Source organism: Erythrobacter mangrovi (assembly GCF_013260645.1).
In the GTDB taxonomy this organism is placed as follows: Bacteria; Pseudomonadota; Alphaproteobacteria; order Sphingomonadales; family Sphingomonadaceae; genus Qipengyuania; species Qipengyuania mangrovi.
The window spans coordinates 1,971,955-2,028,400 of record NZ_CP053921.1; the positions used below are offsets into that span (position 1 = coordinate 1,971,955).

At 62.5% G+C, this 56,446-nt stretch carries 53 protein-coding genes (2 of these 53 running past the window's edge); 21 read left to right on the top strand and 32 right to left on the bottom strand.

The window, feature by feature from the left end:
- From prfB to HQR01_RS10080, 3 genes are all read right to left on the bottom strand, one after another.
- A protein-coding gene (gene prfB / locus HQR01_RS10070; RefSeq protein WP_173214750.1) for a peptide chain release factor 2 crosses the window boundary here: on the bottom strand, positions 1-305 show its start. The gene continues 823 nt to the left of window position 1, outside the view; 305 of the gene's 1,128 nt are visible here — the first part of the coding sequence; its start codon is at positions 303-305; the stop codon falls past the left edge of the window.
- A 75-nt stretch (positions 306-380) separates the two neighbouring features.
- Complete coding sequence (locus HQR01_RS10075; RefSeq protein ID WP_173214751.1) at positions 381-2,894, bottom strand: penicillin-binding protein 1A; 2,514 nt, start codon at positions 2,892-2,894, stop codon at positions 381-383.
- Between the two features lie 63 nt (positions 2,895-2,957).
- A complete protein-coding gene (locus HQR01_RS10080; RefSeq protein WP_173214752.1) occupies positions 2,958-3,821 on the bottom strand; it encodes an N-acetylmuramoyl-L-alanine amidase family protein in 864 nt (287 codons plus the stop codon).
- 448 nt (positions 3,822-4,269) lie between these two features.
- Here HQR01_RS10080 and HQR01_RS10085 point away from each other — a divergent pair, with 448 nt between their 5' ends.
- Positions 4,270-6,957: an Rne/Rng family ribonuclease gene (locus HQR01_RS10085; RefSeq protein ID WP_173214753.1), complete on the top strand. Its 2,688-nt coding sequence runs from the start codon at positions 4,270-4,272 to the stop codon at positions 6,955-6,957.
- 116 nt (positions 6,958-7,073) lie between these two features.
- On the opposite strand, the gene HQR01_RS10090 is transcribed toward HQR01_RS10085, so the two are convergent.
- Positions 7,074-7,709: a class I SAM-dependent methyltransferase gene (locus HQR01_RS10090; protein WP_173214754.1), complete on the bottom strand. Its 636-nt coding sequence runs from the start codon at positions 7,707-7,709 to the stop codon at positions 7,074-7,076.
- A gap of 142 nt (positions 7,710-7,851) precedes the next feature.
- Between HQR01_RS10090 and HQR01_RS10095 the strand changes: the two genes are divergently transcribed.
- The 5 genes from HQR01_RS10095 to zapE all read left to right on the top strand — a co-directional run bounded on the left by HQR01_RS10095 (position 7,852) and on the right by zapE (position 12,685).
- A complete protein-coding gene (locus tag HQR01_RS10095) occupies positions 7,852-8,874 on the top strand; it encodes a D-alanine--D-alanine ligase family protein (RefSeq protein WP_173214755.1) in 1,023 nt (340 codons plus the stop codon).
- 7 nt (positions 8,875-8,881) lie between these two features.
- On the top strand, positions 8,882-10,063 hold the full coding sequence (locus HQR01_RS10100) for a sugar-transfer associated ATP-grasp domain-containing protein (RefSeq protein ID WP_173214756.1): 1,182 nt from the start codon (positions 8,882-8,884) through the stop codon (positions 10,061-10,063).
- Between the two features lie 247 nt (positions 10,064-10,310).
- Positions 10,311-11,093 carry a succinate dehydrogenase iron-sulfur subunit gene (locus HQR01_RS10105; protein WP_325064498.1) on the top strand — a complete coding sequence of 261 codons (783 nt, stop codon included), beginning with the start codon at positions 10,311-10,313 and terminating at the stop codon, positions 11,091-11,093.
- A 12-nt stretch (positions 11,094-11,105) separates the two neighbouring features.
- A complete protein-coding gene (locus tag HQR01_RS10110; RefSeq protein ID WP_173214757.1) occupies positions 11,106-11,573 on the top strand; it encodes a PaaI family thioesterase in 468 nt (155 codons plus the stop codon).
- Complete coding sequence (zapE, locus tag HQR01_RS10115; protein ID WP_173214758.1) at positions 11,570-12,685, top strand: cell division protein ZapE; 1,116 nt, start codon at positions 11,570-11,572, stop codon at positions 12,683-12,685. Before HQR01_RS10110 ends, zapE begins: the two co-directional genes overlap by 4 nt.
- Here the strand turns inward: zapE and HQR01_RS10120 are convergent.
- From HQR01_RS10120 to HQR01_RS10135, 4 genes are all read right to left on the bottom strand, one after another.
- Positions 12,682-14,580, bottom strand: a complete 1,899-nt coding sequence (locus HQR01_RS10120; protein WP_173214759.1) for an XrtA/PEP-CTERM system amidotransferase — start codon at positions 14,578-14,580, stop codon at positions 12,682-12,684. The two genes, zapE and HQR01_RS10120, sit on opposite strands and share 4 nt — an antisense overlap.
- A gap of 131 nt (positions 14,581-14,711) precedes the next feature.
- Complete coding sequence (locus HQR01_RS10125) at positions 14,712-15,911, bottom strand: AAA family ATPase (protein WP_173214760.1); 1,200 nt, start codon at positions 15,909-15,911, stop codon at positions 14,712-14,714.
- A gap of 234 nt (positions 15,912-16,145) precedes the next feature.
- Positions 16,146-17,372 carry a pyridoxal-dependent decarboxylase, exosortase A system-associated gene (locus tag HQR01_RS10130; protein ID WP_173214761.1) on the bottom strand — a complete coding sequence of 409 codons (1,227 nt, stop codon included), beginning with the start codon at positions 17,370-17,372 and terminating at the stop codon, positions 16,146-16,148.
- Positions 17,369-18,883 carry an acyl-CoA ligase (AMP-forming), exosortase A system-associated gene (locus HQR01_RS10135; protein ID WP_173214762.1) on the bottom strand — a complete coding sequence of 505 codons (1,515 nt, stop codon included), beginning with the start codon at positions 18,881-18,883 and terminating at the stop codon, positions 17,369-17,371. The genes HQR01_RS10130 and HQR01_RS10135 overlap by 4 nt, the downstream gene beginning before the upstream one ends.
- A gap of 26 nt (positions 18,884-18,909) precedes the next feature.
- On the opposite strand from HQR01_RS10135, the gene HQR01_RS15255 reads away from it, so the two are divergent.
- From HQR01_RS15255 to HQR01_RS10155, 5 genes are read left to right on the top strand one after another with little or no spacing between them, the layout of a single operon-like run.
- The gene (locus HQR01_RS15255) at positions 18,910-19,080 is read left to right on the top strand and encodes a hypothetical protein (RefSeq protein ID WP_234030121.1); all 171 of its coding nucleotides are present in this window, start codon (positions 18,910-18,912) and stop codon (positions 19,078-19,080) included.
- The gene (locus tag HQR01_RS10140; RefSeq protein ID WP_234030122.1) at positions 19,080-19,898 is read left to right on the top strand and encodes a GNAT family N-acetyltransferase; all 819 of its coding nucleotides are present in this window, start codon (positions 19,080-19,082) and stop codon (positions 19,896-19,898) included. Before HQR01_RS15255 ends, HQR01_RS10140 begins: the two co-directional genes overlap by 1 nt.
- Before the next feature lie 33 nt (positions 19,899-19,931).
- Positions 19,932-20,204, top strand: coding sequence for an acyl carrier protein (locus tag HQR01_RS10145; protein WP_234030123.1), 273 nt, complete (start codon positions 19,932-19,934; stop codon positions 20,202-20,204).
- A 48-nt stretch (positions 20,205-20,252) separates the two neighbouring features.
- Complete coding sequence (locus HQR01_RS10150; RefSeq protein ID WP_234030124.1) at positions 20,253-20,891, top strand: alpha/beta hydrolase family protein; 639 nt, start codon at positions 20,253-20,255, stop codon at positions 20,889-20,891.
- The gene (locus HQR01_RS10155) at positions 20,888-21,676 is read left to right on the top strand and encodes a hydrolase 1, exosortase A system-associated (RefSeq protein ID WP_173214765.1); all 789 of its coding nucleotides are present in this window, start codon (positions 20,888-20,890) and stop codon (positions 21,674-21,676) included. The genes HQR01_RS10150 and HQR01_RS10155 overlap by 4 nt, the downstream gene beginning before the upstream one ends.
- Here HQR01_RS10155 and HQR01_RS10160 read toward each other — a convergent pair.
- The 6 genes from HQR01_RS10160 to HQR01_RS10185 all read right to left on the bottom strand — a co-directional run bounded on the left by HQR01_RS10160 (position 21,661) and on the right by HQR01_RS10185 (position 28,103).
- Complete coding sequence (locus HQR01_RS10160) at positions 21,661-22,857, bottom strand: class I SAM-dependent RNA methyltransferase (RefSeq protein WP_173214766.1); 1,197 nt, start codon at positions 22,855-22,857, stop codon at positions 21,661-21,663. The two genes, HQR01_RS10155 and HQR01_RS10160, sit on opposite strands and share 16 nt — an antisense overlap.
- Positions 22,854-24,236 (bottom strand): NAD(P)H-hydrate epimerase, encoded by a 1,383-nt coding sequence (locus tag HQR01_RS10165; protein WP_234030125.1) that lies wholly within the window; start codon positions 24,234-24,236, stop codon positions 22,854-22,856. The genes HQR01_RS10160 and HQR01_RS10165 overlap by 4 nt, the downstream gene beginning before the upstream one ends.
- Positions 24,229-24,597, bottom strand: coding sequence for a hypothetical protein (locus tag HQR01_RS10170; protein WP_173214767.1), 369 nt, complete (start codon positions 24,595-24,597; stop codon positions 24,229-24,231). Before HQR01_RS10170 ends, HQR01_RS10165 begins: the two co-directional genes overlap by 8 nt.
- Before the next feature lie 39 nt (positions 24,598-24,636).
- Positions 24,637-26,481, bottom strand: coding sequence for a dihydroxy-acid dehydratase (gene ilvD / locus HQR01_RS10175; RefSeq protein WP_173214768.1), 1,845 nt, complete (start codon positions 26,479-26,481; stop codon positions 24,637-24,639).
- A 90-nt stretch (positions 26,482-26,571) separates the two neighbouring features.
- On the bottom strand, positions 26,572-27,297 hold the full coding sequence (locus tag HQR01_RS10180) for an N-formylglutamate amidohydrolase (protein WP_173214769.1): 726 nt from the start codon (positions 27,295-27,297) through the stop codon (positions 26,572-26,574).
- On the bottom strand, positions 27,294-28,103 hold the full coding sequence (locus HQR01_RS10185) for a 4-(cytidine 5'-diphospho)-2-C-methyl-D-erythritol kinase (RefSeq protein ID WP_173214770.1): 810 nt from the start codon (positions 28,101-28,103) through the stop codon (positions 27,294-27,296). Before HQR01_RS10185 ends, HQR01_RS10180 begins: the two co-directional genes overlap by 4 nt.
- Positions 28,104-28,106: 3 nt before the next feature.
- Between HQR01_RS10185 and HQR01_RS10190 the strand changes: the two genes are divergently transcribed.
- Positions 28,107-28,478 (top strand): hypothetical protein, encoded by a 372-nt coding sequence (locus HQR01_RS10190; RefSeq protein ID WP_173214771.1) that lies wholly within the window; start codon positions 28,107-28,109, stop codon positions 28,476-28,478.
- 96 nt (positions 28,479-28,574) lie between these two features.
- Here the strand turns inward: HQR01_RS10190 and HQR01_RS10195 are convergent, their stop codons facing one another.
- The gene (locus HQR01_RS10195; protein WP_173214772.1) at positions 28,575-30,221 is read right to left on the bottom strand and encodes an electron transfer flavoprotein-ubiquinone oxidoreductase; all 1,647 of its coding nucleotides are present in this window, start codon (positions 30,219-30,221) and stop codon (positions 28,575-28,577) included.
- On the opposite strand from HQR01_RS10195, the gene HQR01_RS10200 reads away from it, so the two are divergent.
- Genes HQR01_RS10200 through HQR01_RS10215 form a run of 4 tightly spaced genes read left to right on the top strand, consistent with a single transcriptional unit; the run spans position 30,220 to position 34,454 of the window.
- Positions 30,220-31,086: a uracil-DNA glycosylase family protein gene (locus HQR01_RS10200; RefSeq protein ID WP_173214773.1), complete on the top strand. Its 867-nt coding sequence runs from the start codon at positions 30,220-30,222 to the stop codon at positions 31,084-31,086. The two genes, HQR01_RS10195 and HQR01_RS10200, sit on opposite strands and share 2 nt — an antisense overlap.
- Positions 31,083-32,792, top strand: coding sequence for a lytic transglycosylase domain-containing protein (locus HQR01_RS10205; RefSeq protein WP_325064499.1), 1,710 nt, complete (start codon positions 31,083-31,085; stop codon positions 32,790-32,792). The genes HQR01_RS10200 and HQR01_RS10205 overlap by 4 nt, the downstream gene beginning before the upstream one ends.
- An 8-nt stretch (positions 32,793-32,800) precedes the next feature.
- Complete coding sequence (moaB, locus tag HQR01_RS10210; protein ID WP_173214775.1) at positions 32,801-33,328, top strand: molybdenum cofactor biosynthesis protein B; 528 nt, start codon at positions 32,801-32,803, stop codon at positions 33,326-33,328.
- Between the two features lie 40 nt (positions 33,329-33,368).
- On the top strand, positions 33,369-34,454 hold the full coding sequence (locus HQR01_RS10215; RefSeq protein ID WP_173214776.1) for a PA0069 family radical SAM protein: 1,086 nt from the start codon (positions 33,369-33,371) through the stop codon (positions 34,452-34,454).
- 7 nt (positions 34,455-34,461) lie between these two features.
- Here the strand turns inward: HQR01_RS10215 and HQR01_RS10220 are convergent, their stop codons facing one another.
- From HQR01_RS10220 to HQR01_RS10275, 12 genes are all read right to left on the bottom strand, one after another.
- Positions 34,462-34,932, bottom strand: coding sequence for a DUF411 domain-containing protein (locus tag HQR01_RS10220; protein WP_234030126.1), 471 nt, complete (start codon positions 34,930-34,932; stop codon positions 34,462-34,464).
- A gap of 42 nt (positions 34,933-34,974) precedes the next feature.
- Entirely contained in the window at positions 34,975-35,406 is a 432-nt protein-coding gene (locus HQR01_RS10225) for a DUF1330 domain-containing protein (protein WP_199800331.1), read from the bottom strand.
- Positions 35,407-35,417: 11 nt separating this feature from the next.
- Complete coding sequence (locus HQR01_RS10230; RefSeq protein ID WP_188115100.1) at positions 35,418-35,963, bottom strand: pseudouridine synthase; 546 nt, start codon at positions 35,961-35,963, stop codon at positions 35,418-35,420.
- The gene (locus HQR01_RS10235) at positions 35,960-36,472 is read right to left on the bottom strand and encodes a GNAT family N-acetyltransferase (RefSeq protein ID WP_407644607.1); all 513 of its coding nucleotides are present in this window, start codon (positions 36,470-36,472) and stop codon (positions 35,960-35,962) included. Before HQR01_RS10235 ends, HQR01_RS10230 begins: the two co-directional genes overlap by 4 nt.
- The gene (locus HQR01_RS10240; RefSeq protein ID WP_173214781.1) at positions 36,456-38,057 is read right to left on the bottom strand and encodes a long-chain fatty acid--CoA ligase; all 1,602 of its coding nucleotides are present in this window, start codon (positions 38,055-38,057) and stop codon (positions 36,456-36,458) included. The genes HQR01_RS10235 and HQR01_RS10240 overlap by 17 nt, the downstream gene beginning before the upstream one ends.
- 128 nt (positions 38,058-38,185) lie before the next feature.
- Positions 38,186-41,677 carry a DNA polymerase III subunit alpha gene (dnaE, locus tag HQR01_RS10245; RefSeq protein WP_173214782.1) on the bottom strand — a complete coding sequence of 1,164 codons (3,492 nt, stop codon included), beginning with the start codon at positions 41,675-41,677 and terminating at the stop codon, positions 38,186-38,188.
- 80 nt (positions 41,678-41,757) lie between these two features.
- Entirely contained in the window at positions 41,758-42,081 is a 324-nt protein-coding gene (locus HQR01_RS10250) for a hypothetical protein (protein WP_173214783.1), read from the bottom strand.
- Between the two features lie 31 nt (positions 42,082-42,112).
- Positions 42,113-42,592, bottom strand: a complete 480-nt coding sequence (locus tag HQR01_RS10255) for a glutathione peroxidase (RefSeq protein WP_173214784.1) — start codon at positions 42,590-42,592, stop codon at positions 42,113-42,115.
- A gap of 7 nt (positions 42,593-42,599) precedes the next feature.
- Positions 42,600-43,112, bottom strand: coding sequence for a hypothetical protein (locus HQR01_RS10260; RefSeq protein ID WP_173214785.1), 513 nt, complete (start codon positions 43,110-43,112; stop codon positions 42,600-42,602).
- Positions 43,113-43,190: 78 nt separating this feature from the next.
- On the bottom strand, positions 43,191-43,469 hold the full coding sequence (locus HQR01_RS10265) for a hypothetical protein (RefSeq protein WP_173214786.1): 279 nt from the start codon (positions 43,467-43,469) through the stop codon (positions 43,191-43,193).
- Between the two features lie 48 nt (positions 43,470-43,517).
- Positions 43,518-44,192 carry an ABC transporter ATP-binding protein gene (locus HQR01_RS10270; protein ID WP_173214787.1) on the bottom strand — a complete coding sequence of 225 codons (675 nt, stop codon included), beginning with the start codon at positions 44,190-44,192 and terminating at the stop codon, positions 43,518-43,520.
- The gene (locus HQR01_RS10275) at positions 44,185-45,426 is read right to left on the bottom strand and encodes a lipoprotein-releasing ABC transporter permease subunit (protein WP_173216312.1); all 1,242 of its coding nucleotides are present in this window, start codon (positions 45,424-45,426) and stop codon (positions 44,185-44,187) included. Before HQR01_RS10275 ends, HQR01_RS10270 begins: the two co-directional genes overlap by 8 nt.
- A 168-nt stretch (positions 45,427-45,594) precedes the next feature.
- On the opposite strand from HQR01_RS10275, the gene purF reads away from it, so the two are divergent.
- The 3 genes from purF (at position 45,595) to HQR01_RS10290 (ending at position 48,238) form a co-directional block, all read left to right on the top strand.
- A complete protein-coding gene (gene purF / locus HQR01_RS10280) occupies positions 45,595-47,067 on the top strand; it encodes an amidophosphoribosyltransferase (RefSeq protein WP_173214788.1) in 1,473 nt (490 codons plus the stop codon).
- Positions 47,067-47,777: an SDR family NAD(P)-dependent oxidoreductase gene (locus tag HQR01_RS10285; protein WP_173214789.1), complete on the top strand. Its 711-nt coding sequence runs from the start codon at positions 47,067-47,069 to the stop codon at positions 47,775-47,777. Before purF ends, HQR01_RS10285 begins: the two co-directional genes overlap by 1 nt.
- Positions 47,778-47,890: 113 nt before the next feature.
- Positions 47,891-48,238 (top strand): PilZ domain-containing protein, encoded by a 348-nt coding sequence (locus HQR01_RS10290; RefSeq protein WP_173214790.1) that lies wholly within the window; start codon positions 47,891-47,893, stop codon positions 48,236-48,238.
- A gap of 133 nt (positions 48,239-48,371) precedes the next feature.
- Here HQR01_RS10290 and HQR01_RS10295 read toward each other — a convergent pair whose 3' ends face one another.
- The 5 genes from HQR01_RS10295 to HQR01_RS10315 all read right to left on the bottom strand — a co-directional run bounded on the left by HQR01_RS10295 (position 48,372) and on the right by HQR01_RS10315 (position 55,112).
- Positions 48,372-49,616, bottom strand: coding sequence for a class I SAM-dependent methyltransferase (locus tag HQR01_RS10295; RefSeq protein WP_407644590.1), 1,245 nt, complete (start codon positions 49,614-49,616; stop codon positions 48,372-48,374).
- A 44-nt stretch (positions 49,617-49,660) separates the two neighbouring features.
- The gene (locus HQR01_RS10300; RefSeq protein WP_173214792.1) at positions 49,661-51,043 is read right to left on the bottom strand and encodes a cryptochrome/photolyase family protein; all 1,383 of its coding nucleotides are present in this window, start codon (positions 51,041-51,043) and stop codon (positions 49,661-49,663) included.
- Between the two features lie 28 nt (positions 51,044-51,071).
- Positions 51,072-52,046: a metal-dependent hydrolase gene (locus tag HQR01_RS10305; protein WP_173214793.1), complete on the bottom strand. Its 975-nt coding sequence runs from the start codon at positions 52,044-52,046 to the stop codon at positions 51,072-51,074.
- 169 nt (positions 52,047-52,215) lie between these two features.
- Positions 52,216-53,250, bottom strand: a complete 1,035-nt coding sequence (locus HQR01_RS10310; protein ID WP_173214794.1) for a 2-oxoacid:ferredoxin oxidoreductase subunit beta — start codon at positions 53,248-53,250, stop codon at positions 52,216-52,218.
- Positions 53,247-55,112, bottom strand: coding sequence for a 2-oxoacid:acceptor oxidoreductase subunit alpha (locus tag HQR01_RS10315; protein ID WP_173214795.1), 1,866 nt, complete (start codon positions 55,110-55,112; stop codon positions 53,247-53,249). The genes HQR01_RS10310 and HQR01_RS10315 overlap by 4 nt, the downstream gene beginning before the upstream one ends.
- Before the next feature lie 179 nt (positions 55,113-55,291).
- On the opposite strand from HQR01_RS10315, the gene HQR01_RS10320 reads away from it, so the two are divergent.
- Positions 55,292-56,242, top strand: a complete 951-nt coding sequence (locus tag HQR01_RS10320; protein ID WP_173214796.1) for an alpha/beta hydrolase — start codon at positions 55,292-55,294, stop codon at positions 56,240-56,242.
- Positions 56,239-56,446: the start of an RNA pyrophosphohydrolase gene (locus tag HQR01_RS10325; RefSeq protein ID WP_173214797.1), read on the top strand. Its footprint extends 269 nt past the window's final position; only the first 208 of its 477 coding nucleotides appear in the window; its start codon is at positions 56,239-56,241; its stop codon lies beyond the right edge, outside the window. Before HQR01_RS10320 ends, HQR01_RS10325 begins: the two co-directional genes overlap by 4 nt.

A 56,446-nucleotide genomic window follows, 5' to 3' on the forward strand; every position in this document is an offset into this window, starting at 1 on the left:
GCGAGCGTCGCCATGCCATCGCGTACGACATCGTCTTCGGCTTCGGCTTCGCCCATTTCCACGAACTCGATCGCGTCAGCCATTTCGCTCTCGATCTCGCGAACGGTCTTGATCGCGGTTTCGAGGCGCTTCTGTTCCTGGGTGATCGCCTGCGCCTGCTTGGGATCGTCCCACAGTTTCGGATCCTGCACGCGGGCGTCGAGCTCGTCGAGGCGGCGCAGGGCGCGTTCCCAGTCAAGCGACTGCCGCACCAGCGCCAATGCCGCTTCGATCCTCTCGATATGGGCCTGCCCTTCGGCACGCATGGAAAATTCCTTCAGTCCAGTGGTCCCGCCCCCTAGCGCGCGGACCGTGATTGTAAAGCTGTGGGGGAAATGCGGCTAGTAGACGCCGCCCTGTTCCTCGACAAAGTCTCCCGGCCGCTGGCTTTGGCCATCGCCGTTCCCTTGCCCCAGCTCATCACCCTCGCGCGCACGCCGGATAAGCTCGAGAATCTCATTCCGTTTCGCCGCGATAGCGTCAGAACGCGTAGCGCGCGGCGGTTCAGTATCTGGCTTGAAGGCCTCCCAGATGATCGCGGCCTTGGGATCCTCGGTCGGAGTACCCTCAAATACCCGCTTGCCGCTGACCCGGTCAATCTTGACCATACGCACGCCTGGCGGGGCGACAAAATCTTCGGCGACCCACCGCTTGCGCGTTTCCTGGACGAACTGCTTCATGATCGGACCGGCGGTGTTCCCACCTTGGACCCAACCACCCAGGTTCCGCGGCTGATCGAAGCCGACATACATTCCTGCGATGATATCAGGCGAGCCCCCAACGAACCACGCATTGGTCGGACCGCTGGTGGTCCCGGTCTTTCCGAACAACGGCAAGTTCAGGTCACGCAGCCGCACCGCGGTGCCACGTGTGACCACCCCCTGAAGCATGTGGACCACCTGAAAGGCCGTGCGCGGGTCAAGCACCTGTTTGCCCGACGGTTCGAAACGCGGCATCGGCTTGCCGTCCCACTGGTCCATATTGCAGCCGTTGCAGTCGCGTTTGTCGGCCCGGTAAATCACCTTGCCGCGGCGATCCTGGACATAGTCGATGACAGTCCCTTCGTTCTGGCGTCCCCAGTTGGCGAGCGCGGCATAGGCATTGACCATCCGTGCCACGGTGGTGTCGCCTGCACCCAGAGCGAAGGCGTAATAGGGTTCATAGCTACCGATGCCGACGCGCTCGAAGGTTTGGATGACATTCGGCATCCCGGTCATGTCGGCAATGTGGACCGTCATGAGGTTACGGCTCTGCTCGAGGCCCCAACGCATCGTATGCACCCCACCGCCACCTCCACCGAAGTTGCGGAAGCACTTCTCGCCCAGGTTCGCCCCCTGATAGACACAAAAGGTCTGGTCCGGAACCTGGGTGGCGGGCGTCATTCCCTGATCCAACCCTGCGGCATAGACAAACGGCTTGATCGTAGACCCTGGCTGGCGCAGCGCCTGTGTCGCGCGGTTGAAGGCACCCAATCGGCTGTCAAAGCCGCCTTGCATGGCGAGAATCCGGCCCGTCTGGGGCGCTTCAGCCAGGAAGGCACCCGAAACCTCAGGCACGCCACGCAGTACGTAGCCATTGCCCGATGGAACCGACGCAACAACGTCACCCACCTTCAAAGTCGCCGGAGGATCGACCAGCGAGTAGTCCTTGCCGTCGGTAAAACCGATCATCGCGGAGCTGCCGGCCGACACAATCACGCCGATCCGCCAATTTTCATAGCTGATCGAAAGGTTCGACGAAGCTAGCTGCGAATGCAGGTCTCCGTTTTCGGGGTTAAGGGTCGCAATCGGCCCGGTGAAGCCGCGATTGCCATGATAGCGCAGCAGTCCTGCACGTAGTGAGTCCCTGGCCGCGTTCTGCAATTCCATATCGAGCGAGGTACGCACCCACAGACCGCCAGAATAGACGCTATTCGGACCCGCCTCTGCCGTTTCACCGAACTTGTCGATCAACTGGCGGCGGACTTCTTCGAGGAAGTACCCCGCATCCGCCGACCGTTCGCGGCGCTGCTGGACCAAGCCAAGTGGCTCCGCCTTCGCCTGGTCAGCTGCCTGCGCGGTGATGAAATCGTTCGCGACCATCTGGTCGAGCACGAAATTGCGCCGTTCGATCGCCAATCGTTCAAATTTCGTTCGACCGTAGCGCTCCGGTGCCTTGGGAAGGATCGCAAGAAATGCGGCTTCGTGGAGATCGAGATCATCGACATCCTTATCGAAATAGGCACGGGCAGCTGCCTGAACTCCGAAACTGCGGCGGCCAAGCGGGATCTCATTGAGGTAAAGTTCAAGGATCTCGTCCTTGGTCAGCACGCTTTCGATGCGTGTCGCTAGGATCATTTCCTTGAGCTTGCGGGTAACCGAATATTCGTCGCCCAGTAATAGGTTCTTCGCAACCTGTTGTGTGATGGTCGAACCGCCAACGGCCCGTTCACCCGATCCGACCTTCAGCGCGTAGTCGACTACTGCCCCCAGAGTACCGGTGATGTCGACGCCTCCGTGGGTGAAAAAGGTCTTGTCTTCCGCCGAAAGGAAAGCTTCGATCAATTGCTGCGGGAAATCCACATACTGCAGCTGCACCCGACGTTCGCGAGCGTAGGAATGGACGATTTCACCATCGATGCCACGCACCACCGTGGGCAACGGCGTTTCGTAATCGACCAGCGACTCTGCGTCCGGCAAATTCCGGGCCAAGGTCGCCCAGGCGAGTACCAAAAGCACCAGCCCGATGCCCGCAGCATAACTCGCAACGCGCAACCGGCGACTGTGCGCCCAATTGTCCTGGAACCACGCATAGAGTCGCTGCGGATCGCGGCTGATGCGGTATCGAATATAGTCTAGGGAAAGCTGTTCGGACATGGTTTGAGCTGCGCCTCTAGCACGCCCTCTTGGCAAATCGCCAGACGGAACAATGCGACCAGCTCAGCTTTCTACACGACGCGCAAAATAGATACGGATGGCCCGCGCCACGACCTCGGCAAAGTGTTGGCGCCCTTCCCGTGATGAAAGGCGCCGCGCTTCCGACGCGTTCGTGATGAAGCCACTCTCGAACAATACCGAGGGCACATCGGGTGCGCGCAGCACCTTGAGCGCAGCCGAACGCAGGGGTTGCGGGTGAAATTCGATGACGCCCTCCCCTTCGCGGCGGATTAAGCCGGCCAACTCGTTTGACTGTTCCTGCGCGAGGCGTTGCGACAATTCGACCAGAATCGGCGTAACGGTGTCGCTCTGGTCGCCGAGTTCCAGCCCGTTCAGGCGATCCGAAGCGTTTTCGCGTTCGGCATAGCGGGCCGCGGCCTCACTCGATGCCTCTTCGGACAGTGTATAGATACTTGCCCCGTTCACCTCACTAGCGTCGCCGGCGCTGTCGGCGTGGATTGAGATGAACAGGTCAGCACCAAGCCGACGGGCTATCTCGAACCGTTCGGCGTGAAGCAGGTAACAATCATCGCTGCGTGTAAGCGCAACGCGAAACCCTCCTGTCCTTTCGAGTTCGGAACGCAATTCCTTGGCCAGCGAAAGTACGAGATCCTTCTCGATCAATCCCTGGCCGGAAGCACCGGGATCATGGCCGCCGTGTCCGGGATCGATCACGATCAGCGGCAGCGCCGCATCACCCTGCACCACTGGGAGAGCCAGTGCCGCATCGACTTTGGGGAGCACGGCGTGGATCACATAGCCGCGTCCGATTTCAGGTACGGGCACGCGCTGGGCGGTGGCGATCAGCAACGCTGCAATCGCCAACGGGACCAGCACAAGGCCAAGGATTTGTGCGCGGATCGACATGCCCTTGCGTGGTTACGACTATGTTATCCAAACGTGCAATATGGTTGCCGCGCGAAACCCACGGTGCTAGCGATCGCTCATCGGTTATCCGGTGCCTCCGATCGGCGCGAAAATCCGCGACGAAGAGGGACATCGCGAAAACCACCTATCCTGGCCGGGCGTTTCAAGGCACCCGGTCAAATCGCAAACAGGTTGATGCCGGACATGCCTCGTTCCTCCCCGATTTCTGCAGTAAAGGCCTCTTGCCTTGCTGCAGCCATGTCGGGCCGGACAGCGCAATCGCAGCGCACGGGCACTCCCGCAGTCACGAATACCCGGCTTCGCGCACACCTGCGCAGCTGCCGGTCCGCATACGCCGCTTATCCCTCGAAGGGACGCGGAATCACCAACATGAAGCGCCGCGCAGAGGCAGGGTCCGCCCCGCCCGGCAGCGGCTGGAGAATATTACATGGCCACGCGCATGCTTATCGATGCGCGCCACCAGGAAGAAACCCGGGTGGCGGTGCTCAAGGGCAACCGGATTGAAGAATTCGATTTCGAATCTGCCGATCACAGGCAGATCAAAGGCAACATCTACCTCGCCAAGGTAACCAGGGTCGAACCGTCGCTGCAGGCGGCGTTCGTGGACTTCGGCGGCAATCGCCACGGCTTTCTAGCCTTCAGCGAAATTCACCCCGACTACTACCAGATCCCCAAGGAAGATCGCGAAGCGCTGCTCGCTGCCGAGGCCGAGGTGGCCGAGGAAGAGGCGCGCCTGCGCGAAGAGGAAGAAGACCGCGGCGAAATGCCCGGCGACGAATATGACGCGGAGGATGAAAGCTCCGAGCAGCTCGCCGAGGAGTTCGCCGAGGACGGGCTTGAGGAGGTTGACACCTCCGACAAGGACGAGGTCGCTACGATCGAAGACGGTCACGTCGAGAATGGCTTCTCCGACGAGGATGAAGGCGAGAACGGCGACGACGAGAATGATGGCGACGACGCTGACGCTGAGGCCGAGAGCGAAAGCCGCGGTCGCGGGCGCAAGGGTCGCGGCCGTCGCCAGGGCAAGGGCGGCCGCAGTCGCGCCAAGGAAGTCGACGAAGCCCGTGCCAGGCGCATGGCCTTGCGTCGCCGTTACAAGATCCAGGACGTCATCCAGCGCCGCCAGGTTCTCCTGGTCCAGGTCGTCAAGGAAGAGCGCGGCAACAAGGGTGCCGCGCTGACGACCTATCTCAGCCTCGCCGGGCGCTACACGGTGCTGATGCCCAATAGCAGCCACGGTGGTGGGATCAGCCGCAAGATTTCGAGCGCGCAGGACCGCAAGCGCCTGAAGCAAATCGTTTCCGACCTGACGCTGCCTAAGTCGATGGGCCTGATCGTCCGAACTGCCGGCCTCCAGCGCACCAAGCCGGAGATCAAGCGCGACTTCGATTATCTGGCCCGCCTGTGGGACGAAATTCGCGAGAGGACCCTGGCATCCGCCGCGCCGACGCTGATCCATTCGGACAGTGACCTCATCAAGCGCGCCATCCGCGACATCTACAACAAGGAAATCGAGGAAGTCGTCGTCGAAGGCGAGACCGGCTACAAATCGGCCAAGGAATTCATGAAGCTGCTAATGCCGAGCCACGCGCGCCGGGTAAAGCAGTACGCCGATCCCGTTCCGCTTTTCCAGCGCTATGGCGCGGAAGACCAGCTCAAGGCGATGTACGACCCGGTCGTCCAGCTGAAGAGCGGCGGCTATCTCGTAATCAACCCGACCGAAGCGCTGGTGTCGATCGACATCAACTCGGGCCGCTCCACCAAGGAGCATAATATCGAGCAGACCGCGCTCTCGACCAATCTCGAGGCCGCGCGCGAAATTGCCCGCCAGCTGCGCTTGCGCGACATGGCTGGGCTCGTGGTCATCGACTTCATCGACCAGGAGCACCACTCGAACACCCGCAAGGTCGAGAAGGCAATGAAGGAAGCGCTCAAGCACGATCGTGCGCGCATTCAGGTTGGCCGGATTTCGAGCTTTGGCTTGATGGAAATGAGCCGCCAGCGACTGCGCACCGGCGTTCTCGAAGCAACCACGCGCGATTGCCCGCACTGCGACGGTACCGGTCTGGTCCGCACGGCTTCATCGGCCGGCCTTTCGGCGCTGCGCCTGATCGAGGAAGAAGCGGCCAAGGGACGCGGGACGATCATCACGCTGGGTGCGAGCACCGAGGCGGCAGTCTACCTGCTCAACGAGAAGCGCGCCGACCTGATGGAAATCGAGGACCGCTATGGCGTCCAGGTCGTCGTTCGCCCCGAAGGCGAGGACGAAGGCGCCAAGATGAGCGTTTCGAGCTCGGGCCCGCGTCCAACGACCGTTCCGAAGTTCGAGCCTATCGTCGAGGAAGAAGAGGACGAGGTCGAACTCGAGACCGACGGCGATGAAGAAGACGACGACGCCGTAGAGGGCGAAACCGAGGCCGAAGCCGAGGAGCGCCGCAGCAAGAAGCGTCGCCGCCGTCGTGGCGGTCGCGGTCGCAACAAGCGTCGCGACGAAAATGGCGAGGGCGAGGCCAGCGAAAGCCGGGACGAAAACGACGAGGACGGCGAAGAGCGTTCCGCCGAGAGCGAGGACGAGGACGGCGAGGATCGTCCGAAGAAGCGCCGCCGTCGGGGCGGTCGTCGCAGGGGCGGACGTGGTCGGGGCAATCGTACCGACGAGCAGGGCGAAGAAGACGGCGACCAGTTGACTGAGGTTTCCGAACAGGTTGCCGAGGACATGGCAGTGGTCGCTGGCCCCGAGGATTCGCCGCAGACGGCGGAAGCCGTTGCTGAGGAAGAAGCGCCCAAGCCCAAGGCCAAGCGCACCCGCAAGAAGAAGGTCGAAGAAGCACCGGTTGAACCCGTGGCTGAGACCGAGGCCCCCGCGGCGGAGGAACCCGCGCCCAAACCGAAGCGGACCCGCAAGAAGAAGGTCGAGGAAGCACCCGTCGAGGCTGCTGTCGAACCGACTGCTGAGGAGGAGCCAGCTCCTAAACCCAAGCGGGCTCGTAAGAAGAAGGTCGAGCCCGAAGAACAAGTAACTGCCGAAGCCGAGGCGCCCGCTCCCGAAACGCCAGTTGCCGAAGGCGAGGAGAAGCCCCGCCGCGGCTGGTGGCAACGGACCTTCGGCGAATAGCCATTGCTGAACCCCGTCGGTCACTGGGCGCAATCTAAGCGTCGCAGTGCCGACGGGGGCCCAGTTTTCCTCCGAATTTCTGTGCAGGTACTAAACCGGCGCCTAATCTGGGGGGATCAGGCGCTCTCTTTACGGGCCACACCCCATTCCATCCAACCCATCACGCGCGGAGTCTTGGGTAGATAGGATTGCCCTAGCGGTTCCACGGCGAAACCTGCCCCCCGAAGCGCCGAGCCGATCGGTCGCGTCAGGTGGCACCCTCCGGCCAACGGCTTCCAGATCGGCTCAATCCGCTCCTGCCACTTCGCAACGCCCGCGTCGGGCGCCTTGCCGTGTTCAAGGAACAGCAGCTTGCCACCGGGTTTGAGGATGCGCCGCAACTCGGATAGGACCTGCGCCGGATCTTCGACGGAACACAGCGTATAGGTGCAAACGACCGTATCGAAGCTGCAGTCGCTGAAAGGGATGGCCTCGCCCACACCCTGGCGCAGATCGACCCGCCAACCCTTGCGGCCAGCTTCATGGCGCGCGCCCTCGAGCAGCTTTTGATGCGGATCGATACCACTGAAGCTCGTCACCCGCTCGGTGTCGTAGAACTGCTGGTTCAGTCCGCCCCCGCAGCCGATCTCGAACACGCTGCCATCCGCCAATGGGACAAGCTGACTGCGTCGCTTCTCGATCCCTGGCTGCCCGCAGGCCAAGGTGATGAGGCGCGGCATGACATGCGCATCGTACCAATTCTTCAGGCTCATTCCGCCCCTCTCTAACCCTCGTACAAGCAGGCTATCGCGTTCCGCCTTTGCGGCAAGAAGAATTTCTCCCGTCACAAAGCACTGGCGATGCGTCGACGCGCGCATTAAGGCCGCCCCAATCACAGCAAACGAGCCTCCCAGAATGACCTCTTCGATCGCACCCCTCCGTATTCTCCAGGAAGCCAAGGACCGCATCCGCCTCCTGTTCATGGCCAAGCACGCCCTGTTCGGCGGTGGGATGCACCCGGAAGATGGCAATCACGCGATCTACCATCATGAGGTCCGCAGCACGCTTGAGGGGCTGGACCTCAACCTGACGCTCGCGAACAACTACGAAGTCCTGTTCACCAAGCCTGACGTCGACTTCGTCTTCCCACTGCTGAATCGCGGCGGTTTCGTGAACAGCGAAATGCTGATCCCGATCCTGTGCAACAAGCACGGCATTCCCTATCTGGGGGCGATGCCGTTCCTGCGTGGCTTGGGTGACGACAAGTCGGTCTCCAAGCTGGTTTGCCAGCACGCTGGCGTGCCCACTGCACCTTGGTTCTGCTATCGTCGCGGCGCTCCCGTGCGCGAGGAAAGCCTGCCGCCAAGCCCGAAGGGTCGCTGGGTGATCAAACCGAACGCATCTTCAGCCAGCTGGGGCATTTCCGACGCACACGACTGGACGGGCGTCGCCAACGCCGTGTGGGACATCCATACGCAGGGCCACGATGCGATCGTCGAGCCCTACCTCAACGGCTACGATGTGCAGTGTGCCTTCATTACCATCAAGGACGAGCCGATTGCGCTGCCGATGCTGTGGTACGAGCGTGAAGATACCCAGCGCCTGTGGACCTATTATGAAAAGCGCGACCTGGTCGAAAACAAGGAAAAGGCCGCGCTTAAGCGCTTCGACGATCCGGAGCTGGCCCCCAAGATCGAAGCCTTCGCAAAGCGCGTGGCGCAGGAGTTCGTGCCGTTCGATTACGGCCGGATCGAATTCCGGCTCGACCTCGACACCGGCGAGATCAACTTCATCGAGATCAACCTCAACTGCAATTTGTGGTCCGAAAAGGTCATGGCCAAGGCTGCGGGCCATGCCGGCTTCAGCCACGCGGACCTGCTCGAGACCCTGCTGGCAGAGAGCTGGCGGCGCAACGGATTGATGGCAGATTACGCCTGATGCCGCGATGCGAAGGGTCTACGACCGGCTTAGGCTGAACTTCTTCCTCTATCCCGGTATTATCCGCTTCCGAGCGGCGGATTTCCTGCACCCGTATTACGAGTGGCGGAAGGAGCAGCTCGGACCAGCGCGAATCATGCTCAATGCGTTGATCTTCGCGTGGTTCTGGATCTGGATACCGTTACGGGCCCGAAGCGCGGCAAAGGTCTGGGAGAAGGACGCGAGCTGGCGCAAACACATCATTCCCTTGGCGCGACGCTGGATGACCGACCCCTTCGAGTTTGCGATTTTCGACATTGGTTGCGAGAACGATCTGCGGGTCATCAAGCGCAGGATGGAACAGGTTCCGGTCATTCGCACTATGGAGAGCTACGGCTCCGACCATCGCGAGGACTTGCTGGACAAGGAGCAGTTCCAGCGAGCCTGCGAGAATGCGGGCTTGCGGGTCCCCTACCTCTATGCGGAGATTATCGAAGGCCGGGTACACTTGCGGCGTTCCCTTCCTCTCGAAGCTACGGTGCTTGTCAAACCGACACGCGGATCCGGCGGCCGAGGAATTGCCGTCTACCCTGCCAAGCAATTCGCGCAGAACTGCCCTCTTCCTTCAGACCTTCGCGAAGGGCATTGGCTGGTACAGAAGCATTGCACGGCCCATCCGACGATTGTCGATCTTGCTCTCGACGCCTTGCCGACACTGCGGATCACTACGATCCTCGATGAACGAAGCATTCCCGAGGTCGTTTCGACCACGCTCCGTTACCCGGCACGTCGCGGAGTCGCAGTCGACAATGGCCACGCTGGAGGACTTATTGCCCCCGTGAGCATGGAAGCAGGCATTCTGGGCGAAGGCCTTTCCGGCTGGAAACCTGGGCGCTATCCGGTTCATCCGGAAACGGGCGGAGTGATCATAGGTCGGCAACTTCCAGATTGGCGGGCAGCATTGGATTTGGCCAGAGATGCTCATGCCAAGCTCTTTCCAGAACAAGTCATCGTTGGATGGGACATCGGTGTCGCACGCGATGGCCCAGTACTGATCGAAGCGAACCAGCGTCCTGCCGTCCGCCTCACACAACGCGCCGCGGGTGGTGGGATCGGTACGATGCGCTATGGCGAGCTTCTGTCCTGGCATCTCGATCGGGCAGTTCGGATGCATCCAGACCGTTCAATGCGATTCCTCTCGCACGGGTAGCTCGGGAATTTCGCATAATCCGCGCAGGCAGTGCTTTCCTACCCGCATACACCAGAGGATGGAACAGCCATTTGACGCTTCGAAGGGTCTGTAAACCTGAGTAATTCTGTCAATTTCAAGCAGGTGCTCGCTTTCCACCTGAACCGTGTTCCATGTGTTCCATCGCGTAGGATTTGCCCCTCCCCACCCTTGCATGGCGCGTCACACCCGCTAATGGGTTTCGCATAGCAACAGGATCGATAGCGTAATGGCGACCTTCACCCTTCCCGCGAATTCGAAGATCACCGGCAAGAGCCGCGACCACAAGGCTGCAGGCGGAGCGCGCATTCGCAAATTCAAGATCTACCGCTACGATCCCGACAGCGGGGAGAACCCGCGTTACGACACCTTCGAGCTCGACCTCGACGATTGCGGGCCGATGGTTCTCGATGCCCTGTTCAAGATCAAGAACGAGATCGATCCCACGCTGACCTTCCGGCGCAGCTGCCGCGAAGGCATTTGCGGTTCCTGCTCGATGAACATGAACGGCACGAACGGCCTCGCTTGCACGACCGCGATCGAAGATCTCAAGGGCGAAGTCCGCATCACCCCGCTGCCCAGCATGGACGTGATCAAGGACCTGGTGCCCGATTTCACGCACTTCTACGCGCAATATGCCAGCATCCGTCCGTGGCTGCAGACGGTCTCGACTACGCCGAGCGGCAAAGAGCGCCTGCAGTCGCCCGAACAGCGCGAGAAGCTCGACGGTCTCTATGAGTGCATCCTGTGCGCCTGCTGCTCGACTTCGTGCCCCAGCTATTGGTGGAACAGTGACAAGTTCCTCGGCCCGGCGATCCTGCTGCAGGCCTATCGATGGCTGGCCGATAGCCGTGACGAGATGACCGGCGAACGGCTCGACGCCCTGGAAGATCCTTTCCGCCTCTATCGCTGCCACACCATCATGAACTGCGCGAACGTTTGCCCCAAGGGCCTGAGCCCGGCCAAGGCGATCGCTGAAACCAAGAAGATGATGGCCGAACGCGCCATCTGATCGCAGACTCCAGTGGCATTTCGCGAAGACGTGTTCGACCACGAGCCGGACCCGGAGAATCCGGGCTGGCGGCATTGGAATCTCAAGGACCAGACGCTGTTCAATGGCGCTGTGATGGGCAGGCTCATTACCCGCGTCGATGGAGACGGCAAGTCGCGGCTGCGCATGTTTCCCGAGCGGCGGCATGAGAACCTGCAGGGCATCATCCACGGCGCCGTAACGCTGTCGCTGATCGATATTTCACTGTTCACGACGATGCACACGATCGGCACGGGTAACGCCGGCCCCTCGGTCACTCTGGAACTGTCGACACAATTCGTCGGGGCGGGAATGATGGACCGCCCGCTCGACGCGGTGTGCGAGATCGTGCGCGAGACCGGCAGCATGGTCTTCGTGCGTGGCAAGGTTGAGCAGGAGGATCACCTTGTCGCCAGCTTCTCCGGCATCGTGAAGAAGATGAAACGCCGCATTGCGTCATGAGCGGGATGCTCGCCCGCTACGAGCGGCTGGTTGCTGCGGGCGAACTGCAGGCTGATCCGGATCAGCGCCGCGCGGCCGAAAGGCTTGACCGGCTGCAAAAGGATCTGGAGGCGGAAACGGCAGGAGGCCTGCTCGCTCAGCTATTCGGTGGTCGCAAGACCCGCCCACAGGGCGTTTACATGTGGGGCGGCGTAGGCCGCGGTAAGTCCATGCTGATGGACCTTTTCATCGAGACACTGGGCATCGCCGAGAAACGACGCGTCCACTTCCACGAGTTCATGCTCGAGGTCGACCGTCTCATCCGCGACGAACGCAAGAAGGAAGCAGGCGACCCGATCAAGCCGGTCGCCGCACGGTTGGCGCGGGACATCGACTGCCTCGCCTTCGACGAAATGGTCGTCACCAATACCGCCGACGCCGCGATCATGAGCAGGTTGTTCACCGCGCTGATCCGTGACGAACGGGTGACGGTCGTGACTACCAGCAATCGCCCGCCGCACGATCTCTACAAAGACGGGCTCAACCGTTCGCTGTTCCTCCCGTTTATCGAGATGATCGAGAACGAGCTCGATGTGGTCTCACTGAATGGCCCGACCGATTACCGGCTCGACCGCCTCGGCGATATCGCAACCTGGCATGCACCCATGGGTGACGAAGCCACCGCACAGGTACGCGAAGCCTTTTTCCGCCTGACAGACTACAAGCCCGAAGACGCAGCCAATGTCCCTAGCGGCGAAATCGACCTGGGCGGCGGACGTATCCTGACGGTCCCAAAGAGCCTGAAGGGCGTCGCGGTCTTCAGCTTCAAGAAGCTATGCAGCGACAATCGTGGTGCCGCCGACTATCTGGCTATCGCGCACGCCTACCACTCCGTCATCGTTGTCGGCGTGCCGAAAATGGGACCGGAAAACCGTAATGAGGCGATCCGCTTCACCAAGCTGATCGATGCGCTCTATGAAAACAACGTGAAGTTGTTCGTGACCGCAGCCGCCGAACCGGAAGACCTCTACACGGTCGGCGATGGTGCTTTCGAGTTCGAGCGCACGGTAAGTCGCCTCAAGGAAATGCAAGGCGCCGACTACATGGCGCGGGGACACGGGCTGGAGGGTTAGCCGCTGGGCTTCAGGTGGCGGAGCGATCGCTCCAGCATCAGCAACTGCCACAGGGTTCGGGCGTTATCGGACCGACCAGCGATATGGTTGTCGGCAAGGCGGGAAAGCGCCTTTCGATCAAACCAGCCACTGCCTGTCAGCAACTCGCTCGATGCCACGGCCCTCGCCTCGCTTGCCAACGGCCCGCGAAACCACTGCGCCAGCGGGGTCACAAAACCCTGCTTGGGGCGGTACAGAATGTCTTCGGGCAGATAGCGTTCCATAGTGTGCTTCATCAGCCATTTGCCGGTAGTACCACGAATACGCTGGCGTTCGGGCAAGCGTGCGCCGAATTCGAGCAAGCGGTGGTCAAGCAGCGGCTCTCGCGCTTCGAGGCTGACAGCCATGCTGGTGCGGTCGGTCTTGGTCAGGATATCGCCCGGCAGCCAGAACTTGAGATCGGCATATTGGGCCCGATCCAGTCCACTACGCGCCGGGGCTTCGCGCATTAGCTTTTCGAAGGGATGTTCGGCCCTGTACGCACCCCGCTCGCGCAGCAGCCCCTCACCAAAGATCTCCTGTCGCTGCTCGGGAGCGAGGATCGACAGGGCGCGGGCGTAGCCAGTCTCTCCGCTTGTGGCGAGCGCAAGGAAGGTCGTCTTTGCACGCATGGGTCTTGGCGCCCAATCGGCCTTGGGCCAGAGCTTGCCAAGCGCGCCAAAGACCGGTTCGCGCAAGGCGCGCGGCAGGATCGCACGCGCCTGCTCCTCGCGCGCCTGGAACAACTGCCTGCGGTAACCGGCAAAGGCCTCATCCGCGCCATCGCCGGATAGCGCGACAGTCACATGCTCACGCGCCAACTCGCAAACCCGCAAGGTGGGCAGCGCGCTCGCATCGGCGAAGGGCTCGTCGAATATCCGGACCAGGCGATCGATCTCGCCGAACTGGTCGGCAGTGACGATCCGTTCATGGTGATCGGTGCCGAACAGTTCGGCCACCTTGCGCGCATGGCTGGTTTCATCGACATCGGCGACATCGAAACCGATTGAACAGCTCGTTACAGGCTTGGCGCTCACCTCGCTCATCAGGGCAACGACTGAGGAACTGTCTACGCCTCCCGAGAGGAAGGCCCCAAGCGGGACATCGGCGACCATGCGACTGGATACGGCTTCGCGCATCAAGTGGAGCAATTGCGCTGAGAGATCCTCGGCCGAACCGCGCGCGCGCTGCTCAAAACTCAGATCCCACCACTTGACCGGCGGACTAGGCTCGCGCCCGTGCTCGAGCAGCAGGTAATGACCAGCGGCCAACTTCTCGACATCCTTCAGGATCGACCGATGATCGGGCACGTATCCCCAGGTCATGTAATCTTCGATCGCGAGCGGATCGATCGTCCGCCGCATAAGCGGATTGGCCAGCAGGCCTTTCAGCTCGCTGGCAAAGGCCAGCGCCCCACCCGCAAGTCGTGCGACATATAGCGGCTTCACCCCCAACCGGTCGCGCGCCAGGAACAGCTGGCGCTTCTTGAGGTCATAGAGAGCAAAGGCGAACATCCCGTCGAGCTTGTCCAGGCAGCGGGGCCCCCAGCGCTGCCACGCGGCAAGGATGGTCTCGGTATCGCCATCGGTGCGGAACTGCGCCCCTCCTTGCTCCAGTTCATGGCGCAAGCGGCGGTAATTGTAGATCTCGCCATTGAAGACGATCACCGCGCGCCCGTCGGCCGAATGCATCGGCTGCGGCGAACCCGCCAGGTCGATAACCGAAAGGCGGCGATGACCAAGGCCCACTCCAGGCGCGGTCCACACACCTGCCCCATCGGGCCCGCGCGAGGCGAGCGCATCGATCATCCGTCCGATCCGATTTGGATCGACCGGCTTCACGCTCTCATAGTGGAATATTCCCGCGATCCCGCACATGTGACTCGGGGCCTAGCCGAGCCGGCCGAGCACGGCAACGCGCCGACCCCGAACCCATCTTGGACATCGAGCGGCAGATAGCTGCCGATCCGCTGTACGTTCGTGGCCCCATTGACAACGCGTGTCCCGAGTCAGGCCGCTGCGCGCGATGCCTCACCCTCAAAATAGTCGATCATCATAGTCAGGACGTGCCGCAACGATTGCTCCTGCTCGTCGAGGCGGCGCTCGATTGCCGACAAGCGTCCGTCCATGTCCGTCGGCACGGCCTCACCATGGATGCGGGCCGAAGCGAGCTTCTCGACCTCGCGCCGGAGCGCAGCCACATGCTTGTCACGCTCGGAGAAGGCACGTTCGATCGCCTCGATTTGGACATCGAGCAAACCCCTCTCCCGCTCTGCTGCGGTGGGTTGCAGCACAGGTGCCATCATTTCAGAGCGCACCCGCGCGATCGCATCGGCGGCGGGCAAATCCCGATCCGGCCGTGGTCTGGCAACGGGCACATCGACCTGATCGGGCGAGTTGTTTCCGGACATATCATTCAACACCGCCTCGAGCATATCGGTTCCGAGCACAGACTGTTCTTCGACTGCCCCCAGTTGCAGTAACCGTGACATCACCTGGTTGATGTTGCGCGGGATACCACGGGTCGCCTTGTGCAGCTTGACCCACAAACCGCTGTCCAGTTCAGGGTTCCCGTCCCAACCGACATGACGAAGGCGGTGCATTACGTAAGGTTCTATCTCGCCCGGCTGCATCGGCTCGAGATGGTGTGCGGCGATGACGCGTTGGCGCAGCTGTTCGAGCTCGTCCGAGTGAGCAAGCAGGTGCTTGAACTCGGGTTGACCCAAGAGGAGCATCTGAAGCAGTGGATGCGAGCCGAGCTGGAAATTGGAAAGCATGCGCAACTCTTCCAGCGCCCCAATCGAAAGGTTCTGTGCCTCATCGACGATCAGCAAGACCCGACGGCCGTTGCGCGCTTCGTCGTGCAAGAATAGTTCGATCGCAGCCAGTGCGGCAGCCTTGTCGCCGCCCGCAATGTCGAGCCCGAAGCTACGCGCGGCGACGTAGATCATTTCTTCGCCGTCCAGCGCGCTGGTCACAACTTCGCCAACGGTCGTGTGACTGGCGTCAAGTTTCTGATTAAGGTGCGCCACCAGCGTCGACTTTCCCGCACCGACCTCGCCGGTGATGACCACGAAGCCCTCACCTTGATTGAGCCCGTAGCCGAGATAGCTCAGCGCCTTCTTGTGCGTGACGCTCTCATAATAGAACGCCGGATCGGGCGTGAGCTGAAAAGGTCGCTCGCTGAAACCGTAAAAGTCCTCGTACATCGGTACGTCCTTATCAGAAATCGTAACGAAGGCCGAGCAGTGCGGAAGCCGTCACAACGTCGTCAGGCGCGGATGGAATATCTCCCTGGCATCCATGCGAAGGAGGTCGAACACCAAGTTTGCCCTGCCATCCCCCATTGAGGCATCCACTGCTAAAAATAGATAAACATATCGTTAGTCATACGCAGCAAGGCTACTAGATTTCTGCGATCGGTCATTTCTTTGACCGTTGTCTCAAATCAGCACTTCCTCAGCAGGGCCCTGCCCAAGAAACGCGCTTGGAGAGGCGGTAGCCCCATAGGCTCCGGCACAAAACACCGCGACGATATCGCCGACCTCGGCTCGCGGCAGCTGCGCCTTGTCAGCGAGCCGATCAAGCGGGGTGCACAGGCAGCCGACGACATTGGCTTCCTCTTCCGGTTCGGCGTTGAACCGTGTGGCGATGGCGACCGGGTAATTGCGTCGTACAACGGTGCCGAAGTTCCCCGAAGCGGCAAGCTGGTGGTGCAGGCCGCCATCGGTTACCAGATAGGTCTCGCCGTAACTTTCCTTGCGATCGATAATGCGAGTCAGGTAAACACCTGCTTCGCCAACGAGATAGCGGCCAAGTTCGATCAATAGTTCAGCTTCAGCAAGCGTCTCGGGGAGCAATTCCAACCGGTCCGTAAGCGCATCGCCTATCGCCTGAATATCGAGCGGTTCGTCACCCGGGAAATAGGGAATTCCAAAGCCCCCACCCATGTTAAGCTTCGGCAGCGTCAAGCCCGCTTCGACGGCGATCCGATCCGCGCAATCGAGCACCTTGGCCTGCATGTCGATCACCGCTTCTGCCGACAATGCCTGGCTGCCGGTGAAGATATGCAGCCCTCGCCATTCGCAGCCCGCGTCGACGATCTTGCGCGCGAGCGCTGGAACACGTGCGGCATCGACGCCGAAGGGTTTGGCCCCTCCACCCATTTTCATGCCCGAGCCTTTGAGCTCGAAATCGGGGTTCACGCGGATCGCGAGCCGTGGAGTGCGCCCCAGCCGCCCGGCGATGGCCAGTGCACGCTCCGCTTCATTCTCGCTCTCGAGATTGAGCGTGACGCCACTTGCAATCGCCGCTTCCAGCTCTTCGTCGCGCTTGCCCGGCCCTGCGAAACTGACGCGGGACAGGTCGAAGCCGCTCGCTCGAACCATCTCCAGCTCGCCACCCGATGCGATATCGAGCCCGTCCACCAAGGTCGAGACATAGGAAAGAACAGGCGCGAAGCTATTGGCCTTTATTGCATAATTGATCTTCAGTTGTTCGGGCATAGCCGTCCGCAGATCGGCGATCCGGTCCGCGATCCGTTGTCGCGAGTAGACGAACAAGGGGGTCTGTCCCGCCTCCGCGACGAGCTCGGAAACCCTGCGCCCGCCAATCGCCAACTCGCCATCGACGGCAGTGAATCCAGGAGGAATTGGGCCGAGGGGCTTCATGCGCCGATTTCCTGCGCGATCGCTGTTCGGTCGAGCTTGCCATTCGGGTTGAGCGGCAGCGTTTCGCGCCAGTGGATCACGTGCGGTTGCATGAAATTGGGCAGGTCCTTCTGCAACGCCTTTGGCAACATTTCCTCGTAGCCCTTAACGCCTGTAGCAGGTCGCACGACCAGATGGATCGCATGACCCAGTCGCTCGTCCTTCACCCCCATAGCCACCACTTCGGCAACCAGTCCGGTCGCCAATGCCGCGCTCTCCAGTTCTTGCGGGCTAATCCGGTTGCCCGCGCTCTTGATCATCGCATCGCGGCGACCGACAAAATAGAGCAGGCCATCCGCATCACGCTTGACCCGGTCGCCCGACCAGACGGCTGTGCCGCCATAACGCGAAAATGCAGGAGCCGGCCTGAACCGTTCGGCTGTTCGCTCGGGATCCTGCCAGTAACCTTGCGCCACAAGTGGCCCGCAATGCACCAGCTCACCCTCCTCACCCGGACTACAAAGCTGGCCCTCATCACAGATCACGAGAATTTCGGCGTGCGGGATTGCCTTGCCCATGGCTGTCGGATGCGTGTCGACCAGTTCTGGATCGAGATAGGTCGACCGGAATGCCTCGGTCAGCCCGTACATCGGGAACAACCGTGCCTGGGGGAATAGGGTGCGCAGTTCTCGTACCAGTTCCACAGTCAGCGCTCCGCCGGAGTTGGTCAGGCGGCGCAGCGGTGTGCGCGCTTCATCGGGCCAATCGGCTTCGGTCAGTTGGACCCAAAGCGGCGGGACGGCGGCCAATGTCGTGACTCCATGCCTGGCACAAGCCTTGGCCACATCACGCGGGAAGAGGTAATCCAGTGGAACTACGCAGCCGCCTGCGTACCAGGTGGAGAACAGCTGGTTCTGCCCATAGTCGAAGCTGAAGGGCAGTACGCCCAAGGTTACGTCGTCGCTCGCCATGCCGAGGTAATCCGCCACCGAAACGGCACCAATCCACATATTCGCGTGAGTGAGCATCACGCCCTTGGGTCGACCGGTCGAACCACTGGTGTAGAGGATCGCTGCGAGTTCCTGCGGATCGTTGTCCGAAGGGCCAAGTACAGCCCCTTGGCGTTCGGCAAGCGCGAAAACGTCGGCTTCGTCGACCAACTCACAGCTGCTCGGCACATCGCTTTCTTCCAATGTCGCAAGGCGCGCCTTGGTGCCCATCAGCAATACCGAGCCGCTGTCGCCGAGGATGTGCGCCACCTGCGCGCGCTTGAGCAGCGGATTGATCGGCACATGCACAAGCCCTGCCCGGGCCGCAGCCAGCGGCAGCAGGCAGGTCAATTCCCCTTTGGCCGCCCAACTGGCCACCCGGGAACCCTTATCCACATGGTTCGCCAGCCATCCGGCCAGCAGTCCGACGCGGTTTCCCAACTCCGCATAGCTTAGCGTCCGATCGCGCAGCACCAGCGCAGGTACCTGTGCACCGCCTCTCTCGGTCAGTTGATCGAGCGGGCGTGGCGTGGGATCAGGCATTAACGCTCCGAAGCAAGGGATTCCGGGTGGTCACCGCGGTCAGCTATCACGAGACGATTACCAAACTGCAAGAGTTCACGCAGTTTGCCCGTGGTCCCTTCGACAGGCCCGAATGGTACGCCCTGCTCGCGGCGGGCGGGTTGCCACCCTTCATCGCGACTGCGCACAGCGGCACACGCGAGGTGCATTGCCACTGATGCGGACCGGCGATGGCCTGGCCAGCCTCGCCAACTGGTTCAGCTTCACCTGGCGCCCACTGGGTCGCGAAGATGAGTGGGTAGACGAACTGCTGGTGGCGCTCGCCACCGATCTGCGCACGCAGGCCAGCCAGATCATCATGTCGCCCCTGCCCGACGAGGATGGCAGCGCCACTCGTCTCGAACACAGCTTCCGCAAAGGCGGATGGATCGTCTTCCGTGAGCACTGTGACGAGAACCATATCCTGCCCGTCGAAGGCCGGTCCTTTGCGGAGTACTGGAGCTACCGACCCGGCAAGATGCGCACGACCTTCAAGCGCAAGGCGAAGAAGGTCGATGTCGAGATCTTCACGCGCTTCGAGGAGGCCGCTTGGTCGGCATATCGGTCGATCTATGCCGAGAGCTGGAAACCTGAAGAAGAACGCGCCGACCTGCTGGAGGATTTCGCGCGCGCGGAAGGCGCGGCAGGCCGCATCCGGCTGGGCATCGCGAGGGCGGACGGTGTGCCCGTCGCCGCGCAATTCTGGACCGTTGAGGGGGATACCGCCTACATTCACAAGCTGGCCCATATCAAAGCGGCCAAGCCCTTGTCTGCCGGCACCACGCTCAGCGCGGCATTGTTCGAGCACGTGATCGATACCGACAAGGTCGATCTGGTCGACTTCGGGACCGGTTCGGACGCCTACAAGCGCGACTGGATGGAACGAAACCGCCCACGCTACCGCCTCACCTGCCTGGATTGGCGACAGCCCAAGGCATGGTTCCCGCTCGCCAAAGCTCTTGCCCGTCGCCTTGCACGCGGCAGGGCGCCCGGTTAAGGCGCGCCAGCGAAAACGGGGATGACCACCACCATGACCACGCATACCGCCGCCATCGACTTGAAGCTGCGCGCGATCCTGCGCGATGTACTTGGGCTCGATGACGCACAGGTTGCCGGCTTCGACGCCGATACTGGTCTTTTCGGTCACCTGCCCGAACTGGATTCCATGGCGGTTGCGGGGCTCCTCACCGAATTGGAAGACCGGCTCGACATCACCATCGACGACGATGAGGTCGACGGTGAGATGCTGGAGACTTACGGGAGCCTACTGGCCTTCGCCGAAGCCAAAGCGGCCGAAGGCTAAGAGGCAGCCATGTATGCCAGTTGGCCTTGCCCGACTCCCACCGGCGGGATGGGCGAGGAAATGGCTCTGGCTCTCGACGGCAAACGCTCAACGCGGCTGTTGGTGATTCCACCTTTCTTCGAAGAAGCTAACAAGTTTCGCCATCAAATCCTTGAAATCATAATACGTCTGAATGAACGAGGCATTGACTCGATTTGCCCGGATTTCCCCGGATGCAATGAGAGCCTGGCACCACATTCGGCCCAGTCGCTAGTGGGTTGGCGTATCGCGGCAATGGCCGCGGCGAACCATTTTTCGGCCACGCATGTCCTCGCGATCCGCTCTGGGTGCTGGATCGCCCCCAGCAGTCTACCGGGTTGGCTCTACGCACCGCCGAAGCCGGGCCAGGTACTGCGCGCGATGCTGCGCGCCCGCATCCTCGCCGAGCGCGAAGCAGGCCAGCAGGAGTCTGCCGAGACCTTGCTTGAGAAGGGCCGCAAGAAAGGACTTGAGATCGCGGGCTGGGAATTGGGAAGCACCCTGATCGACGAGTTGGAAGCGACCGAATTCAGCGCGGGTGACCTCCATAGCGTCGTTGACCACTCCGAGATTGGCGGAAAGGCCCTGTGGCTGCGCGCCGAGAACGATTTCGACACCGAGCAGGCCGAAGCGCTGGCTCACCTAATCGCAACGGGAATCTCGTCGTGAAACGGCTTCCGCTCAGCTTCGAATGCCAGGGCAAGCGCTGCGGGGCGACCCTCGACAGTGCGCCAGGCAAAACGGGATTGCTGCTGGTCAGTGGAGGGAATGAAATACGGGCGGGCGCTTTCAACGGGCAGGCGCGGCTAGCAGCGGAGATTGCCGCCGCGGGTTTTCCGGTGTTCCGCTTCGACCGCCGCGGAATTGGCGACAGTGCTGGCGAGAACCGGGGCTTTCGCAAGTCCCGCAAGGACATCGCAGCCGCCCTCAACGCCTTCCGGGCGATGGCGCCGCAAGTCGAGCGCGTGGTGGCCTACGGCAATTGCGATGCAGCAAGCGCACTGATGCTAACTGAGGGCGCGGGCTGCGATGCGCTGGTACTAAGCAACCCGTGGACCATCGAAGACGAGACGGACGACACGCGACCGCCCTCTGCGATACGTTCGCGTTATGCGGACAAGCTCAAAAACCCACGCGAAGTACTGCGACTGGTCACTGGCGGTGTGAACCTGTCGAAGCTCGCGCGCGGCCTGGCGCGCGCCTTGGGACCAAAGGCAGCGCCCACCACATTGGCGCAAGAGATGGCTGCCGGCATCGGCGGGTTCGATGGACCCGTGCGCATCCTCCTCGCTACCGCCGACCGCACCGCTCAGCTTTTCGAGGAAAGCTGGGATAGCGCGGATAGCCGCATCGCACGCTGTCCAGGGGCCGACCACGCCTATTCATCCGCGGAAGCCCGGGTGTGGCTTAAGGATCGCCTGCTCGAGGCGCTACGCGATCAGCGGATGAAGTAGCTGGTCAGCTCGACATGGGTCGACCACCGGAATTGCCCCACTGGGCGCAGCTTCTCGAGGCGAAAGCCTGCATCTACCAACACCTTCGCATCCTTCGCCCAGCTAGCCGGATTGCAGCTGACATAGGCCAGCCTGCTCGCCTTGCTGGCAGCGATCTGGGCAATCTGCTCGCGCGCGCCCGCACGCGGCGGATCGAGCAAAAGGGCGTCGAAGCGTCCTGCTTCGTCCGGCTGGAGGGGATTGCGAAACAGGTCCCGATGGAGTGAGTGGACGGGTAGCACCCGGGCATTCGCTGCTGCCTTGCAAGCAAGGTGGGCATCGCGCGCGGCCTCGACCGCGAGCACCTTGGCCGGACCGGCGAGCGCAAAGGCAAAGGTACCAAGACCGGAGAACAAGTCGGCGATCGTGCCGGCTTCGGCCAAGAAGTCCCGCGCATCCCCAATCAGTGTGCTCTCCCCGTCCCCGGTCGGCTGAAGGAAACTGCCTTGCGGGAACGGCACGGGCACCTGCCCAAGCGCAACCGTGACCGGCTGCGGTTCCCACACGGTTTCAGGTCCATAGCCACGATCGAGCGAAAGACGCGCCAGCTGGTGTTCGCGCGCAAAGTCGAGCAGTGCTTCCGTCGCAGCCAGGCCATCCGCTTGGATGCCTTTGAGCGTGCAATCCACTCCCTGGTCGACAACGGTCAGCTCGATATCGACGGGCGGCTTTCCGCCATGATTGGCGATCACCGAACGCAGGGGGCAAACTAGCGCGAAGAGCTCGGGCAGCAGGATGTGGCACTCAGCCAGGTCGACGATGCGGTGCGCGCCCTTCTCCCGAAAACCCAGCACCGCACCCTTGGCCGTACGCAAGGCATGCAGCGTAGCCCGGCGGCGGGTACGCGGTGGCGAGAGGTGGGTCGGCAGCAATTCACCGACCGTTATCCCCTGGCCCTCGGCGGCGAAGGCTACTCGCTCAGTGACGAAACGGCGCAGTGCCTCTTCATCGGCCTGCTGCAGCTGGCAGCCTCCACATGTCCGGAAATGACGGCACGGCGCTTCGACATGATGCGGTCCGGGCTCTAGCGTCCCGTCAGGACGAACGACGTCCCCGGGTACCCCGCCCGCGATATGTCGGCCCGACGCGGTGACGCCATCGCCCTTGGCCGCGATGCGCAGGATCGTTTCAGCTTCGCTCACAGGAATGACGCCATGGCCGGTTTCACCGCGCGGGCAAGGTCACTCGCGGAGAAAGCCGGTGACGCCAATCGAGCAGCCTCCTGATGCAGCCAGACGCCTTCTTCGCAGGCGCGCAGCGGGTCGCCATGGCCAGCCAGACGTGACGCCACGATGCCGGCAAGGACATCGCCCGTGCCAGCGACCGAAAGCCAGCTTGAGCCCCGCGGAAAGAATCGCGTCGTGGCACCGCCAGCAAGGATCGTGTCGGGCCCCTTGGCCAACACGGTCAGCCCGGTGACGTCGCGGAGTAGGCGTACCCGGTCGAGCTTGCTATCCGCCGTGACGCCGAAGGCATCGCAAAGCTTGGCAAGTTCGCCTTCGTGCGGGGTGATGCATAGCTTCGTGGCGTCAGCCCCTTCGAGCATGTCGGGATCGAGAAGATGGAGCGCATCTGCATCGAGCACGGTCGGCTTGCGCTTCTCGAGGACCTGCGCGAGCCTGCAGCGCGCCACATCGTCGCGCGCAGCGCCGGGACCGAACAGCAGGGCACTGTTTCGCGCATCATCGAGCGCTTCATTGACGTCTTTTGCGACAACCAGATCGGCCGGCGCATTGGGCCAAGGATGCTCGCTCAGCAGCTTCACATAGCCTGCCCCGGCGAGCATTGCTGCCTCTGCTGCGAGGAGTGATGCACCGGGCATGGCACCAGCAACAATAGCGAGAAGTCCTCGCCGATATTTGTGGGCGTCAGGTGCAGGCGCGGCAAAGCTGGGCCGGGCGGACATCGTCGAGGTAAACCCTTCGAGATCCAGGCCAATCGGAACGAGCCGCCGCGCACCCATCGAGGCCGTGGCCGGCATCAATCCGTGCGCCTGCTTCCAGGCACCGAGCGCAAGGGTAAGGTCATACTGGGGTAACGGTCCCAGCACTGAACCGGTATCGCTTTCGATCCCGCTGGGAACATCAATAGCGATTTTATAACAATGATTTATTGATAGTTTTTTAAGCAAATCCTTGAACTTGCCCTCGACTTGTCGGGCCAGCCCGTAACCGAACAGACAATCAACCACGACCGGGTTGCGCAGTTGTCCTTCTGCCTCAACCTCGACCGCGAAGTGAGCCCGGGCTAGCTGCGCGGTCGCGGTACCCGGTTCGCGCGGCGCGATAACCTGCACCTGATAGCCCTTCTTGGAGAGTGTATCGGCTATCACGTAGCCGTCACCGCCATTGTTACCAGGCCCGCATAGCACCGTAACCGGTCGCCCAGCCGCCACCCGTGCGATCCACTGCGCAGCGCCCTCGCCCGCCCGCTGCATCAGCTCCCATTCACTCGTGCCGGCATCCATCGCCGCGCGTTCCGCGGCGCGCATCTGGGCTACGGTGAGGACGGGATCAGTCAACCTTCGACTCCAGCAGCTGCCATTTCTCCATCCGGAAGCGGTCACCGGCAACGGTAAATTCAACGAAGTCGCCGTCGAATTCAGTCCTGGAGACTGCCTGCTCGGCGCCATCTGCCTCCTGCCATCCGCCATCTGGGCTACTCTCAAACCGCCGAAGACCGCCATCAGGGCGCCACAGGACGAACTGATTGGCGCCTTCGACATGCTTGAGCATACAGACAGTCTCGAAGATTTCGGCGCCATCAAGCGCGCAATCGACCGGTAAGCCGCCCTGTTCGGCGACTTCGGGCGCCCCTGCGTTACCGCAGGCTGCCAGGGCAGCGCAAGCGGAGAGGGTCAGGCAGGGCCGCAATGGAAGCATCCCCCCGCCGCTGCCACGGTGACGCGCCGGGGGCAAGGGTCAGCGCTTGATCTGCGAAACGTCGCGGATCGCACCGCGTGCTGCACTGGTGGTCATCGCGGCATAGGCTTCGAGTGCTGGCGAGACCTTGCGCGGGCGCGGTTCGGCGGGCTGCCAGCCGGCAGCATCGCGCGCGGCTCGGCGCGATGCCAGTTCTTCGTCGGACACCGCCAGGTTGATCGACCGTTCAGGGATCGAAATCACGATAGTATCTCCGGTATCGACCAGGCCGATCGCGCCGCCTTCGGCCGCTTCGGGCGAGGCGTGGCCGATCGACAGGCCCGATGTCCCGCCCGAAAAGCGCCCGTCGGTGAACAGTGCGCATTGCGCCCCCAGCCCCTTCGACTTGAGGTAGCTGGTCGGGTAGAGCATTTCCTGCATGCCCGGCCCGCCGCGTGGCCCTTCGTAGCGGATCACCACGACATCGCCCGCGACCACTTCGCCCGCGAGGATACCCTCGACCGCTGCGTCCTGGCTCTCATAAACCCGCGCCTTGCCGGTAAAGCGCAGGATGCTCTCGTCGACCCCGGCGGTCTTCACGATGCAGCCATCCTCGGCGATATTGCCGTAGAGCACGGCGAGCCCGCCATCCTTGCTGAAGGCATGCTCAGCACTACGGATAACCCCGTTCTCGCGGTCGAGGTCGAGATCGGCCCAGCGGCGCGACTGGCTGAAGGCGGTCTGCGTCGGCACTCCACCCGGCGCGGCGGAGAAGAACTCGCGCACCTTGTTGTTCTTGGTGCGGCCAATGTCCCAATCGTCAAGCGCGTCGCCCATCGTCGGGCTGTGCACGGTCGGCAGCGCGGTGTGGAGCAGGCCCGCCTTTTCCAGCTCGCCGAGGATCGCCATGATCCCGCCGGCGCGATGGACGTCTTCCATGTGCACGTCGCTCTTCGCCGGGGCGACCTTGCTGAGGCACGGCACCTTTCGACTGAGCCGGTCGATATCCTTCATCGTGAAATCGACCCCTGCCTCATGCGCGGCGGCAAGCAGGTGGAGCACGGTATTGGTCGATCCGCCCATGGCGATATCGAGGCTCATCGCGTTCTCGAAAGCTTCAAAACTGGCGATACTGCGCGGCAGCACGCTCTCGTCGTCTTCCTCATAATAGCGCTTGGCGAGCGTCACCACGAGCCGCCCGGCGCGTTCGAACAGGCCCTTGCGGTCGGCATGGGTCGCCAGGGTCGAGCCGTTGCCGGGAAGCGAAAGACCCAGTGCTTCGGTCAGGCAGTTCATCGAGTTCGCAGTAAACATCCCGCTGCACGATCCGCAGGTCGGGCAGGCATTCTGCTCGATCGCCGACACTTCTTCATCGGTGTAATGCTCGTCCGCTGCGGCAACCATGGCATCGACCAGATCGAGCGCGACCTCCTTGCCCTTGAGCACGACCTTGCCCGCTTCCATCGGGCCGCCCGAAACGAACACCGCCGGGATGTTGAGCCGCAGGGCCGCCATCAGCATTCCGGGGGTGATCTTGTCGCAGTTGGAGATGCACACCATCGCATCGGCGCAATGCGCGTTGACCATGTACTCAACACTGTCGGCGATCAGATCTCGGCTGGGGAGCGAATAGAGCATCCCGTCATGCCCCATGGCGATCCCGTCATCGACCGCGATGGTGTTGAATTCCTTGGCAACGCCGCCCGCCGCCTCGATCTGGCGCGCGACCAGCTGGCCAAGGTCCTTGAGGTGGACGTGGCCCGGCACGAACTGCGTGAAGCTGTTGACCACGGCGATGATCGGCTTGCCGAAATCGCCGTCCTTCATCCCCGTCGCGCGCCATAATCCGCGCGCGCCGGCCATGTTGCGGCCATGGGTGGTGGTGCGGGAGCGATAGGCGGGCATGGCAGGTCTCTCTTGCTGGAAGTCCCTGCCTAGCAGACCGCGAGGCCTGCGCTAACGCTAGATTGGCGCGAGGGCGGCCAAGCCTGCCTATCAGACCTCGAGTGCCACCCGCCCCATAACGTCGGCCAGCAGCATGGCCCAGCGCGACTGCCCCGCCTCGTTGGCAATCTGGTCCTGGCGGATCTCGACCGTGCAATAGGGAATGCCCTGCGCTTCGGCATGGCGGTCCATCGTGGCATTGAGCTGCTTGCCCGAATAAGGTTGGTTGTCCCCCACAGTCAGGCCATGCTCGCCGAGCAACCGGATCGCGTGGCGAGCCGCACGATCATCCTGGTTGTAAAGCAACGCGACTTCCCACGGCCGCTCTTCGTCGCTGGTGGCAAGCTGTGGGGTGAAGCTGTGGATCGAGACGATCAGCTTCGGCCGCGCCTCGCCAATGAACTCCGCCAGCGCATCATGATAAGGCCGATGGTAGCGCGCCAGCCGGGTCTCGACATCGGCACCGATATTGCCGGCAACCAGGTATCCGTCGCTGGTGGTCGGTACCACCGCGGCTTCGTCTTCCTTGCGGTGGAAGTCACATACCAGGCGGCTGACGGTGGCAATATGCGCAGGGATACCGTGACGACGGGCGAGGCGATCGGCAACGCCCTCCGCCCCGATATCGAGCGCAATGTGCTCGTTCATGAGTGCCGGGTCGATACCCAGTTCGATCCCGGTGGGAACGTGGTTCGATGCATGGTCGGCAACACAGATCAAGCCGCCCGGCCTGAGGTCGTCGACGCCCACCTGGCGGAACGGCCTTCCGTCGATCATCTGAGTTTCCCTCGCATCTGCCACCAGCCAGGATGGTCGGCGGCGATACGTGCCGCCGCCTGGTCCCGCGCTGCTTCGTCATCGAACAGCGCGAAACACGTCGCGCCCGAACCCGACATACGGGCGAGGAACGGCGAAGTTCCGCGAAGCGCTGCCAGAACGCCCGCGACCGGGGGGCAAAGCGCAATGGCTGGGCCCTCCAGGTCGTTGCGTCCCTCAAGCGCGATGGTGCGCGCGTCGCCCGCAGGCATCGGGCCGCGATCCGTGCCGTCCCACGCCTTGAAAACCGGACCGGTGGAAAGCGGCATCCGCGGATTGACCAGCAACACGGGCGTGCCCGCAAGGCTGTCGTCGGCGGGTTCAAGCTCCGTCCCCGTGCCACGCCCGATGCAGGTACGACTCTCGACACAGGCCGGAACGTCGGCGCCAAGCGCGGCCGCACGGTCTCGCCAGTCGTCAGGCAGGCCATGGGCTTCGCGCACAATCCGGAATACCGCCCCCGCATCAGCCGATCCCCCGCCCAACCCCGCGGCAACCGGGAGCTTCTTCTCCAGCGTGATCGAAAGTCCACTATCATGAGGCAGCATCGCCAGCGCCTTCGCGACCAGATTGTCCCGTGGATCATCCAGCCCTTCGGCAAACTCGCCGACCACACGGACCATATCCTGATCTGCGGGCTCGACGCCCAGCACATCCCCCGCGTCGACGAAGGCGAACAGCGTCTCGAGCTCGTGGTACCCGTCCTCCCGCCGCCTGCGGACATGCAGAGCGAGGTTGATCTTGGCGAAGGCGATTTCTTGCACCATAAAATGATCGGCCTCGACTCAATTCTGCTTCATGTTCAGAGCTTGCTCGGCCCGGAGCGCATCCAAATACGTGAAGAACTCATCGTCCTCATCGGTCTTCCAGCGATTCAGTCGATGAAGTTCGGTTGGTTTGAGGACTACTTCACCGTTGCGATAAATCAGGCGCCCCTTGATCCTGAAGGTCGCTATGGCAGCGTGCATCCAAGGATCGCCACCCTTGTACAGCACGGGAGCGGCGTCGCGATCCAACTCTACCGAGCGGAAACAATTTCGATCCAAGAAGTAAATGCCGCCCCCATGTGGCCAAGACATGATATCGATTATCTCACCCTGCCAATCGACGCTAAGGCCCTGCCAGAAATGCTCATTTTCTGACAATCTGCAAATGGACGATGGAGCATTGCCACAGGCTGCGAGAGGCAAGATCGCCGTAAACAATAATAGAATCCGTGTGATGCCCACGATTGGGGCTCACATATTCGGATAGTTCGGCCCGCCGCCGCCTTCGGGCGTCACCCAGGTGATGTTTCCGTTGGGATCCTTGATGTCGCAGGTCTTGCAGTGGACGCAGTTCTGCGAGTTGATCTGGAACTTGGGCGATCCGTCCTCGTTCTCCAGCCACTCGTAGACGCCTGCGGGGCAGTAGCGGGTCGATGGACCGGCGAAGACGCCCAGCTCGCTCGCCTTCTGCAGCTCCATATCGGCCACCTTGAGGTGCACCGGCTGGTCCTCAGCATGGTTGGTGTAGCTGAAGCTGACATTGGTCAGGCGGTCGAAGCTGAGCTTCCCGTCGGGCTTGGGGTAGGCGATCGGTTGGTACAGGTCGGCGCGTTGCAGTGACTCGCTATCCTTGTGGTGCTTCATCGTGATCGGCAAGCCGATCTTGAGGGTGCGCATCCACATGTCGATCCCGGCGAGCACGGTGCCCAGATCGTCGCCCCACTTGGCGACCATTGGCTGCGCATTCTTCACCAGCTTCAGCTCATCGGCGATCCAGCTCGATCGCACGGCCGAGTCATAGTCCTGCAGCTCGGTGTGCTCCTTGCCCGCGGCGATCGCTGCGGCGATGCTTTCGGCGGCGAGCATGCCGCTCTTCATGGCGGTATGGCTGCCTTTGATGCGCGGCACGTTCACGAAACCGGCCGAGCAGCCGATCAGTGCACCACCCGGGAAGGCCAGCTTGGGCACGCTCTGCCAGCCGCCCTCATTGATCGCGCGCGCGCCATAGGCGACGCGCTTGCCGCCTTCGAGGATCGCGGCGATCTCGGGGTGGTGCTTCCAGCGCTGGAATTCTTGGTAAGGCGAGACGTAGGGGTTGGCGTAATCGAGCGCGGTGACGAAGCCGAGTGCGACCTGGCCGTTGGCCTGGTGGTAGAGGAAGCCCCCGCCCCAGCTGCTGGTTTCGGATAGCGGCCAGCCCTGCGTGTGAATCACGCGACCGGGCACGTGGTTTTCGGGATCGATGTCCCACAGTTCCTTGATGCCGAGGCCGTAGACCTGCGGCTGGCAATCCGCCTCGAGGTCGAACTTCGCCTTCATCTGCTTGGTCAGGTGACCGCGCGCGCCCTCGGCGAAGAGCGTGTACTTCGCGTGGATCTCCATCCCCGGCTGGTAATCGGGCTTGTGGCTGCCATCGGCGGCAATGCCCATGTCCTGTGTGACTACGCCGGCAACTGCGCCTTCGGCATCGAACAGCACCTCGGAAGCGGGGAACCCGGGGAAGACCATGACTCCCAGCCCTTCGGCCTGTTCGGCCAGCCAGCGGCACAGATTGCCGAGCGAACCAGTGTAATTGCCCTCGTTCGAAAGGAACGGTGGCATGATGAAATGCGGCATGTCCGACTTGCCGCTCTTCGAAAGAATCCAGTGCCAGTTGTCGGTCACGGGGGTTTCGGCCATCGGGCAACCCTGATCACGCCATTCAGGCAGCAGCTCGTCGAGCGCTTTGGGGTCGACCACCGCGCCGGAGAGGATATGCGCGCCGATTTCGCTGCCCTTTTCGAGCACCACGACCTCAAGGTCGTCATTGATCTGCTTCAGGCGGATCGCCGCGGCGAGGCCGGCCGGGCCACCGCCGATGATGACGACGTCGCAGGGCATCGATTCGCGTTCGCTCATGTCTCTCTCTTTTCGTCGCGTATTCGGTGTGAATGCCTTGATTGGTGGCGCGTTAGAGGTCAAGACCTCGCTCGGACGGATGATGCAGGTCGACAGCCCCGATATGCCCGATTTTACGCCGCTCGAAGGCCTCGAGGGGGCGCTCGACTGGTGGCGTGAGGCAGGGGTCGAATACGACTTTGCCGAAGAATCGACCGACTGGCTTGCCAAGCTAGAGGTTCAGGAAACCGTAGCGGCACCGGCGGAGCCTGCGCCCGAGCTTCCCGCGCCCCAAAGCCCCTTGCAGCGCGCGTTGGTCCGCGATGACCTGCCCCGCATCGGCGGTGACACGGCAGCATGGCCGGATACGCTGGAAAGTTTTCGTAGCTGGTGGATGACCGAATCTTCGCTTGCCGATGGCGCGCTCGATCGACGTTTGCCGCCGCGCGGGCTGGCACAGGCGAAGCTGATGGTGTTGGTCGGCCAGCCGGAACCTGACGACGCCGAGGGCCTGCTCAGTGGTGGCGCAGGAAAGCTGCTTGCCGCAATGCTGCGTGCAATGGGGATCGCCCCGCACGAGGCCTATCTTGCGAGTGCCCTTCCCGCTCCGATGGCCCTGCCCGACTGGAACGAACTGGCGGCTCGCGGACTTGGCGACGTAGCCCGGCACCACATTGCTCTCGCCGCTCCGCAACGTATCCTGGCGGTCGGCCGCGCGCAGCTGGCGCTGTTCGACATCCCGCCGGAGAAGGCGCGCGATCCGCTCGTGGTCGAGTGTGGCGAGAAGCCATACCCACTACTCGCGGCCCCCGATTTCGCTCAGATCGCCCGTAGCGCCCCCCGGCGCGAGCGCTTCTGGCACCGTTGGCTCGAATGGACCCGATGACCCTCAGACCCGCCCTTGTCCTTGCCGTCTCGCTGATTGCAGCCCCGGCCGCCGCGCAGACCAGCAGCGTGGATTATTTCACGCGCTCGCATGCTCAGGCCCTGCCGCAACTGCTTTCGACAGAAGACCGCGCTTTTTATGGTTCTCTCTACGAAGCGATCGACAACAAAAATTGGGACCGCGTCGAAGTGCTGCTGGGTGAGCGTCCCGATGGCCCGCTGCACGGGGCGGCTTTGGCCAGCTATTATCTCGATCCCGCCAGTCCGCGCATCCCGCTCGAACGGATCGAGGATTGGCTCGATCGCTACCGCAATTTGCCCCAGACTGCGGCGATCGTACGGCTCGGCAAGACGCGCGGGCTCGATCACTACATCGACACACCGGGCGAACGCTCACTGGTGCGCCAACGAGGGTTGACCAAGCGACTGCGTCCCTCACCGGTCGACGACGGTACCATGCCGAGCTCGATCAGCACGGCCATTCTTGAGCGCATTACCAATGACGATCCGGATGGCGCACGCATCCTGCTCGACGGCGTCGATGCCTCGCTCTCTAGCGCCACGCGTGCCGAGTGGCGCCAGCGCGTCGCCTGGAGCTACTACATTGAGAACCGCGACCCCGAGGCATGGGGACTGGCCGAAACGATCCGCTCCGATGGCAGCGGCGCCTGGGTCGCCGAGGGTGATTGGGTCGCCGGCCTCGCCGCCTGGCGGCTGGGCGATTGCGAGCGTTCCGCAGAGGCATTCCGCCGCGCGGCGATGAGCGCGTCCAACCCGGAGCTGACCACTGCCGCGCACTACTGGGCCAGCCGCGCCCTAGTTCGCTGCCGCCAGCCGGAGGACGCCGCCGAACAGCTGCGTGGGGCAGCACGCTATCCCGAGACACTTTATGGCATGCTGGCCTATGAGCAGTTGGGCCGCACGCTCCCCAATACCCATACCGAGCCCGACCTAACCAATGTGGACTGGAACCGGCTACGTAATGAACCCGCCGCCGTGCAGGCAGTGATGCTGGCCGAGGTCGGACGCAGCGTCGATGCGGACGAAGTGCTGCGTTGGATGGCCCGTACGGGGGATGCCAGCGACTATGCCGCGCTCGGCAGGCTGGCTCGGGCTCTGGGGCTTTCAGGCACGCAGAATTTCATGGCCTATAACGCGCCGCCGGGTACCGCGTCGCATCCCAGCCTGCGCTTCCCGGTGACCTTCCGGACCCCGATCGGCGGATGGCGGATCGATCCTGCGCTCGCCTTTGCCCACGCATTGCAGGAATCGAATTTTCGCGAGCGTGTGGTGAGCCCCGCCAATGCCATCGGCCTGATGCAGATCCGTCCGATCGCGGCTCGCGAATACGCCGCCTCGATCAACCTCAGTGCGGATGCCGATCTCAAGGACCCGGCGGTCAATCTCGCCTTCGGCCAGCGCACACTCGAAGCGCTTAGCCAGGGTAGCTTCACGCAGGGCAAGCTACCCAAGGTCATGGCCGCCTATAATGCCGGTCCGACGCCGGTGGCACGTTGGGCGAGCGAAATCCGCGACCAGGGTGATCCGCTACTGTGGATGGAATCGATCCCATATTGGGAAACGCGCAGCTATGTGGCGATCGTAATGCGCAATTATTGGATGTACTTGCGCCAGGCGAACGCCCAGGCGCCCAGCCGCATCGATTTGGCCGAGAACGACTGGCCGATCTTCCCGCGCGTCAGATAGGAGTATTCATGGCGATCGATGAAAGCCGCAGCTACAAGCCGATCCGCATCGCATTGTTGACGGTTTCGGACACGCGCACTGCCGCTGACGATACCTCCGGCGACATCCTTGCCGAGCGGATCACGTCAGCCGGGCACGAGCTGGTCACACGCGAAATCAGCCGCGACAGCGTCGAGGAGATCGCCGCGCATCTTCACCGCTGGATCGACGATGAAGGCGTGGATTGCGTCATTTCCACGGGCGGCACGGGCCTAACAGGACGCGATGTCACGCCAGAGGCGCTCGACCGGGTGAAGAGCAAGGACATCCCCGGCTTTGGCGAGCTGTTCCGCTGGCTGAGCTACAAGACCATCGGCACCAGCACCATCCAGAGCCGCGCCTGCGCGGTCCTGGCGCGCGGTACCTATATCTTCGCCCTCCCGGGCTCGAACGGCGCGGTGAAGGATGGCTGGGACATGATCCTCGCCGAACAGCTCGACAGCCGCAATCGCCCCTGCAACTTCGTCGAACTGATGCCACGCTTGCGCGAACGCTAGCGACTAGCTCTCGATATATGTTCTGTGTATGTTCTCATACATGGAACGCCGACTCGCCCCTGAACTCTCCGGCCGCGGCGCGCAATCGGGCGCAGTACCGACGCGCTTCGGGCTTGCGACGCGCGAAGTCGACGGCGATTGGCGTGACTACATGGAGTCATTGGACGGCCCACCGGTAAAGCTGCGCACAACCGTGACCGAGGAACGGCCCAAGACTATCCTCAGCTTCAACCAGTCGCCCGATATCGGTTTCGATCGCTCGATCAACGCCTATCGCGGATGCGAGCACGGCTGCGTCTATTGTTACGCGCGCCCGACCCACGCCTATCACGACCTTTCACCGGGGCTTGATTTCGAAACACGGCTCTTCGCCAAACCCAATGCGGCGGAACTGCTGCGCGCAACGCTGGCGAAACCGAAGTACACTCCCAGGCCGATCGCCATGGGGACCAACACGGACCCCTACCAGCCAATCGAGGACCGTTATCGCATCACCCGCAGCGTGCTCGAGGTCTGCCTCGAAACGCGCCACCCGGTAACGATCACCACCAAGTCCGACCGATTGCTGGCAGACCTCGACCTCTTGGTTCCGCTGGCCGAACAGCATTTGGTTGCGGTGGCGATATCGGTGACGACGCTCGATCCGAAGCTGTCCGGCAAGCTTGAACCCCGCGCAACTTCGCCCGTTAAGCGACTCACAGCACTGCAGAAACTAGCGGCCGCGGGTGTCCCCGTTCACTGCAATGTCGCACCAGTCATTCCGGCCATCACCGACGAATTCATGGAAGGCATCATCGAGCAAGCAGCCGCTGCTGGCGTGGCAAGCTGCGGCTGGATCGCGCTGCGCCTGCCGCACGAGATCGCGCCGCTGTTTCGCGAATGGCTGAGCGTCCATTTCCCCGATCGCGGCGACAAGGTGATGAACATCGTCCGCTCGATTCGCGATGGGAAGGACAACGATCCGAACTTCTTCAGCCGGATGAAGCCGACTGGCGTCTGGGCCGATCTTTTCCGAACCCGCTTCCGCCTGGCCTGCAAGCGCGCGGGTGTCGGCAGACCTAGGTTCGAGCTTGATTGCACTCAATTCAGGCCACCCAATATCGGCGGCCAGTTGCAGTTGCTCTAGCGCAGGATCAGTGAACGTGTGCAGGTTGGCTGCCTGCATGGGTGGCCCACACGCTCAGCTTCCCGTTACGACCGATCAGAACCGTCTGGTAGGTGGGTGTCGCGCGGCCTGGCGTTTCCATGCCTGGAGATCCGGCGACCATTCCTGGCACACTAAGCCCCACCGCATTGGGCTTCTCTCTCAGCAGGCGACGGATGTCTTCAGCAGGGACGTGACCCTCAATGACGTAGCCCGCAATCTTTGCAGTATGGCAGGAGCGTAGCCTGTCGGGCACGCCAGCAGCCGTTGCGATGGGGGCGGTATCCTGGACATCGCGAACCTTGAGGGTGAAGCCCGCTGCCTCCATTCGCGCAACCCATTCGGTGCAACAACCGCACAACGGCGTCTTTACCACATCCAGGGTCGCAGCGGCAGCGACCTGTGCGCAGGCGATCAGAGCTAGCGGCGCGAGAACGAAACTGAGATTCCTGATTTTCATCATAAACTCCTTGGCGGCGACTCCGTCAAACCGAGAGATGGGCTAAAACCCCTCGCCACCCTCACTGGGCTTGAATCGGATCAGGCGGCTGTCGACCAAGGCCGCAGTGCGATTCACCACAGCAAGCTGGTAGTCGGGGTCCTTGATCATCTCGAAGAAAGCCGCGCTGTTCGGGTATTGCGCAACGAAGCCATCGTCCCAGCGCATGCTGTCGGGACCGGTGACCATTGTCTGGAAGGTGCCTCGCCACACGATCGTGCCGCCCACCCGGCGAAAGATCGGGCCGCTCGTCTTGCCGTATTCATGATAGGCGCGGCGGCCGCTCCAGCCCTTGCCAGCATGCTCATGCCCCTCGGGATATTGGGCCTCGTCGCGATAGAGCAACAGGTTGAGCATGTGGATCGGCTCGTCGCGCGGTAAATCCTTGAAGGCGTTGAAGTTGGCGGGGCTTGGATCGATGAAGGTCTCGCTCACGAATCTCTCCTCTAGAGGTCGAGTACACGGTATTCGCCCGGGGCGAGTCCGTCCACGCTCCATTGGCCGATCCGCCAGCGGACAAGCCGTAAGGTCGGCAATCCGACTGCCGCCGTCATCCGCCGCACCTGGCGATTGCGCCCCTCGCTTATCTCGAGCGCAATCCAGCTGTCGGGCACGTTCTTGCGATAACGTACCGGCGGGTCGCGCTCCCATAGCACCGGCGGATCGATGCGCCTGGCCCGCGCGGGCCTGGTTATGCCGTCATTCAGCTTCACGCCTCGTGCTAGTTTCTCAAGCGCTTCTTCGCCAGCCTCACCCTCGACCTGCACAAGGTACGTCTTGGGAAGCTTGTAGCGCGGGTCGGCAATGCGTGCCTGCAAGCGCCCATCGTCGGTAAGTAACAGAAGGCCCTCGCTATCCTTATCCAGCCGCCCGGCAGGATAAACATCTGGCACGTCGACGAGATGCGCCAGTGTATCTTCTACGCCTTCCTTCCCGCCGGTGAACTGCGACAGCACACCATAGGGTTTGTTGAGTAGGACCAGCCTGCTCACGCGACAAGTTCGCGCTGCATATAGACGGTGTCGAGGATTCGTCCGAACTTGCGACCGACCTTCTTCATGCGCCCTGCGTGTTCGAAGCCGCATCGCGCATGAAGCGCGACCGAGGCTGGCTCGCCGCCGCCGATCACCGCAATCATTTGCTCGAATCCGCTCGCTCGCGCTGCGTCGACGAGTGCTTCGAGCAGACGCCTCCCAAGGCCGGTGCCGCGCAAGTCGGGGTCGATATAAATGCTGTTCTCGCAGGTATGGGAGTAGGCTGCCCGGTCGCGAAATTGGCTGGCGTAGGCGTAGCCTGCCAGCACGCCATCAACCTCGATCGCCAGAAACGGCCAGCCACGCGCAAGAATGTGCGCAATCTTCTCCTCCCAAAACGCCACGTCCGGTGCCTCGGTATCGAAGCTCGCCGTGCCGTGCGCGACATGGAAGGCATAGATCGCCTGCACCGCCGCAGCGTCCGTGGGGACGGCCGGGCGGATCGCAATGTCAGCCAAGCGTGTAATCCGCAAAGCGGTCGCGCAGGTCCTTCTTGCTGATCTTGCCCGTGGCGGTGTGCGGGATATCATCGACGAACTCGACCGCATCGGGAAGCCACCACTTGGCGACCTTGTCAGCGAGATATTCGGTGATCTCGGCGCCCGTGCAGTCGGTACCTTCCTTCTTCACCACGAACAGGACCGGTCGCTCGTCCCACTTGGGGTGCGGCATGCCGATGCAGGCAGCTTCCGCCACGGCCGGGTGGCCGACAGCCGCATTCTCTAGCTCAACCGAGCTGATCCATTCACCGCCGGACTTGATGACATCCTTGGTGCGATCGGTCAGTTGAAGCGTGCCATCGGGGTGGATCACACCGACATCGCCGGTGTCGAACCAGCCATCGGGCGTGGTCGCGTCCTGCTCTGCCTTGAAGTAGCGCTTGAGCACCCAGGGTCCGCGGATCTGCAAGGCGCCCGACGTCTCACCATCGCGCGGCATTTCCTTAGTCGCATCGTCGAGCGAGACGATGCGCAGCTCGACCCCATAGATCGGGCGCCCCTGCTTCATCGTCTTTGCAACCTTCTCGTCGAAGGTGAGACTGTCCCAATCGGCGGTAGGGCCGCCTACGGTTCCGATGGGCGAAGTCTCGGTCATGCCCCAGGCGTGCTGCACACGTGTGCCGTTCTTCATCAGGCGTTCGATCATGAACTTCGGCGCAGCCGAGCCACCAATGGTCGCAGCCTTCAGCGGCGGCAGGTCGATGCCCTGGGCATCGCAATACTGGAAGTGCGCAAGCCACACGGTCGGCACGCCGGCACTGTCGGTAACGCCTTCGCGCATCATCAATTCGTGCAAGACGGCGGGATCATTGACCGCGCTGAAGACGAACTTGATGCCCGCCATGCCGCCCGAATAGGGCAGCCCCCAACTCGCCGCATGGAACATCGGGACCACCGGCAGCATCACGCTGGACGGGGTGAAGTTGAAGGCCGTGGTCTGCAGCCCTGCCATCGCGTGCAGCATGGTCGAACGATGCTCGTACTGCACGCCCTTGGGATGGCCCGTGGTGCCACTGGTGTAGCAGATCATGCAGGGATCGCGTTCGTCGCCCCCGACCCACTCGAAATTGCCATCCTGCGCGCCAATCCAGTCCTCGAAGGCAGGCGAATGCTCGCCAGAATCGAAGCAGATGTAATGCTCGACCGTAGTCCAGCGGCTGCGCATGCGATCAACGATCGACTGGAACGCCGCGTCGTAGATCAAAACTTTGTCTTCGGCATGGTTGACGATGTAGTCGAGCTGGTCGTCGAACAGGCGCGGGTTCACCGTGTGCAGCACGCCGCCCATCCCAGCAACGCCATACCAGCTGACGAGGTGGCGCGAGTGGTTCATCGCCAGGCTCGCAACCCTGTCACCCTTCTTGAGGCCCAGCGCGAGCAGCGCCTGCGCCATCTTTTTCGCATCACGGCGAATACCGGCCCAGTTCGTACGCGTTTCGCTGCCATCGGCCCAGCGGGTCACGATCTCGCGATCTCCCGCCTCGCGTGCCGCGTGATCGACCACGTGGGTGATCCGCATGGTCCAGTCCTGCATCGCTCCGAGCGCCATCATCTCTCCTCTCAATCCCCTTCCCTCATTGCGAAGAGACGCGGGCGGGTGTCAATCCATCATCGCACGGCGTTGCATTCGCAGCTGCCCGACATGGATTGCTTCGCCTGCGGCTCGGCAATGATTGACGATCAGGCGACGAGTCTGAGATGGCTCCCCGCTCGCCGCGCTGTCAGTTGCACCTTGGCAAGACCGGGGACGCTTGCCAAGCGTTCGGCGAGGTTTCCGTCAACGTTGAATGCGCGGCCAAGAATCATCAGTGGCGGAGTTTCGGCCCCGGTCAGCATGGTTGCCTGAACCTCGTCGCATCCCTCGCCCGCAGCGGTCAGCTCGATCGCGAGCTGCGCCAGGGCATCGGTGTCGCTGATTTCTAGCGTCAGCAGCATGGGCGTCGATCCGCGCACCTCGGACAGTGGCACCGCACCGCGAACGGTGATGCGGGGCGGCTCGTCCGGACTCGGGCTATCGAGTTCGACGGTGAGCTTCACGCAGGTCTGGTCTTCGGCCCATTGCAAGAACGGTTCGACCAGCCCCTCCTCGAAGCAGGCGGATGAGAATTGGCCCGAACTGTCGGAGAAATCGACCCGGACAAAGGGCTTGCCGCGCTGGGTGGTGCGCTTGGTCGCCCTCTCCACCATGGCCGCCATCACAGCGCTGGTCCGTCCACCCGTGGGTGCACCGCCTGTCATCAGCGAGGCATAGCTGCGCGCGCCCTGCGCCGAGGCCACCGTGCGCCACGCCTCGACCGGGTGTTCGGCGAAGTAGAAACCGAAGTTCTCCTTTTCGCGCGCCATCTGGTCGGCCCGGCTCCACGGCTCCACGTCCTTGAGCCGGAGCGTATCCTCTTGTTCCTCGTCACCCCCGCCAAACAGCGCGGCCTGCCCGCTTGAGCGCTCGCGCTCGGCAGCATCGGCCACTGCCAGCAGCATGTCCGCATTGGCGAAAAGCTTGGCGCGATTGGTCTCGAACTCGTCGAGCGCGCCCGCGCTTGCCAGCGCTTCCAGCTGGCGCGAGTTCATCGAACCCTTGGGCAGGCGTTCGAACAGGTCCTGCAGGCTCGCGAAACGGCCCGATGACTCGCGTTCGCTCACAATCGCTTCCATCGCGCGCTCGCCGACGTTGCGAATACCCGCCAAGGCATAGCGCACGGCATAGCCTTCGTCCGTCTGCTCGACGGTGAATTCGGCTTCGGAGTGGTTGATCGACGGTGGCAGGACCTTCACGCCACCCGGTTTGCCGGGATAGCGCCGTGCATCATCGACGAACACCGCCAGCTTTTCCGACTGGTGCATGTCGAAGCACATCGAGGCTGCGAAAAATTCCTCGGGGTAATGCGCCTTGAGCCAGGCCGTTTGATAGGCGAGCAATGCGTAGGCGGCAGCGTGCGACTTGTTGAAACCGTAACCGGCGAACTTGTCGATCAAGTCGAACAACTCGCTCGCCTGCACCGGTTCGATGCCCGACTCCGTCTTGCAGCCCTCGATGAAACGGGCGCGCTGGGCATCCATTTCCGCCTGGTTCTTCTTGCCCATGGCGCGGCGCAAGAGGTCGGCATCGCCGAGCGAGTAGCCGGCAAGGATCTGCGCGGCCTGCATGACCTGTTCCTGGTAGACGAAGATGCCGTAGGTTTCGGCGAGAATCCCCTCGAGCTTGGGGTGCGGGTACTCGATCGGCACTTCGCCCGCCTTGCGCTTGCCGAACAGCGGGATGTTGTCCATCGGCCCCGGACGATAGAGCGAGACCAGCGCAATGATGTCGCCGAAGTTGGTCGGTTTCACCGCGGTCAACGTGCGTCGCATGCCTTCCGATTCCAGCTGGAACACGCCCACCGTGTTGCCGCTCTTCATCAGTTCGTAGACCTTGGGATCCTCGAGCGCGAGCTGGCTGAGGTCGATCGTCACGCCGCGCCTCGCAAGCAGGTCGACCGCCTTCTTCAGCACCGAGAGCGTCTTCAGCCCGAGGAAGTCGAATTTAACCAGGCCGGAGCTTTCGACATTCTTCATGTCGTATTGCGTTACCGGCATGTCCGAGCGCGGATCGCGATAAAGCGGGACCAGCTGCGCCAGCGGGCGATCGCCGATCACCACGCCCGCCGCGTGGGTCGAGCTGTTGCGCGGGAACCCTTCGAGCTGCATCGCCAGGTCGACGAGGCGCTTCACCTGGTTGTCGTTGTCGTATTCGCGTTTGAAGTCCGCCGCCCCGTTCAATGCGCGCGGCAGTGTCCATGGATCGGTCGGATGGTTTGGCACCATCTTGCAGAGCCGGTCGACGTGGCCGTAGCTCATCTGCAGGATACGGCCGGTGTCGCGCAGCACCGCGCGCGCCTTCAGCTTACCGAAGGTGATGATCTGCGCGACGTGGTCGTGTCCATATTTCTGCTGCACATAGCGGATCACTTCGCCGCGCCGCGTTTCGCAGAAGTCGATATCGAAGTCGGGCATCGACACGCGTTCGGGGTTGAGGAAGCGTTCGAACAGCAGGCCCAGCTTGATCGGGTCGAGATCCGTGATTGTCAGGGCCCAGGCGACCAGCGAACCTGCGCCCGATCCACGCCCCGGGCCCACCGGGATATCGTGATCCTTCGCCCATTTGATGAAATCGGCAACGATCAGGAAGTAACCGGGAAAGCCCATCTGGTTGATGATCCCGACCTCGAAGTCGAGGCGGTCGAGATAGACCTTCCGCTCCTCTTCGGAGAGTTCACCGTAGAGCGCAAGCCGTGCCTCCAACCCTTTGCGCGCATCCTCTTCCAGCATGCGTGCCTCGCCTTCGAGATCGCCCGCGAGGCTGGGCAGGATCGGTTTGCGATAGGGCGGCATATAGGCGCAGCGCTGCGCCACGACGAGCGTGTTCTGAACCGCTTCGGGCAGGTCCGCGAAGCCTTCCTCCATCATGTGGAAGGTCTTGACGTAGCTTTCCGGGTTCGAACGGACGCGATCCTCGGCATCGACATGGGTCGAACCGGCGATGCACAGCATCGCGTCATGCGCCTTGTGCATATGCGGTTCGGCGTAGTTGGCCGGGTTGGTCGCAACCAACGGCAGGTCGCGCACATAGGCGAGGTCGATGAGCGCGGCTTCCGCCCGCTCCTCCACCGGGTCGCCGCGCCGGGCGAGTTCGACATAGAGGCGGTTCGGGAACAGCGCCTGCAACCGGTCCGCGAGTGCATCGGCGTGTGCCTGTTGCCCTTCGGCCAGCAGGCGGGTCAGCGCCCCGTCGCCGGAGCCCGTGAGTGCAATCAGGCCGCCAGTGTGCCCGTCGAGGTCGTCCAGCCGCACATGCGGCTCGAATTCAAGCGGTCGATCGAGGTGAGCCTTCGATACGAGGTGGCAGAGATTGTCATACCCCGCTTCATCCTGGGCATAGAGCGGCAGGTAGTCGACCTGCTTGCCTTCAGCATCCCGCGCGACGCCGAGCAGCGCGCCAATAATCGGCTGGACGCCTTCAGCCTTGCATGCCCCGGCGAACATGACCGCGCCGTAAAGTCCGTTGCGGTCGCAGATCGCCATGGCGGGAAAGCCCCGCTCCTTGGCCAGCTTGGCCATCGCCTTGGGATCGATCGCCCCTTCGAGCATCGAATAGGCCGACAGCACACGCAGCGGGACAAAGGGCTTGTACGACATCGACCCAGATTAGGAAATTCCACCGGATTCGGAAGGGCAGCAGCGCACCCTTTTCTCCACAAGCGGTGGAGAAACGCCGGCTATTGGCCTGCGCGGATTTTCCGGCGCGTGTCGCGGATCGTCGAAACGGCGCCATAGACGATCAACGCACCCAGGAAGATCCACACCCACACAGGGATATTGCGCCCAGCGACCGCCAGATAGAGATAGGCCGAAACGAAGCAGAACCCGGCGCACATGGTAGGCACCACGGTCGACCGCCCCGCTCGCGCGCGCTTCACCAGCCACCCGATCGAAGTGAAGAAGAACGGGATTGCCCCGACGTAGATCGCCCCGAAGATGTACGGGTTCACGCCATAGTCGGCGCCGAGCGAGAGGAACCACTGGTTTAGGTCGGCAAGCATGGGCTGACTTTCGAACGGATCGGCGCGTGGGTTACAGCAGCTTCTGGATGTCTTTCGCGATCGTCTTGGGCGCATCGGCCGGGCCATAGCGCTTCACGACATTGCCTTCGCGGTCGATCAGGAACTTGGTGAAGTTCCACTTGATCGCTCTGGACCCCATCAGGCCGGGCTTTTCACCCTTCATCCAGTCGAACAGCGGACTTGCCCCGGGGCCGTTGACGTCGATCTTGGCCATCAGCGGGAAGGTGAGACCGAAATTGACTTTGCAGAAACTCTCGATCTCCTCCGCATCGCCCGGTTCCTGGTTGCCGAACTGGTTGCAAGGGAAGGCAAGCACTTCGAAGCCCTTTTCCTTGTAGTCCTGGAACAGCTGTTCCAGGCCATCGTACTGCGGGGTAAAGCCGCACTTGCTGGCGGTATTGACCACCAGCAGCACCTTGCCGAGCTTTTCCTTGAGGTCGAGCGCGTCACCCTTGTTCGTGGCGACGGTGAAATCGGCGATGGTGGTCATGTGGGGGCTATTCCTTGCGACGATAAGTGAAGTCGAAGCTGGTCACCCAGCTCAGGCCGTGATCTGCTGAAAACTCACCATGCTGCCGAACCGCGCTGCCGTCCAGCCGCGAATAGGTCATCCGCGTCCAGCCATCCTCACCATTGGGCCCGGAACCGGGCCACCAGCCAGTAAGGACCATCTTGCTCTCGGCTGGCCCACCTTCGAAAAACACCGGACCGGGTCCACCGCCAACCCAGGTCTGGTGCCAACGCCCGGTCTTCGGATCGTAGGCCGAGAGGCTTCCACCGCCGCCCCCGCGCAATGGCATCCAGTTTTCGCGGATGGCGCAGCCTGCATAGAGCTTCTCGATCAGACTGTTGGCTACCGGAGCGTCGCGGCCCGGCGCATAAACCGCCCACTCGCCAACCCAAAAGTCGAAAGCGGCGAATTCAGGTCCTTCACACGTCGCTGGTGACGGCGGTGCAGGTGTCGGGCTGCTCGCCTGGGCAATCAGCAAAGCGACTATGGTGGCGATCATGGCAATTCTCCCCCATCCCGGCGGTGAGCCATGCAATCGCCGCGTGGAACCCCAACTCGATGGAAGGCCAAGGGCACTCTACGAAATGGGAAAGTCGTCTCGCGACGAAAGCGCCTCGATCTCGGCGGCATGAAACCCACGATCGCCGAGCTTCTCGATATAGTACCGGCGCCGTTCGGTGGGGGACATCAACATCACCAAGTGGATCAACTCTGCGAAACTTCCGTTGCGCAAGCCCTTGGCCCCATCAAGCAGGCCGCCGCCGTTACCTTCGCCGTGCAAAGTCGCTCGACCGTCCCACTGAATTCCCCCGCGATTGCAGTCCTTTGCGCGGAATGTGCTGGGATGGTCGGTCATGCGAGTCCTCCTTCGCCCGACCAGCGTACAAAAACACTCCCCGATCCGCTACCCCAGCAGCCCATCGTGCAATCGCACGACGCGGTCCATGCGCTGCGCAAGACGTTCGTTGTGGGTCGCGATCAGCGCTGCGCTACCCTCGCCGCGTACCAGCGCAAGAAATTGCTCGAGCACCTTCTCACTCGTAGCTTCGTCGAGATTGCCCGTCGGCTCGTCAGCCAGGACCAGTTTGGGCCGGTTGGCGAGCCCGCGTGCCACCGCAACGCGCTGCTGCTCACCGCCGGAAAGCTGGCTGGGGCGATGGTCGAGCCTTTCGCCCAAGCCCAGGGCAGCAAGCAGCTGCCGGGCACGTTCTTCACATTCGACGCGTGGTTTTCCAGCGACGAGCTGGGGCAACACCACATTCTCGACCGCGTCGAAATCGGGAAGCAGATGATGGAACTGGTAGACGAAGCCGAGATGGTCGCGGCGCATGGTCGTGCGCGCCCGCGAATTGGACTTTTCCGCCGATTGCCCGGCGATCACGATTTCGCCGCCAAAGCCCCCTTCGAGCAAGCCCACCGCCTGGAGCAGGGTCGACTTGCCCGAACCCGAGGGGCCCAGCAGCGCGACGATCTCGCCCGGGCGGATGCCCAGGTTGACCCCACGCAGCACGTCGATCCGCACCCCGCCCTGTTCGAAGCTACGAGTAAGCCCGCGCAATTCGACGACATAATCACTCATAGCGCAGCACCTGTACGGGATCGGTGCTCGCCGCTTTCCATGCGGGGTAGAGCGTGGCGAGGAAGCTGAGCACCAGCGCGAGCAGGACGATCAACGCGACTTCAACCGGGTCGGTCTTGGCTGGCAGCGTGGTCAGGAACCGCATTTGCGGATCCCACAGTTCGACACCCGTCACGCGGCCGATGAGCTCGACGATACCCTGGCGGAAGTAGAGCACAAGGAAGCCGAGCACCAAGCCGGCCATCGTACCGATCGCGCCGACGGTGAAGCCGGTCGTGACGAAGATCTTCATCAGGCTTTGCCTTGTCGCCCCCATGGTCCGCATGATCGCAATGTCGCGGGTCTTCGCGCGGACGAGCATGACCAGGCTCGAAAGGATATTGAAAGCTGCAACCAAGACCATGAAGCTTAATGCAAATGCCATTGCAACACGTTCGATCTGCAGGGCTTCGAACAAAGTGGCGTTGATCGTCTTCCAATCGGCCACTACCGCCCGGCCCTGTACTGCACGCTGCACCGGATCGAGGATAGCCCCGACATTGTCGGGATCGTCGACCTTGACTTCGATCATCCCCACCGTGTTGCCCAGCAAGAGCAAGGTCTGTGCATCCCGCATCGGCATGATCACGAAGGCGCCATCATAGTCGTAGACCCCGACTTCGAAGATTGCCGCAACCTCATAGCCGATCTGGCGCGGTACGGTGCCGAAAGGAGTAGCCCGGCCCTGCGGATTGGTGATTGTGATGGTGTCGCCAACGCGGGCGCCGATATTCTCAGCCAGTCGCACACCAATTGCGACCTTGCCTTCACCGGGCTGGAGCGTCGCGATATCGCCGCTAACGACCTTGTCCGAAAAGCCGCGAATATCCTGCATGGTGTTGCCGCGCACCAGGATCGCTTCGACACGACCATTGAAGGTAGTGAACAGCGGCTGTTCGATGAGTGGGCTTGCCTGCGTAACCCCCGGTGTCTCGCGGACATCTTCGAGAATTGCCTCCCAATTATCGAGGCGTCCACCATAGGCCTGGACGATCGCATGGCCGTTGAGGCCGACGATCTTGTCGAACAGTTCCGCACGGAAACCGTTCATCACGCTCATCACGATCACCAGCATCGCGACGGAGAGCATCACGACCCCGATCGAGATGCCCGCAACCAGCGTGATGAATGCCTCGCCCCGACCCGGAAGCAGGTAGCGTTTGGCGATAGTCCATTCGAAAGGAGATAGGATCAAGGCGGCCCTTGCTATTCGCTGCATGTGCCTGATGCGTTTAGGCAGGGTAACCTTTCCGTGCAATGAAATCGTTCCTGGCGCGGTCGGCTGGTCGCACTACCCTTGTAATCGGTTCGTAACATCGCCATTGGGGCCACCATCCAGAACAGTCGAGCGGACAGGCCTTCGATGAACCTTACCAACCCGTTTCTCGACGAGGATGGCGACAAGCTGCGCGAGGAATGCGGCATCTTCGGCGCGATCAACGCGACCGATGCCGCTGCCGCGACCGCACTTGGCCTGCATGCCCTGCAACATCGCGGACAGGAAGCCGCCGGCATTACCAGTTTCGACGGTTCCGAATTCTTCACCCGGCGCGGCCTTGGCCACGTGGCCGAGAACTTCTCCAGCCAGGAAGCCATCGCCGAATTGCCCGGGATGATGGCCGCAGGCCATGTGCGCTATTCCACCACCGGCGGCGCCGGGCTGCGCAACGTCCAACCGCTCTATGCAGACCTCGCCAGTGGCGGCTTCGCGGTGGCGCACAATGGCAATATCTCGAACGCGGGCATGCTCCGCGCAGATCTCGTGCGGCGCGGGGCGATCTTCCAGTCTACCAGCGATACCGAGGTGATCATCCACCTCGTAGCGACCAGTCGCTATCCCACGACGATGGATCGGTTGATCGACGCGCTACGCTTGCTCGAGGGCGCCTATGCGCTGATCGTGATGACGCCCGAAGGCATGATCGCCTGTCGCGACCCGCTGGGCATTCGTCCCCTGCAGATGGGTCGGATCGGTGACGCCACCGTGTTCGCTTCGGAAACCGTTGCGCTTGACGTGGTCGGGGCGGAATTCGTGCGCCAGGTCGAACCGGGCGAGATCATCAAGGTCGATTTCGCCGGGAACGTCGAATCGCTGCACCCCTTCGGCAAGCACAAGCCAAGGCCCTGCATTTTCGAGCATGTCTATTTCAGCCGCCCCGATTCGATATTCGACGGGCGCAGCATCTATGAAGCACGCAAGGCGATCGGTGCGGAGCTCGCTCGGGAGAAACCGGTTGAAGCCGATCTCGTGGTTCCGGTGCCTGACAGCGGCGTTCCTGCGGCAATCGGCTATGCGCAGGAATCGGGCATCCCGTTCGAGCTTGGCATCATCCGCTCGCACTATGTCGGGCGCACTTTCATCCAGCCGAGCGATGGTGCACGCCATGCCGGCGTCAAGCGCAAGCACAACGCCAATCGCGCGCTCGTCGAGGGCAAGCGGATCGTCCTGATCGACGATTCAATTGTGCGCGGCACCACTTCGATGCAGATTGTCGAGATGATGCGCGATGCCGGGGCAATTGAAGTCCACTTCCGCGTCGCTAGTCCACCAACGGCCCATAGCTGCTTCTACGGTGTCGACACGCCCGAACGGAGCAAGCTGCTCGCCGCGCGGATGGAACTCGAGCCGATGCGCCAGTTCATCAAGGCCGACAGCCTCGCCTTCGTCTCGATCGACGGGCTTTACCGCGCGGTTGGCGAAAAACCGCGCAATGCCGCTTGCCCGCAGTTTTGCGACGCCTGCTTCACGGGTGAATACCCGACCGCGCTGACCGACCAGTCGCGTCGCGAGGAACAGCTGCAGCAGCTTGCCCTGCCGGTGGAGGCTGCCGAGTAATGACCAAGCCGTTGGAAGGAAGGCTCGCGCTCGTGACGGGCGCCAGCAAGGGAATCGGCGCCGCGACTGCGCAGGCACTGGCCGCCGCGGGCGCCCACGTCGTCCTGACCGCCCGCGATGTAAAAGGGCTGGAGGCGATCGAGGACAGCATCCATGCTGCGGGTGGCAATTCGACAATCGCTCCTGTCGATCTCGTCGAAAGCGACGGAATCGCACGCCTCGCTTCGGCAATTTCCAGCCGCTGGGACAAGCTCGATGCGCTGGTGATCTCGGCAGCCTACCTGCCCGCCCTGACCCCGGTCACGCAGATCGACGGCAAGCAGTTGTCGCAGGCGATCACTGTCAATGTACTGGCCACACAGGCCCTGCTGGCGAATTTCGACCCGCTGCTCAAGCGCGCCGATACCGGCCGTGTCATCGGCCTGACCAGCAGCGTAGGCGCCGCGCCGCGTGCCTATTGGGGGGCTTATGGAGCGTCCAAGGCCGCCTTCGACAACTTGCTGGAGTGCTACGCCGCAGAGATCGAAAAGATCTCGCGCGTCAGGGTGGCACTGATCGATCCCGGTGCGACTCGCACGAGCATGCGCGCAAAGGCTTACCCGGGTGAGGACCCGTTGACGGTCAAAGCGCCCGAATCGGTCGCAAATCGCCTCGTCGAACTGTTTGTTAACGATTTCGAAGGTTTCCACCGAGAGCGCGTGGAAGGATGAGTTAACCAATTCGGGTGACGCATTCGTAACCCAATTCCGTGAGATTCCGGATCAAGATCACCCGCGCGTGCGGGACGTTAGAATAACCGGAAATTCAACACGGAAGGGCCGTCATGAGCTACCAGACCCAGGATCGCTACATGCTTGCCGCGCAGGAAGATCGCTGCGCGCCGCGGACCAAGCTAACCATACCCGGGTCGCTCCGCGCCTCGGGCGGTCGTGCGTTCCAGACCGTGGTTCACGACCTTTCGATTTCAGGGTTCTCGGCAGCAGCCATCAACCGCATGCATGAAGGCCAGATGTGCTGGCTTTCCCTGCCCGGGCTCGAATCGCTCCAAGCACAGGTCGTGTGGTGGGAAAACTGCATGGTCGGTTGCGCGTTCAGCGAGCTGCTGAGCCCGATCGTGCATGACAACATCATCGCCCGCTACACGGGCGCAGGCAACTATCGTCCTTACTAGGAATTCCTCCCCGGTTCGGGACAGGCGACGGCACCAACGCTATGGCGGCGGCCGGAAAGGCCTGGCCTGAACCTCGCCTGGAAAGTCGTCGCCGGTGGCGGTGCGCCTCTTGGGGCCACCGCCACCACTCGTTTCAGCTTGCTGGCGTCTTGACCAAGGTCACCTGGTGGACGTCGATACCACCACCGCGGAAGCCGCCTTCGCAGTACATCAGGTAATAGCGCCACAGGTCGCAGAAATGCGCGTCGAACCCCTTAGGCAGCCTACCCTGTTCGATGGCACTGTCGAAGCTTGCCCGCCAGGCCTTCAAAGTCTCAGCGTAATCGAGCCCGAATTCCTGCTGATCCTGCCAAACCAACCCACGCTCCTCAGCCAGGCGCCGGAACTCGCTGGTGCGGATCAGCAGCCCGCCCGGGAAGATATAGGCCTGGATGAAATCCGCGCTCTTCGCGTAGGCATCGAACAGGTCATCGCGCATCGAGATGTACTGGATCGCCGCGCGTCCGCCCGGCTTCAGGTTGCGCGCGATACAATCCATGAAGGTGGGCCAGTACTCGCGCCCCAGCGCCTCGACCATCTCCACGCTGACAATGGCATCGAACTGGCCTGAGGTGTCGCGATAGTCCTGCTTCAGGAAGTCGATCGCATCGGATTGATGCGCCCTTGCCCAGGCCAGCTGCTCGTCGGACAGGCTGATTGCGGTGACGTCACTGCCTCGCGACGCAAGATCGCCGGCCAGCCCGCCCCAGCCGCAGCCGATCTCGAGCACCGTGGCGGCATTGCCGATGCGTGACGCCAGCGCGTCCCACTTGCGACGTTGTGCCGCCTCAAGGCCATCCTCGCGCACATCCAGCGCGGAAGAGTAGCTCATCGTCGAATCGAGCCATGGCACATAGAAGTCGTTGCCAAGGTCGTAGTGCGCGGCAATGTTTCGTTGCGCGCCCGAGTGCGTGTTGCGGTTGAACAGATGCGCGAGACGCAGTGCCTGGCGGAACGGGCCCTTGGCGCGCGCAGTATCGCCCAGTCGCTCGGCATGCTGCACGAACAGCGCGAAAAGCGGCACCGGATCGGGGCTCCACCATTCGCCCGCTTCCCAGGCCTGGTACCAGCCGACCGAGCCGTTGCTGGCGAGCCTGAGAAGCGCGGTCCAGCTGCGGAGTTCCACCGTACACTCGAATCCGGGAGCACGATTGCCCAGCACGCAAGGGGTGCCATCGGGCAGCGTCCCGTGGATCGTGCCGGTCACCAGGGCCCGGTCGATCCGGTCGAGGATCTTGTTGAAACCGGGAGCGACCAGCCGGGCGAACAGGCCGGGCTTGCGGGCAAAGCGTTGAGCCCCCTGCAAAAGTTCGCGGCCGCGCGGTTTGGTCGTCTGCATATCCATCACCTGCCGATATCGTAGCTGACAGGCTCGCTGACAAGTTAGGTCTTGGCAGCTTTATACGCTTCTAGCGCGCGTTCGCGCCCTTCGCGGTGTCCGACTATCTTGTCGGGGTAGGTCCCACGCAGGTGACCGGGCGGGTCATGGATGAAAGGCTCGTCCAGGTGGGCCAGTTGGGGCACATATTCGCGGATATAGCCGCCGGCATCGAATTTCTCGCTCTGCGTCAGGGGCGCCATGATCCGCACGAACATATTCGAATCGACCCCGCTACCCGCAACCCACTGCCAGTTGGTCGCATTGCTGGCATAGTCGGCATCGATCAGCGTATCCCAGAACCAGCGTTCGCCGTGGCGCCAATCGATCAGCAGGTGCTTGATCAGGAAGCTGGCCGCGATCATCCGCACGCGGTTGTGCATCCACCCGGTGCGCCACAGCTGGCGCATCCCCGCATCGACGATCGGATAGCCGGTGCGGCCCTGCTGCCACGCCTCCAGATCGCGCGCGGCGGCGGCGTCGCTGACCGGGTCGCGCCATTTCAGTCGGGCAAATTCGGGGCGATGGCTTTCGAGCCCGTACCGCGGAAACTGGCAGATCGCATTGGCAGCGTAGTCGCGCCAGATCAGCTCTTTTTCATAGGTTTTCCAGCCGTTTGAACGCCGTTCCTTGAGAGAATACCAAATCTGCACCGGCGAAATCTCGCCGAAATGCAGGTGCGGCGATAGCTGGCTGGTCTTGTCGACCGAGGGCAGGTTCCGTGCCTCGCCGTACTCCGCAACACGATCACCCCACCATTCGAGCCTTTCGTGCGCCGCCGCCTCCCCCACGCTCCAGAATTCGCGCAATCCACCTGCCCAGTCAGGCTGCCTGGGGAGCAGGTTCCAATCCTCCAGCGCATCGCTTGCCGGCCATGCATCGGGCGACGAGAGCGTCTCGGGCTCGGGCAGTGCATCGCGGGGGGGGAACTGCTCGAGCGTCGCCTTCGAGAAGGGCGTGTAGATCTTGTACGGCCCGCCCGATCCGGTGGTTACGGCACCAGGCGGCAGTAGGTAATTGGCGTCGTGAAGCTGCAAGTCGACATGCTTCGCCAACTCACCCTGTGCCTTGCGCCACCAGGGTTCGTAATGGCGGTTGGCGCGGATCACGGTCGCACCGGTTTCCTCGGCCAGCTTGCGCAGCTCTTGCACTGCATCGCCGCGCCGCAGGATGATCCGAGCGTTGCGAGTCCCGAAGCTACGCGAAAGGCTGTCGAGCGAATGATGCAGCCACCAGCGTGAGGCACCGCCATAGGCGTGATCCTTGGCGCAATCGTCGTCGAGCACATAGACCGCCACGACCGGCCCCGCCTTGGCCGCGTGATAGAGCGCCGGATTATCCGCCATGCGCAGATCGCGTCGTAGCCAGACGATCGATGGTTTTTGCATGTAGCCCCCCTTGCCCGGACAAACGATGTTACTGCGGCGCGAGTTCCACGCATTTCACATCGGGCAGCGCAACGGTGAAGCGGTCACGCGCCAGCGGATCGTAGAACCGCGCATCGCGCAGCAGGACCGAGCCGTCGGGAGCACGTTCAGCGAAGGGGGCACGGGACCAAAAAAGGAAGGTTGTTGCCTGCGATCTGGCGGACTGCAGTTCTGAGTATGATGGCCATGCGCACTGCTTCTCCGTGATGGAGATAGGCTCCTCGTAACCGTGCAGTTCATCAGCATAACCGCGATACCACGAGTTTTTCCGGCCGATAATGATCTCTCTCTGCCAAGGTACAAAGGGCACGGGAGAGGCGATGATCTCACTGTAATCACGGGGTTCGACTCCACCAGTCGCCTTCGTGTTGATCGCAGCAGCAACTGAAGAGCCCTGCGTCAGTACCCAATTTGTGCCGACATAACCCAGTGCCACAGCAATCGCGATCCGCGCAGGCCGCATCCACTCCCCGCCTTGACGCTCCCGCCGCAGGGAGAACCACGTTGCAAAGCCCATCAGCGCCCAGAGCCAGACGTCGATGATGAACAGCGTATCGCCATAGAACCAGCGGCTCGAGAACGGTTCGAGCAGGCGGATGCCATAAACATTCAACCAATCGAGCGCGGGGTGCGTCAGGCACCCGATAAAGCTCAGCAGGTAGAGCCATTTGAAGCTGACCGGCAATCGCCCCTCTGGCCGCGAGCCGCGTTTCGCCTGCCAGCGATCGAAGCCCCACAACAGGCCAGCGAGGACCAATGGCAATAGCACCAGGGCAGGCGGCCCATGCGTTATCCCGCGACGAAACCCGAGATGTTCGACCCCGTCGAGCCAGAACAGGCAGGCCGCATCGACATCGGGCAGGTTCGCCCCGATGATCAGCGCGGGCATGGCCAGCCCGGTCTTCTTCTTGAGCCCCGCCTGCCCGATCAGCGCGCCGACCAAAGAGTGGGTGAGGTTATCCATTCACAGCGTTCCTCGCATGCCCCGATCCTACAGGATGGAACACATGGAACACTGTCCAGACGATAAAGTCAGCGCAGGAGGAAAAACGCCTGAAAACAGCGAGATTCAATGAAATTACCGGGGGCATAATTCGCCCCTAGTCATTCCCTGCCCCTGTAGGAAAGTGGCGTCAGGCGGGATGCCCTTCCTTATCGTCGACGGTCCAGGTCTGACCCTTGCCCAGGAGCTTGGCGAGGTTGGTATCCTTGCCCTCGCTCGCCTTGGCCTTCTCGGCGATCGCAGCAGCCTCGAAGGTCGGGCGAGGATCGTCGTAGAGCACGCCCAGCGCCATCGGGAACGGGCCGAATGGCATCTCGACCAGCATGTGCGCGATCGAACGGTTGGTGACATCGTGCACGATCACATTCGCCGCCTCCCAATCGCCGTCGACGACATCGACGACTTCGAGGCACAGGTTCTCGCGATTGAGGCTGATCCCCTTGGTGTCGCCCGCGAACAGCATGGGCTTACCGTTCTCCAGCCACAGCTGGCGATCCTCCGCACCCTTGGGCGCGGCGAAATCGTTGAACACGTCCTTGTTGTAGACGATGCAGTTCTGGAAGATCTCGATAAAGGCCGCACCCTGGTGGGCATGCGCCGCCTTGAGCACATCGGGCAGGTTCTTGCTGACATCGAACCCGCGCCCAACGAAGCGCGCACCCGCGCCCAGCGCAAAGGCCGCCGGGCGGGCCGGATGGTCATAGCTTCCCAACGGGGTCGACGGGCTCTTCGTCCCCTCACGGCTGGTGGGCGAATATTGCCCCTTGGTCAGGCCGTAAATCTCGTTGTTGAACAGCATGATCTGCATGTTCACGTTGCGCCGGAGCACGTGCATCAGATGATTGCCGCCGATCGACAGCCCGTCACCGTCGCCCGTCACCAGCCAGATATCGAGATCGGGGTTGGCCAGCTTCGCGCCGGTGGCGAATGCCGGGGCGCGACCATGGATCGTGTGGAAGCCGTAGGTTTCCATGTAATAGGGGAAGCGGCTGGAGCAGCCGATCCCGCTGATGAACACGGTGTTCGCAGGGTTGGCGCCGATCTGCGGCAGCGTGCGCTGCACCGCCTTGAGGATCGCGTAGTCGCCGCAACCCGGGCACCAGCGCACTTCCTGGTCGGTTTCCCAGTCCTTGAGCGTGGTTTCGATCTTCACGGGGGCGTTCATGCCAGCGCTCCTTCAATCGCAGCCTCTAGTTCGGCAATCGTGAACGGCTGGCCACTGGTCTTGGTCAGCGGCTTGGCATCGACCAGATACTGGTCGCGCAGCACGGTCTTGAACTGGCCGGTGTTCATTTCGGGCACGAGCACCTTGTCGAAGCCGCGCAGCAGATCGCCCAGATTAGCGGGCAGCGGCCAGATGTGGCGCACATGGATATGGCTGACATCGAGCCCCTTGCGGCGCGCATTGTCGACCGCGCGGTGGATCGGACCATAGGTCGAGCCCCAGCCCACGACTGCCAGCTTGCCCGATGTGTTGCCGAGGCAGACGTCCTGGTCGGGAACCTCGATCCGGTCGATCTTGGCCTTGCGCAGGTCGGTCATGCGCTGGTGGTTATCGGGCGAATAGTCGATGTTGCCGGTCAGCTCGTGCTTCTCGATCCCACCGATGCGGTGCATCAGCCCGGGCGTACCGGGCCTGATCCACGGGCGGGCGCCCTTCTCGTCACGCTTGTACGGCAGCAGCGTGTCGTCTGGACCGTTCTTCTGCTCGAGGAATGTCGCCGGGAACGGGGCATAGCTGGCCGGGTCGGGCACCTTCCACGGCTCCGCTGCGTTGGCGATATAGCCATCGGTCAGCAGCATCACCGGCGTCATGTATTCCACCGCGATGCGGCAGGCTTCGATCGCCACCTCGAACGCGTCGGACGGGCTACGGCAGGCGATAACCGGCATCGGCGCGTCGCCGTTGCGGCCATAGACCGCCTGGTAAAGGTCGCTCTGCTCGGTCTTGGTCGGCAGGCCGGTGGAAGGACCACCGCGCTGGCTGTTCACGATCACCAGCGGCAGTTCGGTCATAATCGCCAGGCCCATGGCTTCGCCCTTGAGCGCGATACCCGGACCGGAGGAGCTGGTTACGCCCAGGCTGCCGGCATAGCTCGCGCCGATCGCGGCGCAGATCGCGGCGATCTCGTCTTCAGCCTGGAAGGTGGTAACGCCGAATTCCTTCAGCCGGGCGAGGTGATGCAGGATCGCCGAGGCCGGGGTAATCGGATAGCCGCCGAAGAACATCGGCAATGCGGCCAACTGCGCACCCGCAACGAGGCCGAGCGAGACCGCTTCGGCGCCGGTGATTGTGCGGTAGAGCCCCGGCTCGCTCTTGACCGGATCGACGTGGACCTGGTGCAGCGGGCCTGCGATCTCGGCCGTTTCGCCATAGGCGTGCCCGGCATCGAGCGCGGCGATATTGGCATCGGCGATATTCGGATTGTTGCGGAACTTGCCCCGCAGCCAGTCGTGCAACGGCTTGCGGTCGCGATCGAACATCCACAGGGCCAGGCCCAGCGTCCACATGTTCTTGCAGCGCAGGGCGTCCTTGTTGCCTAGCCCGAACGGCTTGACCGCTTCGACGGTCAGCGCGCTGATGTCGAACGCCAGCACTTCCCACTTGGCGAGGCTGCCGTCTTCCAGCGGGTTGCTGTCATACTTGGCCTTGTCGAGGTTGCGCTTGGTGAATTCGCCGGTGTCGGCGATGATCAGCCCGCCGGGCTTGAGCGAGGCGAGGTTCACCTTCAGCGCGGCCGGGTTCATTGCCACCAGCACATCGGGCGCATCGCCCGCGGTGTTGATCTCGCGGCTGCCGAAATTGATCTGGAAGGCCGAGACGCCGAACAGCGTGCCCTGCGGCGCGCGGATCTCCGCCGGGAAGTCCGGGAAAGTGGCAAGGTCGTTGCCGGCCAGCGCAGTCGACAGCGTAAACTGCCCACCGGTCAGCTGCATCCCGTCGCCGGAATCGCCGGCGAACCGAACGACAACAGCTTCAGGGTGGGGGGAAATACCGGCCTGCGGCGTGGTGGCGGCTGTTGCCATCCGATAATATCCTTATCTCACGCCGTTATATGCGGCGCCCATCTCGTCGGGGTGCGGCAGGTAGGCCCCACCCCTTCCTCTCGCAATCAAGTTTTTCTCTGCTAGCGAGAAAATCGAGCGTGGAAAAGCGGCAGGGACGCGCTAAGTCCCAAAAAGCAACGCAAATGGGGAGAGAGACCATGGCCGATACCGAACACTATGTCCGCGACGATGTGCGCGGGTTCCTCGATATGCTCCAGTCTATGGGCGGCATGGGCGTAGAACAGGTCGGTCATATGGCGGGGCGCGAACAGATGCGCGCCATGGCCCAAGTGGCCGAAGCGGACCCACGCAGCCTTGCCGTGATCAAGGACGTCACCTGCCCCGGATCGGCTGGCCCGATCCCGCTCCGCTTCTACGACACAAAGGCTAGCCGCGATCCCGGACCCTGCGTGATCTTCATCCATGGGGGCGGTTTCGTCATTGGCGATCTCGAGGTCTACCACGCGCTCTGCACCGAGATTTCGCACCATCTCGACCTGCCGGTCGTGTCGGTCGACTACCGGCTCGCCCCGGAACACCCCTTCCCCGCAGCCCCAGACGATTGCGAGGCGGCGGCACGTTGGGTCGCGTCTTCCCCCGCAGAACTCGATCGTACCTTCACCGGCCTGGTCATCACTGGCGACAGCGCGGGCGGCAATCTGACCATCGTCACCACCAACCAGCTGGTCAACAATCCAGCCGATGTACCGGTCGTGGTGCAGGCCCCGATCTATCCGGTGGCAAGCGACACCTCGAAGCATTCGAGCCTGGCCTCCTTCGCCGAAGGCTTCCTGCTGACGGCCGCGGCGATGGATTGGTTCATGCTGCAATATGCCGGCAACGTCGCGGACCCGCGCCACACGCCGATCATCGGCGACTGTTCAAACACCCCGCCTACCGTGCTGTGCACCGCCTCGCTCGACCCGTTGCGCGACTCGGGACGCGAATATGCCGCGCACCTGATCGGTCTCGGTACCGAGCTCGCTTATTTCGAGTTCCAGGGGATCATTCACGGCTTCACGACCCTGCGGAAGGCGATTCCCAGTGGACAGAAGGATCTCGAAGCCTATCTCGACGCGGTCAAGCTGATGGTAGAAAGACACGGATGACCGAACCGCTTGCTTACCGGCCCTGCGTGGGGGTCATGCTGGTCAATGCGGACGGCAAGGTTTTCGTCGGCCGGCGCATCGACAACAAGGAAGGCGACTGGTGGCAGATGCCGCAGGGCGGCGTCGATCCGGGCGAAGAGCTGCGCGAGGCCGCGTTACGCGAACTGGCCGAGGAAACCGGCGCGCGGCCCGAGCATGTCACGA

What these genes read in the sequence shown, in the direction of transcription:
- HQR01_RS10295 (WP_407644590.1), bottom strand. Translation starts at nt 49,616, where the DNA reads ATGCAGACGACCAAACCGCGCGGCCGCGAACTTTTGCAGGGGGCTCAA.
- HQR01_RS10125 (WP_173214760.1), bottom strand. Translation starts at nt 15,911, where the DNA reads ATGTACGAGGACTTTTACGGTTTCAGCGAGCGACCTTTTCAGCTCACG.
- zapE (WP_173214758.1), top strand. Translation starts at nt 11,570, where the DNA reads ATGAGCGGGATGCTCGCCCGCTACGAGCGGCTGGTTGCTGCGGGCGAA.
- HQR01_RS10075 (WP_173214751.1), bottom strand. Translation starts at nt 2,894, where the DNA reads ATGTCCGAACAGCTTTCCCTAGACTATATTCGATACCGCATCAGCCGC.
- HQR01_RS10095 (WP_173214755.1), top strand. Translation starts at nt 7,852, where the DNA reads ATGACCTCTTCGATCGCACCCCTCCGTATTCTCCAGGAAGCCAAGGAC.
- HQR01_RS10290 (WP_173214790.1), top strand. Translation starts at nt 47,891, where the DNA reads ATGAGCTACCAGACCCAGGATCGCTACATGCTTGCCGCGCAGGAAGAT.
- HQR01_RS10270 (WP_173214787.1), bottom strand. Translation starts at nt 44,192, where the DNA reads ATGAGTGATTATGTCGTCGAATTGCGCGGGCTTACTCGTAGCTTCGAA.
- HQR01_RS10135 (WP_173214762.1), bottom strand. Translation starts at nt 18,883, where the DNA reads ATGCCTGATCCCACGCCACGCCCGCTCGATCAACTGACCGAGAGAGGC.
- HQR01_RS10085 (WP_173214753.1), top strand. Translation starts at nt 4,270, where the DNA reads ATGGCCACGCGCATGCTTATCGATGCGCGCCACCAGGAAGAAACCCGG.
- HQR01_RS10140 (WP_234030122.1), top strand. Translation starts at nt 19,080, where the DNA reads ATGCGGACCGGCGATGGCCTGGCCAGCCTCGCCAACTGGTTCAGCTTC.
- HQR01_RS10260 (WP_173214785.1), bottom strand. Translation starts at nt 43,112, where the DNA reads ATGATCGCCACCATAGTCGCTTTGCTGATTGCCCAGGCGAGCAGCCCG.
- HQR01_RS10305 (WP_173214793.1), bottom strand. Translation starts at nt 52,046, where the DNA reads ATGGATAACCTCACCCACTCTTTGGTCGGCGCGCTGATCGGGCAGGCG.
- HQR01_RS10170 (WP_173214767.1), bottom strand. Translation starts at nt 24,597, where the DNA reads ATGCTTCCATTGCGGCCCTGCCTGACCCTCTCCGCTTGCGCTGCCCTG.
- dnaE (WP_173214782.1), bottom strand. Translation starts at nt 41,677, where the DNA reads ATGTCGTACAAGCCCTTTGTCCCGCTGCGTGTGCTGTCGGCCTATTCG.
- HQR01_RS10265 (WP_173214786.1), bottom strand. Translation starts at nt 43,469, where the DNA reads ATGACCGACCATCCCAGCACATTCCGCGCAAAGGACTGCAATCGCGGG.
- HQR01_RS10195 (WP_173214772.1), bottom strand. Translation starts at nt 30,221, where the DNA reads ATGAGCGAACGCGAATCGATGCCCTGCGACGTCGTCATCATCGGCGGT.
- HQR01_RS10105 (WP_325064498.1), top strand. Translation starts at nt 10,311, where the DNA reads ATGGCGACCTTCACCCTTCCCGCGAATTCGAAGATCACCGGCAAGAGC.
- HQR01_RS10240 (WP_173214781.1), bottom strand. Translation starts at nt 38,057, where the DNA reads ATGATGGCGCTCGGAGCGATGCAGGACTGGACCATGCGGATCACCCAC.
- HQR01_RS10100 (WP_173214756.1), top strand. Translation starts at nt 8,882, where the DNA reads ATGCGAAGGGTCTACGACCGGCTTAGGCTGAACTTCTTCCTCTATCCC.
- HQR01_RS10215 (WP_173214776.1), top strand. Translation starts at nt 33,369, where the DNA reads ATGGAACGCCGACTCGCCCCTGAACTCTCCGGCCGCGGCGCGCAATCG.
- HQR01_RS10130 (WP_173214761.1), bottom strand. Translation starts at nt 17,372, where the DNA reads ATGAAGCCCCTCGGCCCAATTCCTCCTGGATTCACTGCCGTCGATGGC.
- HQR01_RS10315 (WP_173214795.1), bottom strand. Translation starts at nt 55,112, where the DNA reads ATGGCAACAGCCGCCACCACGCCGCAGGCCGGTATTTCCCCCCACCCT.
- HQR01_RS10150 (WP_234030124.1), top strand. Translation starts at nt 20,253, where the DNA reads ATGGGCGAGGAAATGGCTCTGGCTCTCGACGGCAAACGCTCAACGCGG.
- HQR01_RS10080 (WP_173214752.1), bottom strand. Translation starts at nt 3,821, where the DNA reads ATGTCGATCCGCGCACAAATCCTTGGCCTTGTGCTGGTCCCGTTGGCG.
- HQR01_RS10190 (WP_173214771.1), top strand. Translation starts at nt 28,107, where the DNA reads ATGATCGGCCTCGACTCAATTCTGCTTCATGTTCAGAGCTTGCTCGGC.
- HQR01_RS10310 (WP_173214794.1), bottom strand. Translation starts at nt 53,250, where the DNA reads ATGAACGCCCCCGTGAAGATCGAAACCACGCTCAAGGACTGGGAAACC.
- HQR01_RS10250 (WP_173214783.1), bottom strand. Translation starts at nt 42,081, where the DNA reads ATGCTTGCCGACCTAAACCAGTGGTTCCTCTCGCTCGGCGCCGACTAT.
- HQR01_RS10205 (WP_325064499.1), top strand. Translation starts at nt 31,083, where the DNA reads ATGACCCTCAGACCCGCCCTTGTCCTTGCCGTCTCGCTGATTGCAGCC.
- HQR01_RS10320 (WP_173214796.1), top strand. Translation starts at nt 55,292, where the DNA reads ATGGCCGATACCGAACACTATGTCCGCGACGATGTGCGCGGGTTCCTC.
- HQR01_RS10185 (WP_173214770.1), bottom strand. Translation starts at nt 28,103, where the DNA reads ATGGTGCAAGAAATCGCCTTCGCCAAGATCAACCTCGCTCTGCATGTC.
- HQR01_RS10255 (WP_173214784.1), bottom strand. Translation starts at nt 42,592, where the DNA reads ATGACCACCATCGCCGATTTCACCGTCGCCACGAACAAGGGTGACGCG.
- HQR01_RS10180 (WP_173214769.1), bottom strand. Translation starts at nt 27,297, where the DNA reads ATGATCGACGGAAGGCCGTTCCGCCAGGTGGGCGTCGACGACCTCAGG.
- HQR01_RS10200 (WP_173214773.1), top strand. Translation starts at nt 30,220, where the DNA reads ATGTCTCTCTCTTTTCGTCGCGTATTCGGTGTGAATGCCTTGATTGGT.
- HQR01_RS10285 (WP_173214789.1), top strand. Translation starts at nt 47,067, where the DNA reads ATGACCAAGCCGTTGGAAGGAAGGCTCGCGCTCGTGACGGGCGCCAGC.
- HQR01_RS10120 (WP_173214759.1), bottom strand. Translation starts at nt 14,580, where the DNA reads ATGTGCGGGATCGCGGGAATATTCCACTATGAGAGCGTGAAGCCGGTC.
- HQR01_RS10145 (WP_234030123.1), top strand. Translation starts at nt 19,932, where the DNA reads ATGACCACGCATACCGCCGCCATCGACTTGAAGCTGCGCGCGATCCTG.
- purF (WP_173214788.1), top strand. Translation starts at nt 45,595, where the DNA reads ATGAACCTTACCAACCCGTTTCTCGACGAGGATGGCGACAAGCTGCGC.
- ilvD (WP_173214768.1), bottom strand. Translation starts at nt 26,481, where the DNA reads ATGCCCGCCTATCGCTCCCGCACCACCACCCATGGCCGCAACATGGCC.
- HQR01_RS10220 (WP_234030126.1), bottom strand. Translation starts at nt 34,932, where the DNA reads ATGAAAATCAGGAATCTCAGTTTCGTTCTCGCGCCGCTAGCTCTGATC.
- moaB (WP_173214775.1), top strand. Translation starts at nt 32,801, where the DNA reads ATGGCGATCGATGAAAGCCGCAGCTACAAGCCGATCCGCATCGCATTG.
- HQR01_RS10090 (WP_173214754.1), bottom strand. Translation starts at nt 7,709, where the DNA reads ATGAGCCTGAAGAATTGGTACGATGCGCATGTCATGCCGCGCCTCATC.
- HQR01_RS10300 (WP_173214792.1), bottom strand. Translation starts at nt 51,043, where the DNA reads ATGCAAAAACCATCGATCGTCTGGCTACGACGCGATCTGCGCATGGCG.